Source organism: Sphingobacterium suaedae, from assembly GCF_042684625.1.
Taxonomy (GTDB): Bacteria; Bacteroidota; Bacteroidia; order Sphingobacteriales; family Sphingobacteriaceae; genus Sphingobacterium; species Sphingobacterium suaedae.
Window position 1 is genome coordinate 115,343 of record NZ_JBHULR010000001.1, and the last position, 57,671, is coordinate 173,013.

Sequence of the window (57,671 nt, forward strand, 5' to 3'; positions counted from 1 at the left end):
GAATCGTATACTTTTACACGATCGTTTGCGAACGGCCGCAAATCAATAGATGCGCTGCCGTCAGTCATAACCGGAATACCATCCGTGGGCGAGCCCTTTGTTTTATCCATTTATTCGGGCAACAAGACAACAAGTATTGCTAAATTGCTAGGGGACGAGGGGTATGAAACTGCTTTTTTTCATGGGGCTCCTAATGGTAGTATGGGCTTTTCTGCCTATGCACAACTGGCAGGAATAAAGCATTACTTCGGAAAGAATGAATACAGTAACGATGCTGACTTTGATGGAATCTGGGGTATTTGGGATGAACCGTTTTTACAGTTTATGGCGAATAAATTGCAGAGTATGCGCGAGCCATTTTTTGCCAGTTTTTTCTCCTTATCTTCGCATCATCCGTTTAAGGTTCCCCTACAGTATGTGGGTAAATTTCCAAAGGGCCCTCTTCCTGTACAGGAACCGGTAGGCTATACAGACTATGCATTGCGTAAATTTTTTGAAAAAGCTAAGCAAGCTTCATGGTTTGAGCATACGTTGTTTGTTATATGTGCCGATCATGCCACAGTGAGCTACCTGCCCGAATATAAAACTGCGGCAAATGGTTTTGCGATTCCAATTATTTTGTATCAACCGGGAGATAAAGATCTACGTGGTGTTTCGGACAAACTCGTTCAGCAGATCGATATTTTACCAACAGTACTTAACTATTTAGGTTATAATAAGTCGTATTTCTCATTTGGATTTGATGCATTATCATCAGATAGAACTAATTTTTTGGTCAACAATATAGGCGGAACATTTAACTTTTTTCAAGGAGACTACTATATGACGCATGACGGCGAAAGACCATTATCTTTATTTAACCTTCGAAAAGATCGTTTAGAACAGCATGATATTTTAACGGCTGATCGGGCTGTTGCGGATACATTAGACCAGAATCTTAAAGCATTTATACAGCAGTATAATTATCGGATGATCCATAACAAATTGGTCGCCGAATAATAATATGCGTTTTTTTTCACAGTACGAGCTTCCGATCGAATTAGTGCCAAACCGTCTTGCCGAAGCGGTAGCGCAACGTGAATGCCTGTTGATTGCTTGTCTGATCTGGCGCAAAGTGAAAGGAAGCCGTAAACCTACCTTCAAGGTTTCCTTTTTTTAATGGAGTCCATCCTACATCCAGCCGATTATATTTATCGCGGTGATAAAAAGAGTCTCCATTCGGCAAATTTTGCGGGTCGCCAATATAGAACGTGTTGGCCAAAAAAAAGCTTTGGTATCCTAAATAGATATTTGAAATAAATCCGCGGGATACGCGAAGTGTATATTCCGTACGCATACGATCAAAACCAATAGCCACTCCGGCGTCAATGGTCAATGAGTCTAAGAACGTTTGTTGGCTAAGATCGGTGCCAATGCGTAACAAGGCTATACCATTGTCTTGGATATGCTCATCAATACTGTCATTGCTGGTCAAGGCGTTGTGATAAAGCAAGGCGTCGTCGGCAATAAAAAAGTTACCAATCCTGAACTTGCCGCTTAAACCGATCACAAATCGTTCCCGTTGGCTATAGCTCTGTTTACTTAGCCAATCGATGTAAAGTGCCTGTTTGATGCTTTTTTTTTGGTAGGCAAAATACAACCCTTGAACATTTGGTCTGTCATAGAACAGCGTATCTGACAAAACTATTTTAGGAACATCTTTGAGACGGTCATACCGTGGCATATGCCCCAATGCGAAATCAAAATTTGCATTACGAAAACTATAATAGGCAATAGGAAGAACGCGGTCGTGGTTTTCCATATGTTTTCCGAAATCCTGATTGTACTGAATCCCACCAACGATACGGTGGTTGCTATCGATAGCGAAAAATAGTTGCGGAGACAAAAGTGTGCCTAAAATTGTTTTATCCTCGGTATACATCGATTTATACTCCCTATTGTCAATGTAACCGAAGAAGTCAATATCCAACCCCACTTGTTGTTGAGCAAAGGTTTTAGATACGCACAAGCTTAGAAATAAGTAGGCAAGGAGACGGAATCGGAAATCTATCATCGTGTTTGGTCGCATGTCGTTTACTAAAATTACATGTTTTGGCAGAAAAAAGGTCGTCTTAATGAGAGACGACCTTTTTATGTGATGTGCGAATTGTGTTATACTTCTAACAATAAACGTGCAGGGTCTTCCAACAATTGCTTAACCCGTACGAGGAAGCTGACAGATTCACGGCCGTCGATGATACGGTGGTCGTACGACAATGCGATGTACATCATCGGACGGATCACTACTTGACCATTTTCCGCAATAGGGCGTTGTACAATATTGTGCATACCTAAAATTGCCGATTGCGGCGCATTGATAATCGGAGTAGACATCATAGATCCGAAAACACCGCCGTTGGTAATCGTAAACGTTCCCCCGGTCATCTCGTCAATAGTCAATTTGTTATCGCGGGCTTTCGTAGCCAACGTGATAATTTCCTTTTCAATTTGATGCAGACTCATCGATTCTGCATTACGGATAACAGGCACAACAAGCCCTTTTGGGGCGGAAACAGCGATCGAAACATCACAGAAATCAGAATATACGATTTCATTTTCTTCAATACGTGCATTGACAGCCGGCCATTCTTTTAATGCTGTTGTGACCGCCTTGGTAAAGAAAGACATGAAGCCTAGGCCTACACCGTGCTTTTCTTTAAAAGTATCTTTATATTTTGCACGTAAATCCATGATGGGCTGCATATTCACTTCATTGAATGTCGTTAACATCGCCGTTTCATTCTTGACGCTTACTAAACGCTTTGCAATAGTCTTACGTAACGAGGTCATTTTTTCACGGCGTTCGTTGCGCGTGCCTGCAACTGGTGTAGCAGTAGTAGCAACCGGAGCTGCGGGTTTACTTTCAGATTTTGCCGTGGTGGGCGCAGCTTGAGCTTTCTCTGCATCCTCCTTGGTAATACGGCCATCTTTACCCGTGCCTTCGATTCCAGTGAGGGCAATTCCTTTTTCTCTTAAGATCTTCGCGGCAGCAGGAGAGGCCGTGCCAGAAGCATAAGAATGTGGACTTTCAGGTTCGTTCGTCGCTGCAGGTGCCGGTGAAGTTTCAGCGTTCGCCGCAGGAGCTTCTTCTTTTTTATCAGTACCGCCAGCAGGAGTATCGCCATCTTCAATGGTACACACCACCGCACCAATTTCTAACGTATCTCCCTCTTGGGCTATAATCTTTAGAATGCCGGCTTTTTCGGCAGGTAATTCAAAAGTCGCTTTGTCAGATTCCAATTCAGCGATGTTTTCGTCCATTTCAACGTAATCGCCATCTTGTTTTAGCCATTGCGCCAAGGTTACCTCTGTAATGGACTCACCTACGGCTGGTACTTTAATTTCTAAGCTCATATGTTTGTTTTCTGTTACATCAACAACATGTAAGAGGTTGATATGTTTTAAATTTCAAATGCGTTATTAATAATCTCTGTTTGTTGCGCTACATGTTGTTTCATATATCCTGTTGCAGGAGAACCACTTTCCGGACGCGCGATAAATTTAAGATCAAGCCCAGTACCGCGAAATTTGCGTGAATAGAATGGCCAAGCGCCCATGTTTTCATTCTCTTCCTGTACCCAAACGAAATCGGCTTTTGTATATTTTTTTTGAAGCGCCTCAATCTGATCGTATGCTATCGGAAACAACTGTTCTACACGAACAATGGCAACATCTTTGCGTTTGTCTGTTTCTTGTTTCTCTAATAAATCGTAATAGATTTTTCCAGAACACAAAAGGACACGTTTTACCGACTTCGCCACGACGTTGGTATCGTCAATAATTTCTTGAAATTCTTTTTCCGTAAAGTCGGCGACCGGAGACACTGCTTTAGGATGACGCAAAAGACTTTTCGGTGTAGCAACAACCAATGGTTTACGGAACTCACGATGTAACTGACGACGCAAGAGGTGGAAGTAGTTGGCCGGAGTGGTACAGTTTGCAACAATTAAATTATTGTTTGCACAGAGTTCTAGGTAACGTTCTATGCGGCAAGAAGAGTGCTCAGGTCCTTGCCCTTCCATGCCATGCGGTAATAACATGACCAATCCATTCGAACGTTTCCATTTGGTTTCTCCCGAGGAGATATATTGATCGAAAACAATCTGTGCTCCATTTGCAAAGTCACCAAACTGTGCTTCCCATATGGTCAAGGAATTCGGATTTACAGAAGCATAGCCGTATTCAAATGCAAGTACGCCGTACTCGGAAAGGAGGGAGTTATAAATATGGAATTTGTCTCCACCTTTCATCTTCGCCAACGGCGTATAGGTTTCGTCAGAATCTTCCAATGTGACTACAGCGTGGCGATGAGAGAATGTGCCCCGTTGTACGTCCTGACCGGAAATACGCACGCGATAGTCTTCGTTCAACAAGGTCGCATAGGCCATTAGTTCACCCATTGCCCAATCGTATTTATCCGACTCAATCATCTTGAGACGATCTTCAAAAACTTTCGTTATTTTACGAAAGAATTTTTTGTCCTTTGGTAAGGTATTTAGCTCCTTTGCTAGGGTTAAAAATAATTCTTTAGGAACCTTCGTTTCTGCGGTTTTGAAAATATCGACGGATTTCGCAGGGCGTAAACCTTTCCACGCTCCGGAAAACATAGGCCGTTCTTCGCTGATTTGCTCGACCGTCTTCGCTTCATCTAAACGTTCTTGAAGAATATTGCGGAAATCTTTTTCTAATAACTTCGCGAAATTGATGTCGATATTCCCTTGATCCACCAGTTTGTTAACGTAAATAGCTAATGTATTGGGATGTTTTTCAATCAGCTTATACAATGACGGTTGGGTAAACTTTGGTTCATCCGCTTCATTGTGGCCGTAGCGACGGTAACCTAGTAAATCGATAAACACGTCTGTTTTGTATTTTTGCCGGTATTCTACCGCTAAATTAATGGCATATACCAGCGCCTCTACGTCGTCTCCGTTTACATGGAAAACAGGAGACAAGGTCACTTTGGCGATGTCTGTACAATATGTAGAAGACCTAGCATCCTTATAATTCGTGGTGAATCCAACTTGGTTGTTAATGACGATGTGAATGGTACCTCCGGTTTTATAACCATCAAGCTTCGACATTTGGATCGTTTCATACACGATACCTTGTGCTGCTACGGCCGCATCCCCATGGATCAATATGGGTGCAATCTTCGATGAATCACCATCGTATTTCATGTCTATCTTAGAACGAACCATTCCTTCAGCCACGCCGTCAACGGTCTCTAAATGAGAAGGGTTTGGGGCAAGGCTTAAGTGAATGTTTTTTCCATCTTGACTGGTAATGTCTGAAGAGAATCCTAAATGATATTTTACATCTCCACCGAATTGTATTTCGGGATCGGCTTCATACATTTTTCCTTCGAATTCGGAAAATATCGTTTTATACGATTTGCCCATGATGTTTGTTAAAACGTTCAAACGGCCACGGTGGGCCATACCGATAACAAACTCTTCAATGCCTAACGAAGAACCTTTTTGAATAACAGAGTCTAACGCGGGAATTAAGGATTCGGCACCTTCTAGTGAGAAGCGTTTTTGTCCTAGAAACTTCGTTCCTAAGAAGCTCTCGAAGATAACTGCTTCGTTTAATTTTTTTAGAATACGTTTTTTCTCGTCAAGGGTGAAGGCTGGAGTGTTTCTTTCCGCTTCCATTTTATCTTGGAGAAATTTGATTTTCTCTGGATGACGGATGTAACGGAATTCAGCGCCAATAGAGCGGCAGTAGGTGTCCTCAATAAACTGGCGGATGTCTCTTAATTTAGCAGGGCCGAGGCCGATTTCTACCCCAGCGTTGAATACAGTGTCCAGATCGGTTTCGGAAAGGCCGAAGGTTTCCAGCTCTTTTCCCGGAAAATATTTCCGTCGTTCGCGGACAGGATTCGTCTCCGTAAACAAATGCCCGCGATCACGGTAGCCGTTGATCATGTTCAACACATTAATTTCCTTAATTGCCTGTTCGGGAGTCTCTACAGTAGCGTTACTTCCGCTACCTTGTCCAAAATCAAAACCTTCAAAAAACTTTTGCCAGCTTGCATCCACTGCGTTTGGGTCTTCCTGGTATGCTTGATATAACGAGTCGATATAGCTAGAATCTGCGTTACTCAAATATGTTAATTTATCCATGAGGAAATCTTACGTATAAAAATTTTGCCCAAAGTTAGCAAATAATAAATATTATGTCACTCTTAAATTGAACAAAATACATGTATAGAAGACATAAATTTCAATAAATCGAAATTTTGTGACAAAACTCAAAAGTGACTCGTATTCAGGAATGCAGAGAAAAGTCTGGCGGCTATTTAATGACGGCTTTAGGACGATAATATTTTTTCACTAGATCTTGCCAGGAAGTCTTTAAATTATCTTTTGGACTGGTTCCTTTTTCCGCAAAGTGTAACCAATATCCGTAGGTCGTCGCGGGCACATAATCCAATAGATATTCTTCAAAAAAGCCGGCTCCTGCCAAATAGTGAATTGACAGCTCCTGTTTAAAGTAGGCGGCAAGGATTTCCCGATGTTCGTAAGGTAAATTGCCGGATGACTGCAAGATATTCAATAGATCGTTAATCACCGGATGATGGCTATCTTCGCAAAGGTGCTGACGCAATCGTTGCGCATCCGCTTGCACATCTTTGGTAAGGTCTTGGTTCCTGAAAAAAACATTTGGATATTTTTTCAGCATGAAGCGAAAGTAGTCGCGCCAAAATAACCGAAGAATAAGCCTTTCGTATTTTTTTTTGTTGGCTGACGTGTAACGCTCCTTAATCTGGTGATAGTAATCAGCAGGAGAAATAGCTCCGACAGCAATATACGGCGAAACCAGATTATAGTCGTTCATATCGTCAAATTCAGGCGATAATGTTTTTGCTGCCGTTTGTCGTGCTGCCGTTTCTCCGCCCCTCAAATGTTCGACGGGCCGTGAATAGGCGAATTTAATCTCTTCCTCACTATAGCCTAACTCTAACAACGAGGGGATTGTGGTGGATTCTAAATGTGGATGGGTGACAAATGATGTGACGGGAGCGACAACCGGACGTACAAAGCTCTCTTTTTCAATCTTTTTCTTAAAAGCGGCGAACATGTCGGGGATATCTCGGATAGGAAAGGGGAGATCTTCTTTATGATAAAGTGTATGGCCGATAAAATGCTTGAGATTGATTTTCTCCTGCCAAAGGGTTTCTTCAACATATTCGGAAATTTTCGTTTCCCGATTGGCTACCTCTCTATGGTGGTATACTTCGGTTACGTCGTATTTTGCGCAAAGGGTGCCGATAATATCCTCGGGTTTACCTTGGAAAACGAGCAGATCTGTGTCCATGTTCTGCAACGTTTCCTTGAATTGTGCAACCGATTCCAAAAGAAATCGAGCACGAAGTACCCCTGTGTTTCTAAAACCCAACTTGTTTTTTTTAAAATAACGAGGATCGAAAAAATAAACCGGGATAACAATATCAGCTTTTTTGACAGCCTCCGACAAGATTTCATTGTCATGAATACGTAAATCATTTCGGAACCATACTAAAATCACCTTTTTCATCATCGAGAAAACACTGAGCTGAGACGTTAATAAATATGGCAAATATAAAGCAAACTATTTACTTTATTTAGATTCGGTTTAAACATTAGCCGCTTTTGACAAAGTAGAGACAATAAGCGTAGTCGCAACGAGACGGAAAATGAGTTTGTAACAAATGCTATTCGTAGCGAACATTCAGGGGGAACTTATGTTATTTGATGTGAAATAGGATTGAATATGTGACTGTGTGCTTATGGATATATTGATTAGTGGGCTCAATAATTATGTTGGGCGACGGAGCGCTAGTTTAATGGCGGATGAACGTTTTCGGGTATTTGCAATTACCCGCAATTTTAAGCTATTTGAATCACGTTTGTTTGAGCCATTGCATGCTCAAGTTTTTGAGGTGGATCTCATTCGGGGCGGGATCGATCCGGAGTTTTTTATTCCGAATCTTCAGGCTGCGTTTTATTTTACACAGGTTCCTACGTTGTTGGATATGGTTAATTTAAAATTGGAACTTTTGTCGTTGCGTAATTTCATTCATTTACTTAAGCGGATGAACTGTCAGCGAATCGTCTATGTAGCACGGCTCGTTGATCGTTCAGGTATCCAATTGATACTCGACCTGTTGAAGGAAATGCGCATGGACTACACGGTGGTCCTGAAGAATAGTGTTCTGGGTAAAGATTCGCTGTTGGATCGGGTTTTTAAAAGCATTGCTGAACGACGGTTTATATTGTATGCTAAGAAATATGCAGATCGTTCTTTTCAGCCGTTGGGTATACACGATTTTATCCGATGGTTAAAGGCGATACTACAGGTGCCTGCCTTTCACCATCGGATCCTGGAAGTAGGTGGTTCGGAAACCATCTCGTTTATGGAACTTTTTGATTTCTATCGGTCTTTTCATTTGATTCGCTCTGGACAGCAGATCGTGCACGTGCCGCGTTGGTTAGTCAAATTTATGTACAGCCGCAAATTGGACATCAGTGCCACCGATTACGCAGAATTAACCCGCGTTATTCAGTCGGATTACCATGTGAATAATACATGGCAGGTGGAGATGCCTTTTGCCTTTTCTTCGATTCAAGACACGCTACTCGACGGTAGAGAAAATCATTTATTGCGCGCGTAACAATTGGTTTAATATATTTTTTAAGGTAAATCGGCATTTTTATGGCGTGTTTGAAAAAATATTACCGGAATATGCCAATTTATATTTCCAAATGATAATGTAGTTGATTATTTGCCTAACTAACCGAATTAAATCTTTTATTTTTGTGGTTTACGAGATAACAAGTATGGGGTATAAAAGTTTAGCCGATTGTGTAGCCGATTTAGAAAAACATGGTCATTTGGTACGTATTAAAGAAGAAGTAGATCCTTATTTAGAAATGGCGGCCATTCATATGCGGGTGTTCGATGTGGAAGGGCCAGCGTTATATTTTGAGAATGTAAAGGGTTCTCAATTTCCAGCGGCATCTAATCTGTTCGGTACCTTAGAGAGATCGAAATTTATGTTTCGGGATACGTTAGACCATGTGAAAAAGTTGGTCGATGTCAAAATGAATCCAATGTCGGTATTAAAGAAGCCATTCGAGTATATTGGGTCCTCGATGGTGGCTTTAGGTGCGCTGCCCCGTAAGAAAAAATCTGGCGCCCCCGTTTTGTTTGGTGAAACTAAGATCTCAAAGCTGCCGCAGATCGTGAATTGGCCTATGGACGGCGGAGCGTTTGTCACGATGCCCCAGGTATATACAGAAGATGTAGGTCGGCCGGGGATCATGCACGCAAATCTGGGTATGTACCGCATACAATTGTCAGGAAATGATTATGCGACAGATCAGGAGATTGGCTTACACTATCAGTTGCACCGCGGAATAGGTATTCATCAGACAAAGGCCAATGCATTGGGACGTCCATTAAAAGTAAGCATCTTTGTTGGAGGGCCGCCTTCGCACCCTTTGTCGGCGGTCATGCCGTTGCCTGAAGGGCTATCGGAAGCAATTTTCGCCGGTGCTTTGGGTAATCGCCGTTTTCGATACTTTTATGACACTGAAGGTTTCTGTATATCCGCGGACGCAGATTTTGTGATAACAGGGACCGTGTACCCCCATGAAAATAAACCCGAGGGGCCTTTCGGAGATCATATCGGCTATTACAGTTTAGTGCATCCTTTTCCATTAATGAAAGTTCATAAAGTTTACCATCGAAAAAATCCGATTTGGTCCTTTACTGTAGTCGGCCGCCCTCCCCAAGAGGATACGAGCTTTGGTGCGCTTATCCACGAAATTACTGGGAACGCCATTCCTCAGCAAATTAACGGTTTACATGCAGTTCACGCTGTGGATGTAGCGGGAGTGCATCCCTTGCTGTTTGCTATTGGCAGCGAACGGTACACGCCGTATCAAAAGGTTGAACGGCCTCAAGAGGTATTGACAATTGCCAATCAAATATTGGGAACGAACCAGCTAAGTTTAGCTAAATACTTGTTTATTAGTGCTTTTGAGGATAACCCTTCGTTGGATATTCATGATATTGAACAATTCTTTACACATATTTTTGAACGTATTGATCCTTCCCGTGATTTGCATTTTATGACGAACACGACAATCGATACATTGGACTACTCGGGAGACGGTTTGAATACCGGTTCGAAAGTGACGTTTGCCGCAGTCGGGGATAAGAAAAGAGAGCTGTTGCGTGAATTGCCCGGGGGGTGGTCGCAGCCAAAACCTTTTAATCATGGAAAATTGGTATTGCCTGGTGTGGTTGTTCTGGACGGGCGTAAATTTACGACCTATCCCGAGGAGGAGAGCGCAGTAACAACATGGGCTAATTCGTTGAATAAAGACGACTTAAAAGGAATTCAATTAATTGTTCTCGTCGATGATGTTAGGTTTGCTGTGGCGAGCATTTCCAACTTTGTTTGGATTACATTTACGCGGAGCAATCCCGCTTCGGATATCTACGGCGTGGATAGTTTTATAGCTCATAAGCATTGGGGATGTCATGGACCGGTGATTATTGATGCTCGGACAAAGCCTCATCACGCACCTGCGTTGGTTAAAGATGAGGCTGTCGAACGTAAAGTAGATCAGCTTGGCGTGAAAGGAGGCTCGTTATATGGGATTATTTAAATGGCGTTGTTTTTAACTAACAAATGCTTTTGATGTTGAATTGTTAATTTTATCAGTGTTTATTTGTGTTTTTTTTAATAAAAATTTGAAAAAATTATGAATTTAATTTTTTAATACTTTCCTTTGTGTTGTAATAGTAATTAAACGTAGAGTATAGTATTAAAAATTAAATTTATGTGTGGAATTGTTGGTGCTTTTGAATTAAAGCCGTCCTCCTCGGAGAAGCTTAGACCGCAGGTCTTGGAGATGTCTAAACGAATTAGACACCGCGGACCGGATTGGTCTGGAATTTTTACTAGCGAAAAAGCGATTTTAGCGCACGAGCGTCTAGCAATCGTTGACCCGAAATCGGGCAGTCAGCCGCTTTTTAGCCCTGATGGTCAGGTGGTGTTAGCAGTAAATGGCGAAATATATAATCACCAACAATTGAGAAATACATTGCCGAATTATGAATTTGCGACACAGTCGGATTCGGAAGTTATTCTGGCACTTTACCTGGAGAAAGGTCCTGTGTTTATAGAGGATCTAAATGGTATTTTTGGTTTTGCGTTATATGATGGTCGCGATAATTCCTATTTAGTCGCTCGTGATCATATGGGGATTATTCCTCTTTACTACGGCAAAGATGAGGGGGGGCAGTTGTTTGTTGCCTCCGAACTGAAATCATTAGAAGGGTTTTGTGTCGAAATTGATCAATTTCCTCCGGGTCATTGTTTATACAGTAAAGAAGGGAAGGAGCCTCAAAAATGGTATATGCGCGAGTGGGAATCGTATAACGAAGTGAAGGATGCGGAAACAGATATTGCGGAGTTGCGTCAAGCACTGGAAGATGCTGTTCAACGCCAGTTGATGTCTGACGTACCCTATGGGGTTTTACTGTCCGGCGGACTGGACTCTTCGGTGATTGCCGCGGTGACTAAAAAATTTGCATCCAAACGTATTGAAACTGGTGGTAAGGAAGAGGCTTGGTATCCACAGTTGCATTCATTTGCTGTCGGATTAAAGGGAGCGCCTGATTTGGTCGCTGCTCAAAAGGCTGCTGATCATATCGGCACCATTCATCACGAGATTAATTTTACTATTCAAGAAGGTCTCGATGCAGTTCGCGACGTGATTTATCATTTAGAAACATACGACGTAACCACGGTAAGAGCCTCTACGCCGATGTACTTGTTGGCTCGTGTCATCAAGTCTATGGGAATTAAGATGGTGCTCTCAGGAGAAGGGTCTGATGAGCTATTTGGGGGATATTTATATTTTCACAAAGCACCGAACGCGCAGGAATTTCATGAAGAGACAGTCCGTAAGCTAAAAAAGCTGTATCTCTATGATTGTTTACGTGCTAATAAATCGCTTGCAGCATGGGGGGTAGAAGGACGTGTCCCATTTTTAGATAAGGAGTTTATGGATGTAGCTATGCGCATAAATCCAGCGGACAAAATGATTAGGGATGGAAGAATGGAGAAATGGATCGTTCGTAAGGCGTTTGAGGATTATCTGCCGGAAAGCATTGCTTGGCGTCAGAAAGAGCAATTTTCGGATGGTGTGGGGTATAGCTGGATAGACACCTTGAAAGAGCAAGCAGAATTACGTGTGTCTGATGTGGAATTCGAGACAGCCTCCGCCCGGTTTCCTATCAATACCCCTAAAAATAAGGAAGAATTTTTATATCGGACGATTTTTGAATCGTATTTTCCATCGGAGGCTGCCGCGAAAACGGTACCTTCGGTCAAATCGGTCGCATGTAGCACACCGGAAGCGCTAGCATGGGATGCTTCTTTTCAAAATTTGAATGATCCATCTGGGCGCGCCGTGGCGAGTGTGCATAATGAGAGTTATGTGAAAGCGACAGAGGCAGTTTAGATCATTTGGAGGTATGTCAAATAGAACCGTAGCTTATCGGTTCTTTTTTATCTCGCGATCTTGGATACATTACTTAAGTACGATGCATAGATATCTTTGAGAAGGTGAAGAGATATAGATAAGTGCCAAAAGAAAAGCTCCTGTACACCACAGGAGCTTTTCTTGCCTTAAAACTTAACTGCTTGCTTATGATTATTTTACTTCTATTAGGCGCTTGGCGACAATCGCATCCTCTTTTTTGCCCACAGATACGGATAGTACACCATCGGTATAAGCAGCGTCAATGCTGTTGTAATCTACCGTCTCGGGCAAAGTAAAGGAGCGGGTAAAAGAGCTGTAACTAAATTCGCGCTTGCTGTATAATTTTTCCTCGGTTGTCACTTCCTCTTTTTTCTCTACAGAAATCGTGATAAGATTTTTGTCTACGTTGATCTTAAAATCCGACTTCTGCAAACCAGGCGCTGCTAATTCGATCCGGAATGCATTTTGGGTTTCGGAAATGTTTACTGCGGGAACACGTGTTACTAAACGGTCTGTAATGAATGAATCATTAAAGAAGCTGTCGAAAATGCTGTTCACATAAGGGTTAACTGCATCTGAGTTAACTGTTTTTGTTGGAAATTTGATTAAAGCCATGTTAATATCCTCCTAAGTTATATTCTTTATTTTTTAATTACGATTGATGGTGATCAAATGATATACCAATGATCCAACAAGTTATTTTAAAGACATTTTGTCTTATTAACCCGTGTTGTTGCTGTCATTTTGTCGATATTTACTAGTCTTGTCTCAAGTGTCTGTCGAACGGTTTTACATAACTCGTGTTGGTTAGGTAGATAAGCATCTAGTACTGAGATAGAAGATGATGTTATAATTTTAAATCGTCGTGTTGAGGATTTGCTCGTGGTTGAATATTACTCATCACCAATTATCGACTCGGAGTCAAAGAAATGGGTTAGAACTTTATACAACGGGTACCTTGACGTGCGTTTGGATGTAATACAAAGTGCGCGGATGTATAAATGGAGAGTCTATCTATATAAGATGTTTAAACTAAAAAGTTTACGCACTTGCGGGCGTGAATTTGCGTAATGACCATTCAACGAGCAACAAGGAGTTTTGGTGTTCGGAAGGTGGGCGGGCGGTATCGCAGGCTGCTGCAAAAGTGTAGAGTTAATTAATTTTTGGTTCTTAATCAGTTTGTTGAATGAGTTTTTAGACCTCTAGAAAAAACAATTACAGTTGTTTCCTGTAGTGTAGTTTAACAGAGGAATGTGCATGATCTTTACCGAAAGGTGGGGTCGTTTTTCTGATCATGACATCGATCTCTACGGCAAAACTATAACAATCACGTGCTACAGAAAGTATTTCTTCGGCAGCTGACTCCAATAGTAAACGTTCTCTTTTCATGACACGGCTCAAGATAGCAAACAGCCCCTCGTAGTTGATTGTATTTGATAATTGTTCTGCATCGGGATTTTGAAAAGGAAAACGAACGGCCACGTCGACAAAAAACTCGTTTCCGAGCAGACGCTCCTCTGCATAATAACCAATGGGGGCGTAGAAACGAACATTGGTTAGGGCTACTTCCTGCGTGATTTGACTCATAACGCAAACTTAAAAAAATAAAATTAATCCGTATTATTGTTTTCCTAAAGATCATCAATAATGAAGCTAAATCTATTACAGACCTTATTGCTCCTATCAGTCTCTACGTTGGGATTGGCACAAACGAAATTTAAACCAGAGGATACGGAATTTTACACCCCAAAGCCGCCTATTGTCAAGCTTAAGGAGGGAGTGCCTAGTGATGCTATTGTTCTATTTAATGGTCAAAATCTAGGTCAATGGACTAGCAGCAGCAATCCTCAGCAAGCTGCTGCCTGGACTATCGACGGTCAGGAACTGATTGTGAAACCTTCTTCGGGAAATATCCAAACGAAGCAGACCTTCGAGGATTTTCAGCTACATATCGAATGGAAAAGCCCTGAAGTGATCAAAGGGAGTGGTCAAGGCAGGGGAAATAGTGGGATATTTCTGCAGGGGCTTTATGAAATTCAAGTACTTGACAATGCCGATAATCCAACTTATGTCAACGGTCAGGCTGGAAGTCTCTATAAACAGCGACCACCATTGGTAGAAGTACATGCTGATGCAGACGGATGGCATCGTTACGATATCATTTATCGTGCGCCACGGTTTAATAAGGACGGTATGCTTGTCAGCAAAGGAATTGTAACCGTTCTGCATAACGGTGTACTCGTGCAGAATAATGTCCAAATCGAAGGGACGACAGAATATATTGGTCTTCCGAAGCTCAATGCACATGGTGCTGGGCCGATTATTTTGCAGGATCATGGGAATCTAGTGCGTTTCCGTAATATTTGGATTAGGCCATTGTAACTCTATCTTAGTGAAACAGACTGGACATTTCAGTTTAGCTTTCGTTTTTCTAATTTAGCGGCTGGTTAAAGTGGGAAGATGAAGCGATTGTTGTTGCCGTAGGTCGCACCTTCGTCTGTGTTAGAAAAAAGTAAAACATGTTGATCACTCATTGTAATCCTACTGTTTGGCTCATCTTTGGCTTACGGACAGCGGAATTTCAGCATAGATGAAACCGTATACGGGCCGACGCTATTTGTACCAAAAAGTTGGTCGTTCCGCAATGGATTCCGGGGATAGGCGCGTTTAGTTATGTGGATGGCAATCCCAGACCTTAATCCGACGTACAGCCAAATCAGGGTGTAGTACTGAAGAATTAGTTGCCGTGCAGCGCTTTACGGATCTTGTTATCATTAAAAATGGGGGTGTTGATGACGGCCGTTGCAATATGCCGGTTTTTGGGGAATTTCCCTATATATGAAACGTCTGTCGGCTTCTATCGTTTTGATGCTTTCTTTACATTTTGGCATTGCCCGAGACGGCACTTTTAACGTAAAGATCTTCCAAGACGGAAAATACATTGCTAGAGTTAGAGACCGGGTAGCGCTCGAGAGAAAGCCTTTTCAGATTGAAGTGGAACAAGTCATTGAAGGCGGTGTGTTTGTGGGGCTCCGTTTACCGAGGGACGGTATCATTCCGCTTTAGGTGAGGGTACTTTGGATGTTCCTTGGTATGTCGAACGGGAATGGCCGATGAGCTTTATAATAAAGATAAGGCAATTATGATATCCAACGAAGCGCCTAATTATTGGTATTACTCTGATATGGATGATCATCGATTTGACCGTGATCCTCGCGAATCATATGGTCGGTTCATAGGACGTCGAACGATTTCCAGATTTGCTTTTCTAGAACCTTACCATTTGGTTTCAGTGGAAACGGTGAAAAATGATTTGTATTTGGTGTTTTATCAATCAGATTATGATGTTGACCAGGACATGTTTGAACCATCGGAACCGATGGCTATTCACATTGTCTGGAAACAATAAAAAAAGATGAGGGTAAATGAAAAACTGAATAAATAGTTTATCTTTGTCTATTATGAACAGTATTTCACTATATAGGGTTCTCACTGCGCGTGTTAGAATGGCGTAATTTCTAGGTTCCTGGCCTAGGTATCCCCTAAGAGTAGATGAACTCTCATCTATTCTGTTGCTAGTTATTTTATTGAATGGAAGCCTTTGGCTTGTATGTTTTAAATATACTTTTATGAAAAATTCTTGGAAAAGGAAGTTTCTGTTTATCTGGATTGGGCAATTTGTATCCTTGATTAGTAGTTCTGCTGTCAATTTTGCGATCATTATCTGGTTGAGTTTGGAATATGGTTCAGCAGAAGTTTTGGCATATGGCGCGATCGCGGGAATGTTGCCGGCGGCTGTCATTGGTCCCTTCGCAGGCGTGTTTATTGATCGCTGGGACCGTAAAAAGACAATGATGCTGGCAGATTCATTTGTGGCAGCCTGCACGTTGGTCATGTCTGTGAGTTTTTATTTAGGGAATGAAAGTTTGGTGTTGATATATGTGATGCTTGGTTTACGCTCTGTTGGCTCAGCATTCCACATGCCGGCGATGCAGGCAGCAATCCCAATGATTGCTCCGGAAGATCAGTTGTTACGTATTGCTGGCATAAACCAGATGATCCAGTCGATTTCATCCATAGCGGGACCTGCCTTAGGAGCATTAGCTATATCGTTGATGTCTATTGGAAATGTGTTGCTGTTGGATATCGCTGGGGCTATTATTGCAGTGGGTTCTCTGTTGTTTGTCTCTATTCCGAACCCGGACATTAAGGAGAAAGCAAAAAGTAGCGTACGACAAGTATGGGCCGATTTGAAGATTGGACTTCAGGAAATCTTACATAACAGGGGACTGTCCTGGTTGTTCCTGTTTTCCACGATTGTAACCTTTTGTATCATGCCCGTTGCGGTATTATTTCCCTTGCTGACATTGAATCATTTTCAAGGCGGAAAATGGGAGATGAGTATCATTGAGATGGTTTGGGGTATAGGCATGCTCATTGGTGGAAGTTTAATTGGTATTTTCAAACCATCGTGGTCGAAAATAGTCATCATTAATATCATGCACATCGTATTGGGAGGCTCTTTAGCACTTTCTGGATATCTGCCAGCCGACGCTTTCTATGTTTTTGTCAGCGTAACAACATTGGGAGGGATTGCAGCAGCCATTTACAATGCTTGCTTTATGACGGTTTTGCAAGAGGAAGTGAGACCCGAAGTGATGGGGCGGGTGTTTTCGATGTTCTTCAGTATTGTTGTTATTCCAACGGTTGTCGGTTTACTAGGAACGGGATGGGCGGCTGATTTCTTCGGCGTAAATAATATGTTTATCGCATTAGGATTACTAATCGTCATTGTCGGTGTAGTGTCTTTTTTTAACCGGTCGCTGATGCTATTGGGTAAGCGTTTTTCTTAACTAAAAATAAGAGAAAGAGCCAGGTGGGATAGTACATCTGGCTCCTCTTTCTAATATAGATATTATACTATTGTTTTTATTTGTTTTTCAAAGTCTGTCGATGTATTCGTCCCGCCATTACAGAACAGATTGTTAAGTGGGCGTTCTGACAGGCTGAAAACAGCTCGATCTAAGCTACGTCTCGTAAATCCACTGGCACTACGCGCGATACGCCTTGTTCGACCATGGTGACCCCATAGATAATATCGGTACTGGCAATCGTACGTTTATTATGTGAAACAATAATAAACTGTGAGTTTTTTGAAAAATCACGAATAATATTATTGAACTTATCAATATTTGTATCGTCCAATGGAGCGTCAACTTCATCAAAAACACAGAATGGAGCTGGTTTTAATAGGTAGAGTGAGAACAGCAATGCCGTTGCCGTTAGAGTTTTCTCTCCACCGGATAGCTGATTGATAGACAACGGCCGCTTGCCTTTGGGGCGGGCAATAATGTCAATATCAGACTCCAATGGATTGTTAGGGTCAGTTAATATCATGTCACAGGAATCTTCCTGATTGAATAAAGATCGGAAGACTTGAATAAAATTGTCGCGTACGGTATTGAACGCGTACATAAACTTATCATTAGCTGTTTGATCAATCTCATTAATTGTCGCCATCAATGATGCTTTTGCCTCTAATAGGTCATCTTTCTCTTTCGAAATAAACGTATGGCGCTCGTTCATCTCATCGTACGCTTCTTTAGCCATAGGATTGATGGTCCCATAGCTATCTAACTGTTTTTTTAGTTTTTCGCACGTTGTGGTTAGTTCTGCTTGGCTTGCCGTAATTTCGGGCATCTCTGCATCTAGCAAGGTGTTTAAGTTGATGTTAAATTCGACGGCAAGTCGTTCTTTCAATGTGTTTAACTCGATTTGTAGAGCCGTTTTCTTATCCTTAAGTTCTGTGAGCAAAAAGTCATTCTGGTCCTTCTTACGTCGTCTTTGGGTTATTTCTTCCTCGAGATCATTGATTTTTTTTCTAGATGTGAAAAACTCCTCCTCGATCTCTTGTAATCCCTTTTCTAGCATTTCTTTTTGGGTATACATCTCTACGAGATCATCGTCGTTATGGTCAGCGTTTTGTTGTACGGCGCTTATATCTAATTTAATCTGTTCAAACTCCCTCGCGTTTTTTGCAATACGAATTTCGAGTGTCTCCTGTTGGCTCTCACGGTATTCTACATCTTTTTGAAGGCTGGATACCTTATTTTGCTGTTGGTGAAAACGTATATTATCCTGGTTGAAAGATGTAGATTTCTCATTTAGCGTTTCCGAAAGCTCCGTATATGCTTCTTGCAAGGCTATGAGTTCCCTCCCCAGATCCTCTTGTTCAATTTTTAGCTTAGTTAAGTCCGGTTCCGCGTTGTCAAGTTCTTGATTGATTGTTGTAACTCTGTGTTCTATATCCTGTTTTCTGTCCTGACTATTGTTTATAAAGCTTTGATATTGTTCCTGCTTTGTTTTTACCGATATTAATTCATTATTAAGGCGATTCAAGATATTGCGGAGTTCGTCGATCAAATCCCGTTGAGAAGAGATGCGTAAAGTCGCTAATTGATCTACGTAATCCATTTCTAGGGCTTGAAGATCCTCTATTTGTTTATTCAAATCCTTGATCTCTTTCGCTAGGTTTTCCAAGTTTTTAGCGCGCCCGATTCGTTTGCCTTCAAATAGTCCAACGGATCCACCGCTCAGAGCGAATAAACTTTTTGAGAATTTGCCTTTCGGATGGAGAATGATTCGATCGTCGTTCGGTAACTCTTCTTCCAGAGAATCCGTCTCCTCTGGTTTTAAGAGGAATACATGGCGCAACAGATGCTCACATAAAGCCATATATTTTTTTTCAACTTGGATTACATCGAGTGCGGGTATTGTGCGAATAGACGGTAAGATAAGCGACGACGGTGTCAGCTGTTGTACGGCCTCTAGCACAAAGAAATTGGCTCTACCTCGGGAGGCGTCGCTCAAAAGCTGAATGGCTTGGATAGCTTCTTTCTGATTTTCTACCACATAGTGATTCATTACAGGCTCCAAATAGTTTTCAATGGCTACCCGGTATTCTTCCTGACAAAATAGGATATCAGAAAACAAAGGATATGGTTTTTTCCAACCCGCATTTTTTCTCAGGAATTTTATAGATTCAGGAAAACCTTCTAGATTATCTACCAGCGATTTGGTTAGATTGTATTCATTTTGCTTGGCATCCACCAAGCGAGCTTCTCGGTTGATTTGATTTCGGGTTTCGCCTAGCAGTTCTTCCAGTTTTTGCATGCGCTGTTGCAACTCTTGTTCTGCCTGTATGGCTATGTCGTACTGTTGCTGCTGTTGATCTACGCGGGTTTCTAATTGAGCAACCGAATGGTTGAATTCGGACAATTCCTCCTCTTTCGAGCTGGTATCATGGACGGTACGTAACGATTCCTGTTGTAACGCTTCTTTCTGAATATGTAATACCGCAATGTCTTTTTCGAATTTGTAAATGCTGTTCTGCAAGTCGGTGCTTTGGCGCATGTACTCGTCTAATTTGGCTCTAGATGATTGTTGTTGACCTCTCAGCTCATCCATTTCAGCTTTGTTTTTTTCAATATCGCCTTGAAAAATAGTTAAGGAGTTTTGTTCTTCAAAAAGCTCCTCTTGTAATCGCTTCATCGTGTGGAGGACATGCTCTAACTGTGCTTTATCTGTCGCGAGTTCAGCTGTAAGTCGAGTTTCTTTGTCTTGAAAGTGTTTGATCTGCTCATTTTTTATCTTCCTGTCGGATTCGTACGTACGGATTTTGTTGATGTACTCATTGGTGCTTTTCTGTTGTGTAGCCAAACTCTTCTCCTTGAAAAGTAGGTCTTCTCGTAAGATACGTAACTGATTTTCTTGATCGGTAATAATCGTATTTGTCTCCGAGATAGACTGTTGTTGCGTCTTTTCTTGCTCCGCAATACGCTCCAGATCGCGGCTGAAGCCCTCTAGACGATAATAGGCTAACCCGACGCTTGCCTCGCGATATTCTTCCTTGAGCTGGAAATATCGGTCTGCTTTTTTTGCCTGCGACTCCAGTTGTTTTAGGTTTTTGTTGATTTCATATAATAAATCGTCTACACGAGAGAGGTCAGCCTCCGTATCTTTGAGTTTGACGAGCGTTTGTTTTTTTCGAACTTTATATTTAGAGATACCGGAGGCTTCTTCGAATAGATTGCGTCTAGAGTTATCCTTATTATTGATGATTTCATCAATCATTTTGAGTTCAATTATAGAATAAGAGTCTGCTCCCAATCCCGTGTCGAGAAACAAGTCGGTTATATCTTTCAGACGGCATTTAACATCATTCAGACGATATTCACTTTCGCCGTTACGATAAAGTTTACGCGTGATTGTTACCGTGGAGAATTCGGTAGGTAACAGTTGGTTGTTGTTCTCAAAGGTCAGAGAAACTTCCGCTAGATTTGCTGGTTTTCGGTTTACTGTACCATTGAAGATAATGTTCTCCATTTTCTCGGACCTCAGCATACGGGTGCTTTGTTCGCCTAATACCCATCGTATGGCATCTACAACATTCGACTTCCCACAACCATTAGGGCCTACGATGGCTGTAACACCCTCGTTAAAATTAATGGTAATTTTATCGCCAAAACTCTTGAAACCTTTAATTTCTAATTTTGTCAACTGCATAAATGACGCCTCTTTCTTCTAAAAATTGAAAGACGAAAATACAGAATTTTAAACAGAACTGAAATTTATCCGATGGACAGAAAATTAAAAAATCGTGGAAATTTTTGCAGATCAGTTGTTGGCTTTGGCACGTGTTTTTTTCAACATGGTGGACATGCCTGTATCGGTAGGATAGAAGCGGGTGCCTTGTTCAAATATTAGCAATGCAGCCTTGTAGTCGTGATCGTAAAACTTTTGTAACCCCAAGTTATAAATGAGCGTTTTCAAATTTGGAAACGTGATGATTTCATTCAAGTTAGGTGTTTTTTTTATTTCCGAAAGTAAAATTTGGTAATAGTTATTTGCTAAGGTGTACTGATTTGCATCGAAGGCTATCCTGCTCAACTTGATACATTCAATAATTTTCACCGTACGCACCCGGTCGTTGTTCTTGAGAAAGGGGTAATTTTTTGTCCATGAATTTATGTTGTTAAAGTTGACCTCCGGATCTTTTTGGTTGGCTAAAGTATAGATAAATACTTCTCGAAGGATATTATGGGTAACAGTATCTTTTTGATTGAATGTGTAGTACTCTTCCAGCAACAGACGAGCGGAATCCGCGTTGGAAAGGTGGAAATAGCGAATAGCGGAATCTCTTAGGTTGTCGTAGTACAGGCTATCTCTGACTACTGACGAAGGAGCTATTCCGAGGACGGTGGTATTCGTAACCTGTGCATGACAAGAAAAAGCACTAACAAATGCATAAAAAAGAAGTAGCAGTTTGAAAATAATCTTCATAATCTGTTGTAATTTCAATTGGTTGTTTCACTTATACTAAGACGAATGAACTTGGGCAAAGATAATAAAAGAGGACAACTTTGATTTTCTTTAAAAATAAGTGAACTGTCGAAACAATGCGTAGCATAGTCAAAAAAAAAGCACCCTTTACAGCGTGCTTTTACAAATCCTATGTTACGGGCTAAAATGATTTTAATGGGCAATGACACCAATATAAAGCGGCATATTGCTATCTCCTTTAGTACCAATTAGGATGATGGTGTAGTAATATCCTTTGGTGAAATTGTAGTTTTCGCGTTTAGCAATTTCATTGCCCGATGCGTCGGTAATGCGAAGGGATTGTGAGCCGCTTTCTTTGGCTATAAATGTTTGGTTTTGTACGGCAGATGCACCGGTTTCTACCGGCCGATTATCAAATGCAGGTGTATCGCTATCGCCCATAAATAGATTTACATTGGCTACATCGTTGGCCAGATTTAAGAAGCGAAAAGCCGTTTTGTCGCCCAACCCCTGTATGCTTTTGTCTTGCGTCATGGCAAACTTCGGATGAGCTGTCGTTCCATAAACGAAGGAAGAGTATGCGGTGCTATCGTTCACGGTAATGGTGGAGTCTATAACTGTTTTATTTTGACTTCCTGAGAGCGCTCGTAGGTTGCGGCTACCCGCATAAAGCGCCGCTTTTGAATATTCTTTGTGAGCTACAGGTGCATAACCGGCGTTTAATGTCCGGCCATCGATTTGATAATACAGTCCGCTGGCATCGGGATATGCATTGACAAAAGTCATAAAGCCTGCGGGTACCGGAACGTAGTCGTCGTCTTTTAAGCAGCTACTAAAAGATATAAGAACCATGAAGAGGCAGATGAATAGCTGTATAGATACTTTTTTCATGTGTCGTATGTTTTTGGAAATAATACGGCGCATATCTAGGTATTGCTACAACAGCAAAAAAAAAAGTTTTTATTAGAGTTTGTATGCTGTGGCGGATAGGCTACAAGTTTGAATTTTGCAACTGAAATGTTTTTTTTATTTATCGGCAAAGTAGAATTTTGTGCCGCTATAGTAATGTCAAATGAATAGATTTTTAGAACTTCCAATTTGGATCAAGGTTGTCCTGAGTGTTGTTTTTGGTGTGATTTTAGGCTGTGGATTAGGCGAAGTTTTGTTTCGGGTGTTTACTATTTAAAAAAAAAATAGCATTTTAGGTGTTAAATGCTATTTTCATTCCGGCTTTTTTTCTTTTCATGCTGACTGTTAAAGTTCGATATTTCGATAATCCGGGGAATACTACTCTTCGGTGCCATGTCACGAAGTTTTTTAAGGCGCTTTGCCCGTTTAAATACTTTAAACTTCTTGTTATCTCTATAAAGGTTCCAGTTCATCAACATGACGCTGAACAAAACAACTATAAGCCCGCCAATCTGTAAAGCCGTTACATGATGACTCGTAAAATAATGTGCGAGGATAAGGGCGACTATTGGATTAATATAAGCATACGTGCTGACTTCTGTAGCCGGACGATGCTGAAGAAGCCAAATGTAACTACCAAACGCAAGAATAGATCCCATGGTCGCTAAGTAAGCCATAGCCCCCCAATCCGCTAGCATAACATGGTCCAAATTGAAGCGGGCATATTCACCGCTAACAAGCGCTACAATTGTAAAAGAAATCCCGGCCGATACCATTTGCCAACCTGTTTTAACCATGACATGCAGATCAGCTTCGCTGGAAGCGCCTTCCTTATCCTTTCTTTCTTTGCTGTATTTGGAAATTAGAGAACCGATTGTCCATCCGATAGTGCCCAATATGAGCACTATCATAGCAATTAATTTCATATCCTGTTGCCCATTTTCGGAGTCCCCAGCAAATAACTGCTCGGCAAATAACATGAACACACCAATAAATCCAAACAGTAATCCTAACACAATAGGAAGACTAGAAAAATTTTGCTTCCACTTTGGTTTATCAAAAACGACAAACCAAATGGCCGCAGCAGACGAAAGTATAGTGACAATAGCACTAGAGATATATTGTTCCGACCAAATGATGGCGGCCATATCCACGAACAACAATAGGAAACCAATAAAAAGTGCATCCCTTACGACAGACTTTATATATAATTTATAACCTCGAAGCCAGCAATAGCTCATAAGCATACTTCCCGCAATAATAAAGCGGATAGATCCTAGCACAAATGGGCTGAAGCCTCTTAATGCTTTTTCTATAAAAAAGAAGGTTGAACCCCAAACAATATACACGACGAGATAAGCAAAAATAATGCTTGCCATTACTGGAGATTCTTGAGGGCGCTTTGTCATTTTATTTTTTTGATGGAATAACTAATTTTTGTTCCTCCTTTACAGTTTCTAATACGATCGTCGTGCGGGTAGAAATGATTCCCTCAATTTTCCCTAAGGAGTTGCGCATTAAATCCACTAAACCCGAGGCATCATTTGTTCGCACTTTTATTAGATACCCATCATCTCCTGCAATGTCATGTACCTCTTGTACCTCTGGTATTTCTGCTAATAACAGCCCTACTTTTTGAACACCGATAATGTCTTGTGCTTTAATGAAGATAAACGATAAGAGTTTTTGATCTAAAGCGTTCGGATTAATCTTGGCGTTATATTGTAGGATTACCTCTTTTTGTTCCAATTTTTTTACACGTTCTAATATCGCTGACGGTGCCATACCGAGCTCCCGAGCGATGTCCGCGTTGTTTGTACGCGCGTTATCCTGCATAATGCGTAAAATCTGATAATCGATTTGATCGAGATTGTATTCCAATTTTGCCATAATCCTGCAAAGATAATCAACTTCGAATAATATTCAAAATTTTCCATTTTACTTTGAATATTATTCATGATAGGTTGCCGTGATCGAAATATTGTTTTTTTTATTCCCGTTTTTAAATGTAAATGATAAGTCTGCTTGTTTGTGCGTTTTGTTGGCATTAGTTTGAATAAAAGCTCAAAACACTGGGGAATGATCTCGTAAATAATTAGTTTTGCTATTCTAAATTACTAAAACGTGCAAATATTAGCAAAATTAAGTCAACTTTCGTCGGAGCTGTTAGGTGATTTATTTTACCTGCCAGAAGATGCGAAGCACCAAGCTATGCGTATAGCATATTCTACCGACGCCTCCGTTTATCAAGAATTACCGCTCGCCGTGGCCATCCCCCGTGCAAAGGAAGATTTAGGTAAATTAATTGCATTTGCTCGGGAAGAACGGGTAACACTTATTCCTAGGACGGCCGGAACGTCGTTGGCAGGACAGGTGGTGGGAGCGGGGATCGTTGTGGATGTGTCGCGTTTCTTTAATAAAATTTTGGAATTAAATTTAGCCCAACGTTGGGTTCGTGTAGAGCCTGGCGTAATACGGGATGACTTAAACAGCTATTTGGCACCGTTTGGTTTAATGTTTGGTCCAGAGACTTCAACCGCGAACCGAGCTATGATAGGGGGAATGATTGGAAACAATTCATCGGGGCTTCATTCGATCGTCTGGGGTGATACTCGACAGAACCTTTTGGAAGCAAGTGTTCTTTTAGATGACGGATCTGAAGTGTTATTTCAACCGTTGGATGAAAAATGCTTGTTCGAAAAATTGGCTTCTGCTGGTCGGGAAGGTGATATTTACAGACAACTCAACAAACTCTTGACGACAAAGGCTAATCGGGAAGCTATTGTTTCTGGGTATCCTAAGAAAACACTGGCGCGTAGAAACACTGGATATGCACTGGACTTTTTAGTGGATAACTCAAATCTTTTTAATCTTTGTCATCTATTGGCCGGATCTGAAGGAACGATAGGCCTGGTCACCGAGGCTAAACTGAGACTAATGCCGCTACCTCCGCCGGAGATTGGTCTGCTATGTGTTCATTTTCAGGATCTGGTAGAGTGTATGCGAGGGAATGTGGTGGCTTTGGCCCATCAACCGGAAGCTTCTGAGTTGGTGGATAAGTATATTTTGGACTTTACCGTTGGACATCCTACCTATCAGTACAATCGATTTTTCATCGAGGGTGATCCGAAAGCGTTACTCATCGTCGAATTTCGCGCACACGATTTGACAACATTGCTGGCCAAAGCGGAAGCCTTAAAAGCAGACTTAATACGGAGCGGGCTCGGCTACGCATATCCGTTTGTAACAGGTCTGACGCAAGCAAATTTGGTTTGGGATTTGCGTAAAGCTGGATTAGGGCTGATTCGTAACTTGCCGGGAGACGAACAACCCGTGAACTTAATCGAAGATTGTGCAGTAGCACCTGAGGATTTGCCGGCTTATGTGCAGGATATACAGAATTTGCTTATCGAACAGCAGGTGCACGCGTCTTATTATGCGCATGCTGGAGCTGGTGAGCTCCATATTGAACCTTTTATCAACTTAAAAACACCTGAGGGGCGAGCTAAGTTCCGACTCATTTTGGACCGTACGACAGACTTGGTACTTAAATACAATGGTTCACTTAGCGGAGAGCATGGTGATGGTCGATTGCGCGGAGAGTTTATCGGAAAGGTTTTGGGAGAGCACGTTTACGAACTCCTAAAAGAAACGAAGGCTATTTTTGATCCGTTGGGTATTTTTAATGCACATAAAATTGTGCATGCACCACCTATGGACATTTCGCTCCGTTATGATAAAACAACAGATGGGGAGGCAATTAAAACTTATTTCGACTTCTCTAAGCAGGAAAATATTCTTCGATTGGCTGAGAAATGTTCTGGATCTGGAGATTGTCGGAAAACAGAAATTACCGGAGGTACAATGTGCCCCTCGTTTATGGCCACCCGCGACGAAAAAGATACGACGCGTGCTCGGGCCAATATGTTGCGACAGTTCCTAACGAATTCAACGAAGAAGAATCGATTTGACCACGAAGAGATTAAAGAGGTTATGGATCTTTGTTTGAGTTGTAAGGCTTGCAAGAGTGAATGTCCTTCAAGTGTGGATGTTGCGAAAATGAAAGCAGAATTTTTACAACATTACTACGATGCGCATGGGGCTTCGTTCCGTTCATCTCTCATCGCTCATTTTACTAAAAGTCAGCGTTTGGGCTCTTATGTTGCACCATTTTATAATTTTGTAGTGAACACCCCGTTGTTGGCTAACGTGGTTAAATCTATTTCGGGGTTCGCCCGGGAGCGCTCTCTACCTCGTGTTCATTTTACCACACTATCGACGTGGGCAAACAGGCAGTCACGGCGCGAAAATAATCGGCGCGTTTATTTATTTAGTGATGAATTTACAGAATATAATGATACCTCTATTGGCATCACTGCTTATAAATTGCTCACTGCATTGGGATACGATGTGGTGATTCCAAAGCATGTAGAAAGCGGACGTACTTTTTTATCCAAGGGTTTTGTAAAAAAAGCGCAAAAAATTGCTCAGCAAAATATCGATCTGTTGAAAGATCTGATTACTGAAGATACTCCATTGCTTGGGATTGAACCTTCCGCTATTCTTACGTTGCGGGATGAATATATCGATCTGGTAGCATCTGATCAGAAAGCAAAAGCACGGAAATTAGCTGAAAATACACTGACAATCGATGAATTTTTGGTGCACGAGATAGAATCCGGACGCATCCAGGAAGAACAATTTACAAAAGAACCTAAATTCATCAAACTTCACGGGCATTGTTATCAAAAAGCATATCATTTAGTTGGATTTACACAGAAAATTTTGTCTTTTCCTCGACATTATTCGGTTGAAGTAATTCCTTCAGGCTGCTGTGGCATGGCAGGATCTTTTGGGTATGAGAAAGAACATTATGACATCTCGATGAAAATTGCTGAGTTGGTGTTGTTGCCTGCAGTTCGAAAAACATCACAAGACACACTTATCGCGGCAGCCGGTACGTCCTGCCGTCATCAGATTAAAGATGGCGCAAAAAGGGTCTCCTTCCATCCAGTCGAAATTTTATATAATGCGTTGGCTGTTTAAAACAATTTTTTGTTATCTTTTGTTATTATTCAATAAAAGGCTAAAATATGAAAACTACACTTTTTCCTGCAGTAATATTTATCGGGTTAGGCGGCATCCTTTGCGGATGTGGAAATAATTCTAAAACAGAAGATAAGTCGCAGCAAGCAAAACAATTAACGCAAAATATCGGACAATACATTGTGAATTCGGACACTGAAAATCCATCTGTTTATTTGTCGCTGGTGGATTCGAAGGAAACAGATTCTTCGATGGTCTACGTTGCGAAATCGCTTCGAAATAGGGACACAATTGGGCTACAAATAGAGGTTGTCAAGAATATTCCCGCGGGTTTATACCCCGACGGCAATCCGAATAACGAAAAGGGGTTTACATCTGGTGCAATCAAATTTAGCTCTATCGGATCTGAATCTGATAATTTTATTCAGGCACTTGGCGGGCTTTACAAGCATTCTGTAAAAGGGGGGATGACTGAAGTCACTTTGTTACCACTTGTCTTTTCGTCTAATAAAAAGAATATTGATTTGAAAAAAAATGGGACATATACGTTTAAACTGTTTTTCAATAATAGCGCCGGTGCTGAAGCGGAAGTCTTCGCCGTGCTAGATTTGTATAAGCGATTATTTGAATTCCGTGCCAAGGATTCTACGCAGTATGAGCGAATTTTGGCGGCTTTCCAAGGCTTATGATGGCAGGACAAAATTTTATATAGGCTGGATGACATTCATTCAGCCTTTTTTATTTCGACTGTTCAACAACAGATGTATTTTCTGAAAAAGAAGATGATAAATGTAATTTTCGGTCGACTTGATCCAGGGTGCGATAGTCGCTTGATAAGGCGTTTGAAAGTAAAAGCGCTATTCCTGCTAAAAATGAGATGATGAGTTTTTGCATAGATATGGTATGATTTGTTGTCCTGAAAGTAGGCAGAGACTTGGAAGCAACCAAGACTAATTAGGTGAATTATTTTGTCTGTTCGGTAAACAGTCTGATTCTTTCGGTTAATGCTCGCTACTGTTCTAAGATTTTCCTATCTTGATCCCATGATCGTTCGGTTGTGGAGTGCTATATGTTTATGCACATTAATAGGTGTGGTCTTTGCACAAAATACTGGCCGAGATAGGGAGCCGCTCGGTAAAATTACAGATAGCAGATTAGGCGAGTTGTCCGGCTTAATTGTTAGCAGGCAATCATCGTCTTTGTTTTGGACGCATAATGACAGCGGAGACAGCGCGCGTATTTTCTTAATTGACGATAAAGCGCAGACGAAGATTACTTATTTGTTGGAAGGCGTACGGGGAATCGATACGGAGGACATTGCTTGTTTTCAAAGAGGAGGGAAAAACTTTGTCGTTTTGGCCGACATTGGGGATAATCGGGCTGTGCGAAAAGAGGTTAAGTTGTACATTTTTGAAGAACCACTTTGGGACGGTAAAATGCATCATGATATTATTTCCGCTGAAGCAATTACACAGGTTACTTTGCGTTACGAAGATGGTGCACGGGATGCAGAAGCGCTTTTTATCGATCCATTAGATCTCACTGGATACATTATTTCTAAACGTGATTTCCAGGTCGGTGTATATCCATTTTCTTTAGACAACGCGTTGGTGGGACAGTCCTTAGTGTTGAAACGGAAGTTCGATTTACCTATGACCTTCGTCACGGCGGCTGATATGACACGTGACGGAGCTGGGCTGCTTATTAAAAACCTAACTCAGGTGTTTTATTGGGAACGCAAACGTAACGAAACAATATTACAGATGCTTGGACGGAAACCGAGGACGCTTACTTACCAACCTGAGCCGCAAGGGGAGGCGATCTGCTTTGGAGATCTGCGCGGAGTTTTTTATACGATAAGTGAACGTCCATTAGGATTAGATGCTTATCTTTATCGTTATTATATAACACCCTTACATTAAGATATTTGATTTTTTATTTTACCTTATGAAGAAATTGATTGCACTGTTTGCTATGTTTATGGGATTGTACACATCCCATGCGGCAAAAGTGGATACCGTTGCGGTCCAAAGTCAACGTATGAAAAAACAAGTCAAGACCGTTGTTATTTCGCCTGAAAATGAGCAAGCGAAGGCTGTATTGTATTTATTACATGGCTATTCAGGCAATTACAGCAATTGGGTGCAAAGAGCACCCCGGTTGAAAGAATTGGTGGATACCTACGGATTCTTAGTTGTATGTCCAGATGGCGGATTTGACAGTTGGTATTGGGACACGGATCGTACGGAATATCAATACGAGTCTTTTATTACGAAAGAATTATTGCCCTATGTAGAGAAGAATTATCACGTGACAGCTAGTCGAAGCCATCGGGCAATCACTGGGCTTAGTATGGGAGGTCATGGCGCACTATATCTTGCATTTCGTCATCAAGATTTATTTGCGTTCGCTGGAAGCACGTCAGGAGGTGTAGATATTCGCCCTTTTCCGAATAACTGGAATATGAAACAGCGACTAGGCGCATATCACGAACACCCAGCTGTATGGGATGAACACACAGTTATTGAACTAACACATCTGATACAGCCAGGAAACTTACAGCTGTTTATCGATTGCGGTACGGAAGATTTCTTTTTCGGTGTAAATAACAAATTGCACGAAAAACTGACCTACTTGAATATACCTCATCACTACCTTACCATGCCAGGCAAACACGATTGGAACTATTGGTCTCGCTCGATCGATTTTCAGATGGCTTTTTTCAACCAATGTTTTCAACAAACTAATGCTGTGAAATAAACGGGATGCATAGATTATATTTTATTTTCATCGCTATCCTGCTGTCAGGCAATTTGCGAGCACAGCAGGTAATCCTCAGTGGTGTAGTACGTGATGCTTCGTCGGGCGAAACGCTAATTGGAGCAGTCGTATCTGTTCAGAATGGAGAGCTTGCTACCAGCACGAATACATATGGTTTTTATTCGTTAACAGTACCTGGAGGTAGACATAGTGTCGTTTTGAGCTACGTAGGTTATCAGACGCTGGTGCAGGATATGGATGTGACAAGCAATCAACGCGTCAATTTTGAATTAAAGCCGCTAGATAATCGGATTGATGAGGTTGTGGTGTCTGCCAAACGTAAAGATGGGAACGTTCGTGATGCACAGATGGGAGCGCTTAACTTTAGTATGGAGGAAATTAAAAATATTCCTGTACTTTTTGGCGAAAAAGATCTATTAAAAACCATACAATTATTGCCGGGCGTGCAAAGCGGGGGAGAAGGCACTTCGAATTTTTATGTCCGTGGTGGCGGCTCTGATCAAAATTTAATTTTGTTGGACGAAGCAACGGTGTATAATGCATCGCACTTATTGGGATTTTTCTCTACGTTTAATTCGGATGCAATTAAAGATGTACAATTATATAAAGGAGGTGTGCCGGCACAGTACGGAGGACGCATCTCATCTGTTCTCGATATAGCAATGGTGGACGGTAATCAGAAACGCTTTGCTGCAGAAGGAGGTATAGGTCTAATTGCATCGCGATTGAAAATCGAAGCGCCTCTTGTGAAGGACAAAAGCTCCTTTATGCTCAGTGGACGACGTACGTACGCGGATATGTTTTTGAAGCTATCGAAGGATAAGGACGTAAATAGTAGTAAGCTCTATTTTTATGATTTAAACGCTAAACTGAATTATAAGCTTAATGATAAAAATACCCTGTATGTTTCCGGGTATTTCGGAAAAGACGACTTGGGGTATTCTGATTTGTTCAGTTTCGATTGGGGTAATGCAACAGGAACAGTAAGGTGGAACCATTTATTTAGTGAACGCCTATTTAGTAACACTTCGTTAATATATAGCGACTTCACATATAATGTGCAAGTATCAAGTGATGATAGCGATTTTAAGATTGCGTCGAAGATTCGTAATTGGAATGTCAAACAAGATTTTTCCTTGTATGCAGATGCCAATAGTACAATCCGTTTCGGTGTACATGCGCTCCACCAATCCATTCATCCGGCGAGTCTATCAGCAGGAGAAAACACCGCTGTCAACTCAATAGATGTGGACAGCCGCCAAGGAATAGATGTGGCAGCATATGCGTCGCATGAATGGAAACCTTCGGAACGACTTTCATTTATTTATGGTGTTCGGCTGAATGATTTTATGGTAATGGGGCCTGGAACTTTTTATGAGTTTGATAGCGATGGCGAACCGACTTCCGAGAAGTATTATGGAACCGAGATCGTGAAACACTACTTAAATTTGGAACCTCGTTTTTCTGCGAGTTTTTTGCTTAACGAACAAAGCAGCATAAAGGCTTCATACAATCGAATTGCCCAGAATCTGCATCAATTAACCAATACGACATCGAGCTTGCCAACAGATCAGTATGTGGTGAGTAGCTTAAATATTAAACCGCAGATTGCAAACCAAGTGGCGATGGGGTATTTCCGGAACTTTCAAGGAAACAGATATGAGTTTTCTGTTGAAGCATATTTTAAAAAAATGGATAATCAAATCGACTTTAGAAATGGTGCTGATCTTCAAGCCAACCGCTATCTGGAAGGAGAATTACTTTTTGGTATTGGACGAGCCTATGGTTTAGAGTGGTACCTACGTAAAAACAGCGGCAAATTAAACGGTTGGGTAAGCTATACTTTAGCAAAAAGCGAGCGTAAATTTGATGGAATAGACAGTGGTAACTGGTTTCGCGCGCGGCAGGATCGTACGCATGATCTATCCGTAGTAGCGATGTATGAGTTGTCAAAAAAATGGACAATTGGTACAACCTTTGTTTTTAATACAGGTAATGCCGTGACTTTTCCAAGCGGTAAATACGAAGTGGATGGAAAATCAATGTTCTATTATACGGAACGTAACGGCTACCGTATGCCAAATTATCATCGCTTGGATCTTTCAGCGACTTATGAACCGACGAAAACAAACAAGCGGTTTCAATCTAGTTGGACATTTGGCATATACAACGTGTACAATAGGAAGAATGCCTACATCATTGATTTCAGAGAAAAGGAGTCTAATCCAAACATAACGGAGGCTTACAAGGTGGCTCTTTTTGGAGCAATTCCTTCGGTTACCTGGAACTTTAAATTTTAATAACATGTCCCTGAAATATTATTTTATCCTGTGCTGTTCCTTGTTGGTACTTGCAGCTTGCGAGGAAGTCATTGATATCGATCTAAATGCTGCAGATCCACGTGTGGTGATTGAAGCGCAGTTGTCTGATCTAAATTCAGTACAACGGATTCGTGTATCCAAATCAGTGGCTTTCAGTGAGTCAATAAACTCTTTACCTGTTGAAAACGCTCTAGTTACGGTTCGTGACGATCAAGGTAGAAACTTTAGTTTTCAGTATGAACAAAATGGAAATTATATCCATCCGAATTTTAAACCGGTAGCTGGCCGTACATATGTCTTGCACGTGTACGTCGGAGACGAGCTTTATGAATCGTCCTGTATAATGCCTGCCTATGTGGACGTGGACTCGATTGGCGTTTTGGAGGAAAATATATTTGGTGATCCATATTATTTTGCGACATTTAAATTCAACGATCCTGCTGATGTGAACAATTATTATAAATATGATCTTTCGATCAATGGTGCTCCATATCGCTTTGCTTCGGCGTTGAATGATAAATTTAATGACGGTCTTTATGTTACACATCAGATATCTGATTTGGATACAGATCTGGTGGTTGGGGACAGTATCAATGTAAGAAGATATTGTGTAGATCGGAAGGTTTATGAATATTGGAACGAGTTTCAAAGCACTAATCCGGGGACTGCGGCTCCTGGAAATCCTACTTCAAACATTTCTAATAATGCTCTTGGTTATTTCTCGGTTGCGTCGGCCAAGGAGTTTGGTCTTCGAATCGAAGAGGGTGGTTTCATAGAAGAATGAGCGTTCCGTGAATTAGAGAGTATCAAACGTATACCCTTTTGTTTGCAGATAGGCAATTGCTTTGGGTAATGCATACGACATACGGGGCATGGCCTTTGGGTTATCGTGAAAAACAATGATGGAACCATTTTTCGTATGATTAATAATATGTTGAAGGCATTTTTCAGGAGTTAAGCTTTCATCGAAATCGCCAGATAGAACATCCCAAAAAATAATCTGAAAATGCTTATCCAATTGGCGTAATTGAGACTTCTTTGCGCGAGCATAGGGAGGCCGGAAAAGGTTGGTTTTTGTGAGATCCTGACAGCTCTGTACATTTTGCAAATACACGTGATCCTCCGTGTCCCAACCTTTTAAATGATTATACGTATGGTTACCAACTTGGTGCCCCTCTTTTAGGATACGATCGAATAGTACGGGATGTTTTTGTACGTTATCGCCCACACAGAAAAATGTTGCCTTGATTTGAAATCTTGCTAATGTATCCAGGACGAAAGTTGTAGCTTCTGGGACAGGTCCATCGTCAAAGGTAAGATAGATTTTTTTTTCCGATCTCGATTTGTTGAAAGTGACGTTAGGATAATACCAACGCAAAAAAAAAGGCGCGTTTACAAAATACATGTTGATAATATCAGATTTTTGTCTCAAATTTAGGAATCATTTATCCTTAATTACGAAATGATAAGAAAATTATCTTCCTGTATATTTTTACTGTTGTTTTTTCTTGCTGTAGGAGGTTCTAAATCTTATGCCCAGATCTCGCTGGAACGGGCGATCGAGACTATGCTAGAGCGAAATTTGCAAATTCGGCAGGCGCAATTTGGCGTGCGGCTGACAGAACAGACGCTCTATCAATCGAAATCAGAGCTATATCCTAATCTTTCCTTTGGAGCGAGTAACTCTTACAATTACGGATTAACGTTTGACCAAACTTCCGGCCAACTTATTCGTGGCAATGATTGGACAAGTAATGCAGGAGCACAATTATCTTCTAGTGTCGCGGTTTTTCAGGGTTTTCAGAAAATCAACCAAATCAAAGCGAATAAAATACAATTGTCGATCGATATCACCGAAGTAGATAAAGTTAAAAATGATCTAGTCCTTTCCGTGGTTACGAACTATTTAGAAGCCATCACAAATGGGGAATTATTTGAAGCAGCCCAACAGCAGGCCGAATTGTCCAAAGAACAACTCCGACAAGACAGTATTCAATTCGCCGTTGGAAATAAAACCGTTGCCGATTTAGCTCAAGCAGAGAATCAAGTGGCGACCGATGAGTTGAATATTATGACCTCAGAAAATGCCTACCAATTATCCATGCTTAATTTAAAGCAATTAATGGAGATGTCGCCGGATACTGTTTTTACTTTAATAAAGCCAAATATTGCAGATGTGATGGCGGAATATGCTGTCACTTCTTTCGACGACGTTTTCTCACAGGCTTTGATAACGCAACCAGGGATTGAACAAGCCGGCTATAACAAACAGTTAGCACTGAGAAATATAGATATTGCCAAAGGCGCTTATTTCCCTACTATAAATGTTTCCGCAGGATACGGTACAAACTACTCATCGCAAGCATTAAATCCTCTTACGCAGGCTAAATGGGCTTTTTTTGACCAGTTTAACGAGAACAAATCTTTTCGAGGAACGATTAGCTTAGAGGTGCCGATTTTTAATAATAATCGAACCAAGGTTGCTGTTAGTAAGGCTAAAATCAATTATTTGCAAGCCGAAAATGATGCCGCGATTACCCGTCGAAATCTAGAAAAGACGATAGCACAGGCTATCTTGGATCTTCGGTCTGCCAATAAGCAATATTTCGCGTCGCAGATTGCTTTTAATACGTCTAAAGTCGCTTACGAAACAATCAAAGAAAGATACGACGTTGGTATGGCGAATTCTATTGAGATGTTTACCGCACAGACGAATATGAACAAAGCGGAGTTTGATATGATCCGTAGAAAATATGAAATGGTGTTTCGTGGGAAAGTGATCGATTATTATATCGGTAAACCTATTACATTTTAATACAATAATTCATGGCAAAAAAGAAGAGCAATCTACCGAAAATACTAGTCATTGTTGCGGTGGTAATTTTGGTAGCTGTTATTGCGGGCAGTAAACTAGGATGGTTTGGTGATGGAGCCGAACAGAAGGTAGCCGTTGACGTGGTCCAGGAAAAAACGATTTCTGAGTTGGTATCTGCGAGTGGTAAAGTGCAGCCCGAGTTCGAGGTCAAGTTAAGTTCGGAAGTGTCGGGAGAAATTATAGAATTGAATGTGCGGGAAGGACAGGTGGTAAAAAAAGGAGATGTACTTTGTCGCGTGAAACCTGACTTACTGCAGTCGAGCTATGATCAGGTCGCTGCAATGGTAAGCCAACAACAAGCAAATCTTGCAGGAGCGCAACAGATGTTAAAACAACAAGAAGCTAACTTTGCCAACACAGAGGCTATCTACAAGCGCAGTTCTGAACTTTTTGATAAGCGGGTAATCTCTGCGTCAGAGATGGATAAGGCTCGTGCGGATTATGAAAGTGCACGGGCTAGTATCGAATCGCAACGACAACAGGTGGTCGCTGCGCGTTTTGCCGTAAACCAGTCGCAAGCGCAATTGCAAGAGGCCGGGAATAGTTTATCTCGGACAACCATCTATGCGCCCGCTGATGGAGTGGTTTCGTTATTATCGATCGAACTAGGCGAACGTGTCGTAGGTACGGCACAAATGGCCGGTACAGAAATTATGCGTATAGCAAATATGTCGACAATGGAAGTCAATGTAGAAGTCAACGAAAATGATATCAATCGGGTTAAGGTTGGGAATGAGGCTGCCATTGAAGTCGATGCTTTCCAAGGTAGGAAATTTAAAGGTAAAGTGACTGAAATATCGAGTTCGTCGACATCGACGGGAACAACAGCCACGGCCGCTACCACGGCAGAACAGGTAACAAACTTTAATGTGAAGGTTCGAATTGAAACATCTTCTTATAAAGATCTAATCGATGACGATAATGTAAATTCTTCACCTTTTAAACCAGGCTTATCTGCCACCGTACAGATCCATACGAAATCCGATAAAGGGCTTATAGTTCCTATTCAAGCTGTCACCGTCCGAACTGGTGAGGGCGAGGCCGATTCAGTAAGCAACGGAGAAGTCAAAGAATACGTATTTGTACTAAGTGGCGATGTGGTCAAGATGACGGAAGTAGAAACTGGTATACAAGACGACAGCAATATTATTGTTAAATCTGGTCTAAAAAAAGGCGATCAGGTCGTTTCAAGACCATTTAACGCTATTTCGAAATTGTTGAAAGACGGTACGCGTGTTAAAAAAGTAGAGGCAAGCGAGCTGAAGTAAGTCTAAAAATTCAAAGAACGTATGTTATATAATGAAAAACATTGTACTTTTTTTCGGACTGAGTGAACGAGAGCGTAAAGGGTCTCTCTTTTTTTTGCTGCTCATCGTGATCGTGCTGCTTATGCCAAGGATTTATCAATTTTACATCGGTGAGTCGCGATCGGAAGCCGCAATTGTTTCAGTAACATTTCGTGAAAGTTTAGTTGTCGACGAGAAGGCTTATAAGGATAATGAAAGTCAATCTGTGTATCGCCAACATCTTTTCGATGATGACAAGCCAAAGCACCGGTCAAAGATTTTTCCATTTAATCCAAACAATTTACCGAAAGAGATATGGAGAGAGCTAGGATTTAGCGATCGTCAGATCCAGGTAATCAAAAATTATGAAGCAAAAGGAGGACGTTTTCGTTCAGCAAATGATCTAGCGAAAATATATTCGATATCAACGCAAGACATGGAACGGTTGAAACCCTACTTGCGGTTTGAGGCAGGATCTTCAAAAGCGAATTTTAAGACGAAAGAAACTGAGGCTCCATTGGTCAAAACGATAAATAGATTGGAAATAAACAAAGCCGATTCCGCGGAATTGGAGAATCTAAAGGGGATAGGGCCGATATTGGCGTCGCGAATCGTTAAATTTCGGAGCCGTCTCGGTGGATTTCATCATGTAAACCAAATCCAAGAAGTCTATGGCGTCTCGGACGAGCTTTTCGCAGCATTGAAAGGAAATTTCGTTGACACCGAAAATGAAGTGAAAAAGATGAACATCAACACGCTAACCGAGGAAGAATTGGCCTCTCATCCTTATATATCGAAAAAAATAGCTAGAATATTGGTTCGGTATCGAGAGCAGCATGGTGGCTTTAGATCCATTGCCGACCTTCGACTGATTTACGCTCTAGATGTTGAATTTTTGCACAAAATTGAACCTTATTTGCAATTTGATTAGAAGATGAGTTTAGAACAACGATTAAAGGCTGTCATCCGAGATATTCCTGACTTCCCGCAACCGGGGGTTGTGTTCAAAGATATTACTCCCATTTTAAAAGATCAGGAATTGTGCGATGCTATTGTGGAGGCGTTCGCGGCGCAGATTAATGAACTGGGAATAGACGTAGTTGCTGGGGTTGAAAGCAGAGGCTTTCTGTTCGGACTTATGCTGGCCAATAAATTAAGTGTTCCATTTGTTCCTATTCGAAAGCAAGGAAAGCTTCCTTTTAAAACTATTTCCGAGTCCTATAAACTGGAATATGGACAAGCTACTATTGAAATTCATGAAGATGCTTTTGAGGCAGGATGTCGCGTCCTTATCCACGATGACCTGCTGGCCACTGGAGGAACAGTCGTCGCAGCTTCCAAATTAATAGAGAAGTTGGGTGGTACGGTCGCGGGTTACGCCTTTGTCATTAGTCTAGATTTTTTGCAGAGCCGAGGTAGACTTACGCGATTCAGTGAAGAAGTGGTTTCGTTGGTGAGCTATAACGATTGAATTGGTTGACCGGTATTTACAAAAAATCGTTATTATTTTATGACTATGGAAATAAAATAATAACGATTTTTGGTGCACTATTTCGTGGCAATTAGTGTTCCCTCTATCTGGTAATATTTATCGTTCATTAATAATACAGATTGATTTTTTTCCAAGCTGTACGTCGAGTCCTTAATGTATCGTAGAACTTCTTTCGTCTCATAGAGCGAATTTTTGATAGTTCGATGGACGACTATCGTTTGCAATTCGCCGCCTGATCCATAGGTCAGTTCAACGGATGATAGGTCAATCTTCGGATTTGTCGATCGGAAAGTAACCTTACGTGTGGTACTATCTTTTTCTAAATACCCGAGATAGGCAGATTTGTTTAAATCCACCGAAGCAAAACTGGACAATTCATTTTTCCAATTGTCCACACGCAATGTTTTTGTTTCGGATATAGAATCTTTGGTAACCGTTTTCTGAATCTCGGGGTTTTCGGTTGTCAGTCGTTGCACCTCCTCTTCAAAAAAGTGTGGGAGGTCAACAAACATCTCTTTTTGCGTTGCAGGGGTATTTGATGAATGACAGGATAGTAATGAAGCAGTAAAAGCAACTGCGACTACTGCTCTTAAAATAGTTTTTTCCATTCTATACCAACACATTGCCAGTCATCTCTACGGGTATTTCAGCGCCCAATAGGGTTAATATAGTGGGGGCAATGTCGCCCAGCTTTCCATCTTTAATATGTTGAAAGTCTTTATCAATCAAAATGCACGGTACGAGGTTGGTTGTATGCGCGGTGTTCGGAGAACCATCGTCATTTACCATAAATTCAGAATTTCCATGATCTGCTAAAATAATAAACGAGTATCCTTTCGCGAGTCCGGTTTCAACGACTTGTTTCGTACATCCATCTACTGTTTCTACCGCCTTCACAACAGCGTCGAATACACCGGTGTGACCCACCATATCTGGGTTTGCGAAATTCAAGCAAATAAAGTCTGGTGTGTTTTCGATCATATCTCTACATATGGCCTCCGTGATTCCGGCGGCACTCATCTCTGGCTGTAGATCGTAAGTAGCGACTTTGGGCGAGGGAACCAGTAATCGCCTTTCTCCAGCAAATTCATCTTCCCGCCCGCCAGAGAAAAAGAACGTCACATGTGGATATTTTTCGGTTTCGGCGATTCTTACCTGTGTTTTATCTTGGTCACTTAACGCTTCACCAAGTGTGTTGGAAAGATTATCCTTCTGGAACACAACGTGTACGTTTTTAAACGTTTCATCATAGGATGTCATGGTCACGTAATGCAGGGAGAGTGGCTTCATATCGTATTGTGGAAAAGCGTCCTGTGTCAATGCAATTGTAATCTCACGCCCCCGATCCGTACGGAAGTTATAACAAAATACGACGTCACCCTCTTCAATTTTTGCTATTGGGTTACCAGTCGAGTCGGTAACAACGACTGGTTTAATAAACTCATCTGTAATACCATTTTTGTAAGATTCCTCGATGGTTTGTGCAATATTAGTCGTTGGCGTACCGACGCCTTTTGTTAAGAGGTCATATGCTTCTTTTACTCGTTCCCACCGGTTATCACGGTCCATCGCATAATAGCGGCCAATCGCGCTGGCAATAGTTCCTACCGATGTAGATAGATGTTCCTGTAAATCTTTGATATACTTTAGCCCTCCATTCGGATCTGTATCACGGCCGTCCATGAAAGCATGTATGAATACTTGCTGATCGGTTAGATCCGCCCGCTTCGCGGCGTCCGCTAATGCTTTTAGATGCTCAATATGTGCATGCACTCCGCCATCGGATAATAATCCAATGAAATGAATCTTTTTATTTGTTCTTTTTGCGTATGCAAATGATTCCTGGATGACCGTATTGGTATTGAATTCACCGTCTTGCGCTGCTTTATTGATACGGCCTAACTCTTGATAGACAATACGTCCGGCGCCTAAATTCATGTGTCCGACTTCCGAGTTACCCATCTGCCCATTTGGTAGTCCAACGGCCTCTCCCGACGCTTCCAATCTGGCGTTCGGATACGATGTTAATAGATAATCTAAAAATGGGGTTTTTGCCGTCTTTACAGCGTTTGAACTATCTTCTTTGCCATATCCTAAACCATCTAGGATTACTAGCGCTACTCTTTTGTTTTCTAAATTACTCACACACAAATATATTTATTTATGAAAAGATAAACGACAATCGCCTGTCTAAATTTTATAGAAAGGTGCAATTTATTGGCACTATTTTGGTATTAACTCTTACGTAAAATTTGATAACGTTCGGATTATGTATTCATATTGGTTATCTAGGCAATTTTTTTCGATCTATACGCTGATTTCCGCGGTGACTATTTTTGTGAATACCTCCGCAACGTATAAATTTGCTCCACTGGACGAAGTTATTAAGGAAACGGCCGCCGCGTTGAAACTGGGAGATGCTAAGCGAGTCAGTACCTATTTTTCAACGAATGTAAGCCTCTCCGTTAAACGCGATGAAGGGAATTATACGAAATTTCAAGCAGAGCTGCTCCTTGATGAATTTTTTAGGGCTAACAAAGTGACGCATATAAAAGAAGTCCAAAAAATAAGCAATGCGTCCAATTCGTTTGTAGTTTTTTCCTTGAAATCGAATACAAACACCTTTCGCGTTTTTATCAAATTCACACAAACCAATAAAGATTTTCAGATAAGTGAACTGCGAATAGAGTAGGCAAACGATCGATAAAAATTGCCTGAAGATTTTATAATAAAATTTATTTTCGTCATCTTCGCTAAATAATTTTAATTCGAAATAAATGGCGGTGGAGTTAAGTAAATTGGAGAAATTTGTAGAATTGGCTCTTGAAGAGGACGTGAGAGAAGGTGATCATACTTCCTTATCAACAATTGATCCTGCCGTACTAGGTGAGGCGAAATTGCTTGTTAAAGACACGGGGGTTTTGGCAGGAGTCTCTGTCGCAGAAAATATTTTTCGTTTAATTGATTCGAGTCTTGTTTTGAACATATTCTTAAATGACGGAGAGTCCGTTGAACCAGGACAGACGGCATTTTATGTGAAAGGAAGTGTCCATAGTATCCTCAAAGCTGAACGGCTGGTGCTGAACGTAATGCAGCGCATGTCAGGGATTGCCACCCGAACGAAGTTATACACAGAACAACTAAAAGGAACCGAGACAAAAATTTTGGATACTCGGAAAACAACGCCGTTATTGCGCTTTTTAGAAAAAGAGGCGGTGCGTATAGGAGGTGGAGTGAACCATCGAATTGGATTGTATGATATGATTTTGATTAAGGATAATCATGTTGATTATGCCGGTGGAATTAGTAATGCTCTCCAAAAGGCACAAGCCTATCGGACCGTTCATAAGTTGAATATTCCTATCGAAATCGAAGTGCGAAATTTTACAGAATTGGAGGAGGTGCTAGCAAACGAGCGTGTCGATCGGATTATGCTGGATAATTTTACGCCTGAGGATGTTAAAAAGGCCGTAGAGCTTGTTAACGGTCGGTTGGTTACCGAAGCTTCTGGAGGAATCACGTTAGATAGCATACGGGCCTATGCATTAGCCGGTGTGGATTTTGTTTCAGTCGGAGCGTTAACGCACTCGGTAAAAAGTTTGGATTTAAGCTTAAAGGCTAAGATTATATAGTTATATTTAAGAGGCTTAAATTAATATATGATTTCAATTTATTTAGTAGGCATCGTCATATTAGCTTATTTATTTGGTTCTATCCCGTCCGCTGTCTGGTTTGGGGAAGCATTTTACGGGGTCGATGTTCGGGAGTATGGGAGTGGGAATGCTGGAGCAACAAATACTTTTCGCGTTTTAGGGAAGAAAGCAGGATCGGTCGTGATGTTTGTAGATATCTTGAAAGGTTGGACGGCAACGAATCTACCTCATTTATTGGACCCTACGGTTGTCGGTGTCCCTAATTCTGTACAATTTGTAAATTTTCAGTTAGCTTTAGGTGTTATTGCCGTATTGGGACATTTGTTTCCGATTTTTGCAGGCTTTCGTGGTGGAAAAGGTGTTGCCACGCTCTTTGGGATGGTTATTGCCATACATCCTGAAGCGGCGCTTTGCTGTGTAACGGTGTTTTTGTTGACGCTTGTCATTACACATTATGTTTCCCTTAGTTCAATTTTAGCTGGATTCACTTTTCCTTTTAGTATTGCGTTTATTTTTCACACGTCTGTACCGGCTGTTCTCCTCTATGGAATCGCCATTTGCGCTTTGATATTGGTAACTCATCAAAAGAATATTGAGCGGTTGCTAAAGGGACATGAGTCGAAGATCTATTTGTTCAAGAAAAAGCAAGACTAATTATTTAGGCATAAGTTTTGCATCAGTTTCAGAAAAGCTTAATCTAATATGAAAAGGATATTTAAATATACGTTTATAGTGGCGCTTGTTGCGATAGTTGCTTCGTGTTCCACTGTTCCGCTGTCTGGAAGAAAACAATTGTCATTGGTAAGCGATGAACAGATTCAAGAGCAAGCGGCGGTTGCGTACAAGGAGTTCTTGAATTCTTCAAAGACAAAGGTGGTGACAGGTACCTCGAACGCGGCACTTGTTAAAAAGGTTGGAAATAGAATTGCGACAGCAGTTAATCAATATTTGGCGGCAGAAGGCTTAGCGAACCAATACAATTTTAACTGGGAGTTTAACTTGGTGGAAAGTAATGACGTGAATGCATGGTGTATGCCAGGAGGAAAGGTTGCTGTATATACGGGTATTTTGCCATTTACAGCTAATGAAGCTGGTTTAGCTACCGTAATGGGACATGAGATTGCTCATGCCATAGCTCGTCATTCGATGGAACAGATGTCTAATCAATATGCCATGCAAGTTGGAGCTCAGGTATTGGGGGTGGCTACCTCTGGTAAAAGTTCTATCGTTCAGGGGCTTGTGAATAACGCCTATGGTATAGGTGGACAGCTAGCTTTGCTGAAATATTCAAGAAGTAACGAATCTGAAGCGGATCAATTGGGACTTATTTTTATGGCTATGGCAGGCTATAATCCGGAGACTGCTGTAAAGTTTTGGGAACGAATGGCATCTGCAAAAGCCGCTAGTTCAACGCCTGAATTTCTCAGTACCCATCCGAGCGATGTACGAAGGATTAACGATATTCAAAAGCTGATCCCTACAGCGATGAAGTATTATAAAAAATAAAAATGCTTAAACACTAAAAATAAAAGGACCTATATAGGTCCTTTTGCTTTAAAAGCGATTTTCTTTCCTTTTTTTGAAGTATGCGTCGATTCGCTGAACGGAGAAAGCATTAAGGCATTTTTCAGCCGTCAAACCACCCTTGCGAGCCATATAGATTCCATATTTCATGTCTTCTAACCCATCCATTCGGTGTGCATCCGGATTAATGGATAGCATGACACCCTGTTCGAGCGCATATTGTTGCCATCGCCAATCTAAGTCTAAACGCAATGGATTGGCATTGATCTCAATGGCCACTCCATTTGCAGCGCAGGCGTCAATAACTTTTTTATGATTAATTGGATATCCAGCCCTGCTCAACAGTAATCGTCCTGTAGGATGGCCCAAAATGGTAGTGTATGGATTCTCTATCGCCCGAATTAATCGGTGTGTAGCCTTATCCTCATCCATACGCAAGTTACTATGGACAGAAGCCACTACAAAATCAAATTTCTCCAAGATATCGTTTGCATAATCGAGCGCCCCGTCTGATAAAATGTCAGATTCAATTCCTTTAAATATTCGGAATGGGGCGAACTTGAGGTTTAATCGATCTATCTCTTGCCATTGCTGCTCTAGCCGGTCAACCGACAGTCCGTTCGCATATACAGCTGTTTTCGAATGATCACATATCCCGAAATATTCCAGGGCCAAATTGTCTTTACAATACGTAGCCATTTGTTCCAGAGAATGCACGCCATCACTATATGTCGAATGGTTGTGTAACGCTCCTCGTAAGTCGTGGTAGTTTATTAGCGAAGGAGACGTTCCTCTTTTTGCCCAAGATACCTCGTCCCCACCTTCGCGTAGCTCGGGTTCAATATATTGCAGTCCTAAAGCCTGATAGATCCCCTCCTCGTCTGGAAGCATGGGGATGTTGGGTTGAATCAATTTTAGCTGTTGAAGGTGTAATTCGCTACCTGTGGTTACTAGCAAGTTGTTGGTAAACTCTTCTACATTTGAATAAATAATCTGGAATCGAACCCCGAGTTCATTGCTTATCAAGAGAGAAGCGTCAAAGATCTCCAGGACGGTAAATATTTTTTGCAGATTTATCCAGTCATGAAGCATGAAAATAGGACTAGTCGTTAAAATATCTACAGAAGAAATGACTTCACACTTCCGGCGGAATTCTCCAGTAATTTCGTGCCTATCCACCGGAAAGGCAGAGATCATTGCAGCCAAAAGCTCATGAGCCATCTGTTCGGTCTTAGCATACAAAAAGAGCCCCTGATTCGAATTGGTAAATTCGATAGCTTTACGGATCTCTTCTTGCGTTTTCAGACCGAAACCTTTTGCTGCTACCAATCGGTTCTCGTTGCAAGCGTACAACAATTCTCCTACGGACTCAATGCCGAGCTCCTGCCAAATGATTTGTATCTTTTTTGGACCTAGTCCTTTAATAGAAAGCATTTCCAGAATACCCTGGGGCGTTTTACGTATAAGTATGTCCAATTCGGTAAATGATCCTGTTTCGATAATTGTCTGGATCCGATCTGCAGTACTTTTTCCAATGCCGGGCTGTTCGCTTAGCTGTTGCAGCGATGCATCGACGGCGGGGAAAGGCAATTTGTCGATCTTAAAGGATGCGGAAGCCATAGCTTTCGTTCGAAAAGGGTTCTCGTTGAATAGTTCCATCAACTGACTGCATAATTTGAACGCTTTTGCTATTGCCTTATTTTCCATGTGCTAAGAATGATAATTTTCTACGTTAGCTTCTCCTATTATAGGTCTTTTGTATTTATTGATAATTAAGCGTATACCGCTGTTCTTCGTGAAAAATTTAATTGACCAGTTAACAAAAGTTACCAATTTGTTCCGAAATCCAAAGATAGAAACTAAATGCACAAACATCCACGTCGCCCATGCTAAAAAACCTTTCATATGAAAATTGCCCATATCTACGACTGCTCGATTACGACCAACAGTAGCCATTGAACCTTTATCAAAATACTTAAAATCTTCTATAAACTGTCCGTTCATTCTATGTAGAATATGCCGTGCCACATATTTTCCCTGCTGCTGTGCAACGGGCGCGACGCCTGGAAGACCACGCGGGGTTTCTTCGGTAATCATCGCTGCAACATCGCCCACCGCATAAACGTCTTCCATTCCATCGGCGCGGCATTGTCCGTCTGTTTTAATCCGATTACCGCGTTGAATGTTTTCGTCGGCTATACCTTGCGGAAATTGCCCCATGACGCCAGCTCCCCAAATGACAGTTTTTGTTGGAATTGACTCACCGTTTGAAAACGTAATGGTATTTCCGTCGTAACCGGTTACTTGTGTGTTTAGCATGACTTTGACACCTAACTCGGTCAGGTAGCGTGCTGCATCTTGTGATGATTTTTCCGAAAGTGCTCCTAAAATCTTACCCGTGCCTTCCACTAGATAGACTTTCATTTCATGTGTAGATAGCTCGGGATAGTCCTTTTTTAGCATATGTAATTGAATCTCGGCTATAGCTCCCGACAACTCTACACCAGTCGGCCCACCGCCAACGACGACGAAATTAAGGTAACGTTCCCTATCGTCGTAATTTTTACGTAGCACGGCTTCCTCGAGGTTTTGTAATACATAACTTCGGATGTTCAGCGCCTCGTGAATACTTTTCATGGGAAGTGCGTACTTTTCTACCTGTTTATTGCCGAAGAAATTGGAAGTAGCGCCTGTTGCTAAGATAAGATAGTCATAGTCATAGTCACCGACAGAGGTTTGAACGATCTTTTGCTGATGGTCAATTTTTAATACATCGGCCATCCGGAATCTAAAATTCTGTTGCGATTTAAACATTTTACGAATGGGAAACGAAATGGCATCTGCCGCCAACGTTCCTGTCGCAACCTGATACAATAGCGGTTGAAAGGTATGAAAGTTGTTCCTGTCGATTAAAAGAACTTCGACCTCTTTGTCTTTCAAATGCTTGGCGACCTCAACGCCTCCAAAGCCGCCACCAATGATAATTACTCTTGGGAAGCTTCTTTCAGAACGATCTAATAACATAAAAACTAATTTTGTTCAACAGTTAAAGTAGGTTGCAAATATCTTAATAGTTTCATGATATTCACGTTAACTTACGCTCATCTTTTTAAGAATTTTTTAGTTTTTTCAACCTACCCCATTTCTTTTTACAAAAGTACGAAAACTAAGTGTTATTTATACACTTAGTGTCGTTATGACAAGATGCCTTTGATTTTAATAGCTAACTTTTCATTCCAATTGGAGAGTCTCAGTTGACACGCTAACCTACTATTGTCATTCGCGTCCGGGAGTGTATCTAACATATCTAATTCTTGTTCAGAGGGTTCGGGCAACTGATCTTTTCCCTGTAAAATTTCTATATGGCAGGTAGCGCATAAAGCCATACCCCCACATGTTGCAAGAATATCGTATCCAGAAGCTTTTAATAGTTCCATTAAATTCAGATTAATATCCGTTGGGAGGTTGACTACACTTATACTTCCATCACGATTTTCGATGTTAATTTCTATAAGATTTTCCATAATTAGAAAGTGTTAATTCCATTCACTGTCGTGTATTTAAAGCTCAGTTTTTGTTCAGGATATACATACTTAAATGCGCTTTGGCACATCAGAGCAGCTTCATGATAACCGCATAGGATTAACTTTAGCTTACCCGGGTACGTGTTGATGTCACCAATAGCATAAATCCTTTCCGTGTTCGTACCGTAATCAAACGTGTTTACTTCGATAGCATTCTTATCAATTTGTAGTCCCCAACCGGCAATTGGACCAAGTTTTGGGCTTAGCCCATAAAGTGGGATAAAATGTTCGGTAGGGACAACGACTGGCTCTTTTTTCTTGTTTGTAAGATGAAGCTGTTCCAACCGACCATTTCCTGTCAGTCCTACTAAGTTGTGCGATAACAAAAGGTTTATTTTATGCTGCCGGGCTAAGTCGTACACTTTTTCTGCTGAATCCGGCGCGCCTCGGAAAGAGTCGCTACGGTGAACTAGTGTTACCTGATGTGCAATGTCTGACAGAAACACGGTCCAATCAAGGGCAGAATCCCCCCCTCCAGCTATAACGATATTTTTATCGCGAAAATACTCAGGATCTTTCACTATATAGTGAACGAAATTTCCTTCGTAATCCTCGAGATTTGCCAGCTCGGGTTTACGAGGCTCGAAACAACCCAATCCACCGGCAATGACGACAACTTGGCAGTGTATTAGTGAACTATCCGAACCGAAAACGTAATAAGATCCGTCTGTTTGCCTTTCTATTTTATCGACACGTTCGCCTAAGCTAAAGGTCGGATTGAAAGGAGCGATCTGTTCCATCTGGTTATCAATCAGTTCTTGCGCTTTTATCGTAGGATATCCTGGGATGTCATAGATCGGTTTATGCGGATATATCTCAGATAGTTGTCCTCCAACCTGTGGTAAAGCATCAATGACGTGGCACCTCATCTTGAGTAAACCAGCTTCGAAAACGGCGAATAGGCCAACTGGACCCGCACCAATAATGCAAATGTCTGTGATAATCATGGTTGTTGATTTAAGTTGTCATAGATGGTATTCAAAATACGTGTGAAATGCGCGAAATCTTCGTCGGATAAATTTTTCCATGCCTGCATACGTATTTCCGCAATTTCAGGTGTCAACTGTTCTACTTTCAATTTTCCAATTTTTGTTAACCTGATCTGCAACGAGCGTCGATCTTGTGGATGTCCTACTCGCTGCGCAAGCTCTTTCCTTATAAGCAAATCGATAATACGCGTAAGGGTAGGTTGATCCTTTCCAGATTTTTCTGCGAGTTCTTTGTGCGTCATCGGATCTTCCTGGTACAAAATTTTTAAGATACCCCATTGATCAATCGTTAAATCAAAAGCTTTTTGTGCAAATGATGTTTGCGCAAACTGTTTAACACGTCTAGCGGTTCGGTCGAGCAAAAACGAATACTGTGTATATCTTTCTCTTAGCATAGCAATTATTAGTATAGCAACTAATTTAGTGTAAATAAAGAGCAATTAAAAATTAGGGCAAAAAAAAGCCTAGATAAACTAGGCTCTATTCGTGAATCCACTTAAATTTATATTGTATTTCTGGGATTTTAACCCGGTCAGCCAATCGGATGAGGCGGTCCGGAAGTTTCATCAAATAATCTCGTGCTTTTTCTCCTTTATCATTTAATCCAGTTACCTTATCAATTGCCCATTCCGTGTTGAGTGATTGCAGGATCTCTACATAATCCAATGCGGTGTATACTTCTAGACGTTGAGCCGCGTCCGAAAAATGAGCAAAGGCTTCTCCTTGTGGTTCACCTGCCTCACGAAGGAAATGTGCCGGCATCACTATCTTTTTTCGCATCATATCCTCGAACGCGATCATGACTTCACTAGGATCTACTTGGAGCGCATGCGAGATAAAAGACATGTAAGCCTTTGCATGTCTCGCTTCATCCGAAGCAATTACCCCACACATTTTGGCGAGAAGACGATCTCCAGATTTCTTTGAGATACCTGCGACTCGACGGTGAGACACATTGGTTGCTAATTCTTGGAAGGAAGTGTAAATGAAATTGCGATAGGGGTCGGCACCTGTACCGATATCAAACCCGTCCTGAATTAAGTATTGTGTGGATATCTCGAATTGGCGCATGTCAATACGACCAGATAGGTACAGGTACTTATTTAATAGGTCGCCGTGGCGGTTTTCTTCTGCTGTCCATGCGCGAACCCATTTCATCCATCCTCCTTGTTCGTTTTTCTCCACATCTTCAACCATCGTTAACCACGATTCGTATGTCGGCAATGCTTCTTCAGTGATCGTGTCACCGATTAAAACGGCGACTAGGTCATACGGAAGTTCTTTCGCACTTTCTTGTAAATCTCTCACCTCCTCAAAAAAGGTATCTCGAGAGGCGTCGGGCAAGAAATCAGCAGGCTGCCACATTTCCTCTACAGGCTTAAGGTACTCGCTCATTTCATTTAACATGAACGGTTCCAGATAGGCCATCACTTCTTTTCTCGACCCTTCAGGGATATTTAATGGTAGTTCTTGCATATGATACAAAGGTAACCAATTAGAAATAAATAATCCGGCTATATTTTACAAAATTGGCAGCAACGCAACACAGGGATCCGTGTGGATGAGCATAATAAGCAGCGGCACGGACGGATAGAGGAGTCCGATGAAAAAGAATACACTCGATTGACCTATTTTCGTGCTTATTATACTAACTTTGTAGATCATTTAATGAGAATAGTATTGGAAAATTTTGATATACAGAAAATTCGCGCGGACTTCCCAATTTTAGGAAGACAAGTAAACGGTAAACCCTTAATATACTTTGACAATGGTGCTACAACACAGAAGCCGAAACAGGTGATTGATGCTATTGTTAATTACTATGTCGATATGAATAGTAATGTGCATCGTGGTGTTCACTATCTTAGTCAGATTTCCACTGATGCGTTTGAAGTGACAAGGCGGAAAGCGCAAGCTTTTATCCATGCGAAACATGATCACGAAATTATTATCACCAAAGGAACCACCGAGGCTATCAATATTGTTGCTACCTGTTATGGCCGACCCTTTATTGGAAAGGATGACGAAATCATTATCTCAGCAATGGAGCACCACTCCAATATTGTGCCATGGCAAATGCTATGTGACGAGAAAGGTTGTAAACTACGCGTTATTCCCATGGATGAACGAGGTGAACTTGATCAAAACGTTTACCGTCAACTGTTTTCGGAACGGACTAGACTTGTTGCGTGTACATACGTGTCTAATGCTCTCGGAACAGTCAACCCTATAAAAGATATGATAGAAGTGGCGCATAGTCATGGTGTGCCTGTATTGGTCGATGGAGCACAAGCCGTTCAACACATTGCCGTGGACGTGCAGGCGTTGGACGTTGACTTTTTTGCATTTTCAGGACATAAAATGTATGGTCCCACAGGGGTTGGAGTATTGTATGGGAAAGAAGAATTACTGAACAAGATGCCGCCTTATCAGGGGGGAGGAGATATGATCAAAGAAGTGACTTTCGAAAAAACAACTTACAATGAATTGCCGTTCAAGTTTGAAGCGGGTACGCCAAACATTGAAGCTGGAATTTGTTTGGCACATGCAATAGATTATCTGAATAATATTGGCTTGGAATCGATCCGTTCTTATGAAGAATCTCTGCTCGCTTACGCAACAGAACAACTATCCGCGGTAGACGGTGTTCGTTTTATTGGGATGGCTACGCATAAATCATCGGTTATCTCCTTCGTTGTGGATGGGGTGCATCCATATGATATTGGTGTTATTCTTGATAAACTTGGAATTGCTGTGCGTACCGGTCACCATTGCGCGCAACCAGTGATGGATCAATTTCAAATTCCCGGAACGGTGCGCATATCGTTGGCCATGTACAACACTAAGGAAGAAATTGATACATTGGTTGCTGGGCTTAAACGGGCGCTCCAAATGCTTAAATAATAACAGAATGACGATAAACGAGACACAAGACGAACTGATTGGTGACTTTGCCTTTTATCAAGATTGGATGGAAAAGTATGAATACATCATCCAACTCGGAAAAGAGGTGCCATTGATTAAAGAAGAATACAAAACGGAAGATTATATCATTAAAGGATGTCAGTCAAAAGTTTGGCTCTTTCCGGAGCTGCGGGACGGCAAGATCTTTTTTACGGCTGACAGTGACGCGATTATTACCAAAGGGTTGGTCAGTTTGATGGTAAAGGTTTTATCCGGACATTCGCCAGAAGAAATCGCGAAAGCTGATCTCTACTTTATTGATCAGATCGGTCTTAAAGAACATCTTTCGCCGACGCGAGCCAATGGTTTACTATCCATGGTCAAGCAAATGAAACTATATGCCGTAGCGTTGAGTGCGAAGGGTTAATAAAAAACGCGAATAGGGCTTGAGAATAATCAACGGGTCTACGACCTTTTTCATATACAATTCTTTACACGCAGATGCGCCGCATTTATTGGTTCTCCAAAGAATATTTTAGCTTTTGTTTGAAAGTCTGCTGGATCATCCGTTGTAAAAAACGCAGTCTTTCGTTGTTTTGAACACGTTGACTCGACTTCGGGATGCCTCTGGAGATAGTTTTCCAAACTTTCTGCTATCAGATGTCCCTGTGCTACGATCTGTACTCCTTTCGGGACGAATTTTCTAATAATTGGAAGCAGTAGTGGATAGTGTGTACATGCCAGGACCAAGGTATCAATGTTTGGGTTTTGCGCTAAAATTTCATGAATGTCTTTTTCTACTAAATAATGGGCTGCGGGGGTGTCGATTTCATCGTTTTCCACAAGTGGTACCCACAGCGGACAAGCATGCTGATACACCCGAATATGGGGATAAAATTTGTTAATTTCGATTTTGTATGATTCTGAAAGAACAGTACCTTGTGTAGCTAGAATACCAACCTCATTTGTTGTTGTGAATCTGTTGATGGACTCCGTGGTTGGACGGATCACCCCCAACACTTTTTTGCCAATCGGTAGATCGTGTTGTTGTATGGTACGCAACGCCTTTGCAGATGCGGTATTACAAGCTAGAATAACAAGGTTACACCCCAGGTCAAAGAGCTTAAAAACGCATTCCTTTGTAAATTGATAAACTGTTTCAAACGAACGGGAGCCGTATGGGACCCGAGCGTTGTCGCCTAAATAAATGTAGTCGTACTGCGGTAGTTTGTCTTTGATTTCGCGAAAGACGGTTAACCCGCCAAAACCGGAATCAAAAATACCTATCGGCCCTATTCTTGAGATCTCGTTCATATAAAAAGCGTTAGGAGGGTATTCTCCTAACGCTTTCTACATTAGTTGGAATGCCCTTGTTACTTGAGCAAAGATGGTTTTTCTTTATATGTTTTCCAAAGCAATTCTCCGAATAATGTATTAGTCCAAGCAAACCAATGCCTCGTAAATTTTTTCGGATCATCTTTATGAAATGATTCATGCATAAAACCGGTACCTCCATGCGTCTTGCGGAGCGTTTCGATACATGTTTTTATTTCGTTATCGTCTGTCGATGTAAACGCACGCATAATGATGGCCATAGGCCAAATCATATCACGACCAATGTGGGGCCCTCCAATACCCTCTGCCGCGGAGCCCTTAAAAAAGAATGGATTTTTTTCGGATAGAATAAACTTACGCGTTCTTTGGTACACTTCATCGTGGACATCAACCGCCCCGAGATACGGTAGTGCTAAAAGCGAGGGAACATTCGCATCATCCATCATGAGATAACTACCATAACCATCCACCTCAAATGCGTAAACCTTACCATGCTCCGGATGATCAATGATCCCATACCGTTTTACTGCTGTATCGACTTCGTTGGCCAATGCTTCCATGCGGCTGGCTAAATCTGTGTTGTTTTTTACCTTTCTCAGAATTTCTGCTGATTGGCGCAAACTCTTGACGGCAAATAAATTGGAAGGAATCAGAAACATGAAGATCGAACAGTCATCCGACGGTCTAAAAGCTGAACAGATCATTCCAACAGGATTTACGGGGTAACCCAGTCCATCAACCTGCAAGGTATCTGACCCACGTGAGGTTGTACGAGAGAATACATAAGGACCCGTATTATTCTTTCGCTGTTGTTCCACAAAGGTTTTATAGGTATTCTCTTGTGCTTTAACCCACTCGTCGTCAAAGGGAGTATTATCGTTCGTTTCTTTCCAGTAATGGTAAGCTAATCGAATCGGATAACATAGGGAGTCTATTTCCCATTTACGCTCATGAATGCCAGGTTTCATATCGGTATGATCGGAAAACCATTCTCCCTTTTTAGCGGGATCGTTGTAAAAGGCGTTCGCGTACGGATCTATATTAATGCATCGGGCTTGTTTGTTGATCAGCCCTAAAATAAGGTCCTGAAGTCGGCGGTCTTTCTTCATAAACTGTAAATACGGCCACACCTGTGCGCTGCTGTCTCGCAACCACATGGCATCAATATCTCCGGTAATCACATAAGTCAGCTTCTTTGCGGCTGTTGATTCATCGTATATTGTCGTATCCAACGTATTAGGGAAACAATTGTTGAAGAGCCATCCAAGCTCTTTATTGTCAACATTTTTTTGGAATTCTGTAATAACGCTTTCGATGACTTTGCTCGAAAAATGCCGTTTGTTCACCGGCACACGTACGATAGGAAAAGTTTCGAGGGATTCAGCAAAAGAAAATTTGCTGGCCATGACTCCCGCACTCAGTGCAGCGGCATTTTGAAGAAATGTTCTACGTCTCATTTATAATAATGCTTATTGTATACAACATGGTTATTCCTGTCTAAGATAAGAATAAATACAATAAAAACATAAAACTAAACGATTTAGCAGAGATGAATGATTGTCATTAATTGTCGTTTTTTATCGGTAGTTTTGTATTCAAGAATTTTAGGAATAATAATTGTTATAGAGAACTGCAATATATTTTAAATATTTTATGAAGCGAAATTATTTCCTGTTGCTTGCATCATGTGCACTGTTATCCCCGTTGCACCTGTTGAAAGCTCAAGTGAAAAACCAACCTTACTCGTATCAGCATTATCAGAAATATGACCGACTGTTGTATTCGCCCGATACGCGTTTTCATACTGCCTCTAAACCGTATCTATTTAAAGGAAGCCTCCTGACCAAAATGGATTCTATACAGTCTTTGAACCAAGTGGATTCGGAGAATCTATTTATGCGAAAAATTTTTAATGAACACCTTGTGGAGGTGAACAAAGAGGATCATACGTTTTTTTTGGATTTCCTTCCTGACTTTATGATTGGAAAAGAATTGCTGGGATCTGATAAAAGAACGACATGGTTGAATACCAGAGGTTTTCAAGTAGGTTTGACGATTAAAGACAAGTTTACGTTTTATGCCAATGCGTTTGAAAATCAGGGGGTATTTGCAAATTACCTAACGGACTATGTGAATAGAAACGGGGTGGTTCCTGGACAGGGAATCGTTAAGCATCAATCGAATAACAAGAAGGATTGGATGTATGCTACTGCAAGTTTGACATATGATTTCAGTGACTACTTTCAGACGACCTTAGCTTATGATAAAAATCACATTGGCGACGGATACAGATCGCTTTTGCTGTCCGACTTTTCGTCAAATTATGCACACTTGAAATTAACTGGAAAAATTGGGAATGTGCACTACACATCGATATGGGCGTATATGACCGACCCGAAAAATCCACGAATTGATTCGTTGGACTCTGGCGGACGGTTCGGTGATGGTATTAAGTGGGGAGCTTTCCAATATTTAGATTATAATGCTACCAACCGGTTGTCCATCGGCTTTTTTCAGGCAGTAGTGTGGGCAAATAAAAACCAAGCCGGACATCGCGGGTTTGACTTTAACTACATCAATCCTGTTATGTTTATACGTCCTGTGGAATCAAATAATGCGAGCTCTCCAGATAAAATGTTTTTGGGGCTGAATGCTAAATATAAAGTGTTAAATAATGTGACGGCCTACGGACAATTTCTGTTGGGAGAGTTTACCGCAAAAGAGTTTTTCGGAGGGAACGGATATGCACATAACAAGTGGGGGACACAATTGGGCATCAAAGGGTTCGATGTTTTTCGTGTTCAAAATTTGAATTTTTTGGCCGAATATAATGTGGTAAGACCATACACATATCAGCATTTTGTATCCATCTCGAATTATAGCAATCACGGCGAACCGCTAGCTCATCCGCGAGGCGCAAATTTCAAAGAGCTGGTTGGATTAGCCAACTATTCTTGGGAACGATTTGATTTTTCTGTGCAAGGAGTGTATAGTCGATTTGGAACAGATCCAGATGACGGTAGTAACATGGGGGGCGATATCTTTCAATCGTATCGTACGATTCCAAATATGTATGGCAATTATATTGGTCAGGGCATAAAAAACGATTTGTTTTATGCAGATATCAAGGCAGCATATGTATTGAATCCAAAGTATAATTTGCGTTTTGAGGTCGGATACACGCAACGATATAATCGCATAGAAAATGCTGCTACGCAGAAGTCTGGTGTGATTAACGTTGGGCTTCGCTCTTCTTTCCGCAATTTTTACGGAGATCTTTAGGATATTATTATCTTTAGATGATGAAGAAGGTAATCGTAATTAATGGCCCCAATTTAAACCTGTTGGGCATTCGAGAAAAAAACATATACGGTAGTCAGGATTTTCTATCGTATTTCGAGGATTTAAAAAGCAGTTTCGTGGATACACAGTTGCACTATTTTCAAAGTAACCACGAAGGAGCGATTATTGATAAACTACATGAGATCGGGTTTTCATTTGATGGTATTGTATTAAATGCTGGGGCCTATACGCATACATCACTAGCTATAGGCGACGCTATTGCAGCCATTACCACGCCAGTTGTGGAGGTACATATTTCTAATGTGCACAAAAGAGAGGAATTTAGACATGGTTCTTATTTAGCGAAAAACTGCGTGGGTGTTATATGTGGGTTTGGACTAAATAGTTATAGACTTGGGATACAGAGCTTTCTGTAGATCGGGTGCTATCCGGACAACAACAGGCATTGGCCAATGGTGACGCTTATTGTTTTTCGAGCGTAGGTTTTGTCTAAAGGATTCTTTCTGTGGAGGGTTTTCCAGCAAAAATATGAATAATAAGTGAGATGATTGCTGCAGCCCCCATGACAATAACCATCGGATAGGGGGTGTCATTATGGAAAAAGCTGACGAGCCCGGATGTAAGTGCACCAATAGCCATTTGTACACATCCAAGTAAGGCTGACGCACTTCCTGCAAGTATCTTGAACGGGGATAAGGCCATTGCCGATGTGTTGGGGAAAATAAAACCGTGTCCTAGCAGATAGCAAAAAATAAGAGCAAGTAAGCCCGTGAAGTTTAATGCGTCAGTAAATAAACACACGATCATGATAAGTGCTATCACTGACTGCCATATGTTTGCAATCTTGCTGATTTGTGGGCTTGTCCATCGTTTAAGTATGACGCGGTTTATTTGGGTGGCCACAATCATAGCGGATGCCACAAATGCGAAAGCTAATCCATACTCGGTTTGAGAAAGACCGAAATATTGTTGCATGACAAAAGAGGAGCCGGCCAGATAGGCATATAAGCCCGAAGAAGCGATGGATCCTACTAAACAATAGCTAAGAAAGGTTTTGTTTGTGAAAACTTGCCAAAATTTAGCCACAATCGCCGTGGGACGTAAAGAAAAGTCGGCATTTCCATGGTATGATTCAGGTAGATAGAAAAATGTCGCCAAAAGTATGAGGACACCAATCAGTAAAAGCGAAACAAAAATATAGTGCCAATCCAGGTGGTTCAGTAAGAATGCACCAGCACTCGGAGCTAAGATGGGAGAAATTGCTATCACGAGCATAAGTAGGCTAAAAACCTTTGCCGCTTCACGCGGATCGTAATAATCTTGTATCATAGCTCGGGAGGCAACCATTCCTGCGCAGCTTCCCAAGGCCTGCATGAAACGTAAAAAGATGAGATGCTCTATATCGCGTGTCAAGACGCAAAAGAATGTTGCACCAATGTAAATTAGCAAGCCGACTAACAGGGGTTTTTTTCGACCGAACCGATCGAGAAGGGGACCATAAATCAATTGACCAAAAGCGATTCCGATAAAAAAGCTAGTCAAGGAGAACTGCACCTGATCTACAGAGGTATTAAAGTCGTTGGCTATCGTTTGAAAAGCCGGTAAATACATATCTATGGAAAATGGTCCAACGGCTGATAATAAACCGAGGATAAGCAGAATGATTGTTCTATTGCTGTATTTTTTTTGTTTCATGGGGGATGTGAATAAGACAGCCCATCAAATGGATGGGCTGTTATC

49 protein-coding genes (1 of these 49 cut by a window edge) are annotated in these 57,671 nt (G+C 41.4%); 26 read left to right on the forward strand and 23 right to left on the reverse strand.

Annotated elements, in window-relative coordinates:
- Positions 1–999 carry the 3' portion of an LTA synthase family protein gene (locus tag ACFSR5_RS00495; RefSeq protein ID WP_380899585.1) on the forward strand. It extends 936 nt beyond the left edge of the window, so the window shows 999 of its 1,935 coding nt (coding positions 937–1,935); its start codon lies off the left edge, out of view; its stop codon occupies positions 997–999.
- 40 nt (positions 1,000–1,039) lie between these two features.
- Here ACFSR5_RS00495 and ACFSR5_RS00500 read toward each other — a convergent pair whose 3' ends face one another.
- The 4 genes from ACFSR5_RS00500 to ACFSR5_RS00515 all read right to left on the reverse strand — a co-directional run bounded on the left by ACFSR5_RS00500 (position 1,040) and on the right by ACFSR5_RS00515 (position 7,584).
- On the reverse strand, positions 1,040–2,053 hold the full coding sequence (locus ACFSR5_RS00500; protein ID WP_380899587.1) for a hypothetical protein: 1,014 nt from the start codon (positions 2,051–2,053) through the stop codon (positions 1,040–1,042).
- A 98-nt stretch (positions 2,054–2,151) separates the two neighbouring features.
- Positions 2,152–3,393 carry a 2-oxoglutarate dehydrogenase complex dihydrolipoyllysine-residue succinyltransferase gene (gene odhB, locus ACFSR5_RS00505; protein ID WP_380899589.1) on the reverse strand — a complete coding sequence of 414 codons (1,242 nt, stop codon included), beginning with the start codon at positions 3,391–3,393 and terminating at the stop codon, positions 2,152–2,154.
- A 47-nt stretch (positions 3,394–3,440) separates the two neighbouring features.
- Positions 3,441–6,167, reverse strand: coding sequence for a 2-oxoglutarate dehydrogenase E1 component (locus tag ACFSR5_RS00510; protein WP_380899591.1), 2,727 nt, complete (start codon positions 6,165–6,167; stop codon positions 3,441–3,443).
- A 172-nt stretch (positions 6,168–6,339) separates the two neighbouring features.
- On the reverse strand, positions 6,340–7,584 hold the full coding sequence (locus ACFSR5_RS00515; protein WP_380899593.1) for a deoxyribodipyrimidine photo-lyase: 1,245 nt from the start codon (positions 7,582–7,584) through the stop codon (positions 6,340–6,342).
- Between the two features lie 229 nt (positions 7,585–7,813).
- Between ACFSR5_RS00515 and ACFSR5_RS00520 the strand changes: the two genes are divergently transcribed.
- From ACFSR5_RS00520 to asnB, 3 genes are all read left to right on the forward strand, one after another.
- Entirely contained in the window at positions 7,814–8,698 is an 885-nt protein-coding gene (locus ACFSR5_RS00520; protein ID WP_380899596.1) for a hypothetical protein, read from the forward strand.
- A gap of 166 nt (positions 8,699–8,864) precedes the next feature.
- Positions 8,865–10,703 carry a UbiD family decarboxylase gene (locus ACFSR5_RS00525; RefSeq protein ID WP_380899598.1) on the forward strand — a complete coding sequence of 613 codons (1,839 nt, stop codon included), beginning with the start codon at positions 8,865–8,867 and terminating at the stop codon, positions 10,701–10,703.
- Positions 10,704–10,877: 174 nt separating this feature from the next.
- A complete protein-coding gene (gene asnB / locus ACFSR5_RS00530; RefSeq protein ID WP_380899600.1) occupies positions 10,878–12,566 on the forward strand; it encodes an asparagine synthase B in 1,689 nt (562 codons plus the stop codon).
- A 192-nt stretch (positions 12,567–12,758) separates the two neighbouring features.
- Here the strand turns inward: asnB and ACFSR5_RS00535 are convergent, their stop codons facing one another.
- Positions 12,759–13,202, reverse strand: a complete 444-nt coding sequence (locus tag ACFSR5_RS00535) for an Hsp20/alpha crystallin family protein (protein ID WP_380899602.1) — start codon at positions 13,200–13,202, stop codon at positions 12,759–12,761.
- A gap of 600 nt (positions 13,203–13,802) precedes the next feature.
- Positions 13,803–14,174 (reverse strand): dihydroneopterin aldolase, encoded by a 372-nt coding sequence (locus tag ACFSR5_RS00540; protein ID WP_380899604.1) that lies wholly within the window; start codon positions 14,172–14,174, stop codon positions 13,803–13,805.
- Positions 14,175–14,234: 60 nt separating this feature from the next.
- Here ACFSR5_RS00540 and ACFSR5_RS00545 point away from each other — a divergent pair, with 60 nt between their 5' ends.
- The 4 genes from ACFSR5_RS00545 to ACFSR5_RS00560 all read left to right on the forward strand — a co-directional run bounded on the left by ACFSR5_RS00545 (position 14,235) and on the right by ACFSR5_RS00560 (position 17,440).
- Complete coding sequence (locus tag ACFSR5_RS00545; RefSeq protein ID WP_380899606.1) at positions 14,235–14,969, forward strand: 3-keto-disaccharide hydrolase; 735 nt, start codon at positions 14,235–14,237, stop codon at positions 14,967–14,969.
- 456 nt (positions 14,970–15,425) lie between these two features.
- Positions 15,426–15,653 (forward strand): hypothetical protein, encoded by a 228-nt coding sequence (locus tag ACFSR5_RS00550; protein WP_380899608.1) that lies wholly within the window; start codon positions 15,426–15,428, stop codon positions 15,651–15,653.
- 76 nt (positions 15,654–15,729) lie between these two features.
- Positions 15,730–15,996, forward strand: a complete 267-nt coding sequence (locus ACFSR5_RS00555; protein ID WP_380899610.1) for a hypothetical protein — start codon at positions 15,730–15,732, stop codon at positions 15,994–15,996.
- 220 nt (positions 15,997–16,216) lie between these two features.
- The gene (locus ACFSR5_RS00560; RefSeq protein WP_380899612.1) at positions 16,217–17,440 is read left to right on the forward strand and encodes an MFS transporter; all 1,224 of its coding nucleotides are present in this window, start codon (positions 16,217–16,219) and stop codon (positions 17,438–17,440) included.
- Between the two features lie 169 nt (positions 17,441–17,609).
- Here the strand turns inward: ACFSR5_RS00560 and smc are convergent, their stop codons facing one another.
- From smc to ACFSR5_RS00585, 5 genes are all read right to left on the reverse strand, one after another.
- On the reverse strand, positions 17,610–21,152 hold the full coding sequence (gene smc / locus ACFSR5_RS00565; protein WP_380899614.1) for a chromosome segregation protein SMC: 3,543 nt from the start codon (positions 21,150–21,152) through the stop codon (positions 17,610–17,612).
- 111 nt (positions 21,153–21,263) lie between these two features.
- Positions 21,264–21,929, reverse strand: a complete 666-nt coding sequence (locus tag ACFSR5_RS00570; RefSeq protein WP_380899616.1) for a hypothetical protein — start codon at positions 21,927–21,929, stop codon at positions 21,264–21,266.
- A 192-nt stretch (positions 21,930–22,121) separates the two neighbouring features.
- Positions 22,122–22,820, reverse strand: a complete 699-nt coding sequence (locus tag ACFSR5_RS00575) for a DUF4397 domain-containing protein (protein WP_380899618.1) — start codon at positions 22,818–22,820, stop codon at positions 22,122–22,124.
- 317 nt (positions 22,821–23,137) lie between these two features.
- Positions 23,138–24,247, reverse strand: coding sequence for an EamA family transporter (locus ACFSR5_RS00580; RefSeq protein ID WP_380899620.1), 1,110 nt, complete (start codon positions 24,245–24,247; stop codon positions 23,138–23,140).
- 1 nt (position 24,248) lies between these two features.
- Positions 24,249–24,728, reverse strand: a complete 480-nt coding sequence (locus ACFSR5_RS00585) for an Lrp/AsnC family transcriptional regulator (RefSeq protein ID WP_380899622.1) — start codon at positions 24,726–24,728, stop codon at positions 24,249–24,251.
- Positions 24,729–24,962: 234 nt separating this feature from the next.
- Here ACFSR5_RS00585 and ACFSR5_RS00590 point away from each other — a divergent pair, with 234 nt between their 5' ends.
- The 6 genes from ACFSR5_RS00590 (at position 24,963) to ACFSR5_RS00615 (ending at position 33,770) form a co-directional block, all read left to right on the forward strand.
- The gene (locus ACFSR5_RS00590; protein ID WP_380899624.1) at positions 24,963–27,884 is read left to right on the forward strand and encodes an FAD-binding and (Fe-S)-binding domain-containing protein; all 2,922 of its coding nucleotides are present in this window, start codon (positions 24,963–24,965) and stop codon (positions 27,882–27,884) included.
- Positions 27,885–27,931: 47 nt separating this feature from the next.
- Complete coding sequence (locus ACFSR5_RS00595) at positions 27,932–28,573, forward strand: hypothetical protein (RefSeq protein WP_380899626.1); 642 nt, start codon at positions 27,932–27,934, stop codon at positions 28,571–28,573.
- Positions 28,574–28,975: 402 nt separating this feature from the next.
- Entirely contained in the window at positions 28,976–29,806 is an 831-nt protein-coding gene (locus ACFSR5_RS00600; RefSeq protein WP_380899628.1) for a hypothetical protein, read from the forward strand.
- A 25-nt stretch (positions 29,807–29,831) separates the two neighbouring features.
- The gene (locus tag ACFSR5_RS00605; RefSeq protein WP_380899630.1) at positions 29,832–30,644 is read left to right on the forward strand and encodes an alpha/beta hydrolase; all 813 of its coding nucleotides are present in this window, start codon (positions 29,832–29,834) and stop codon (positions 30,642–30,644) included.
- Between the two features lie 5 nt (positions 30,645–30,649).
- Complete coding sequence (locus tag ACFSR5_RS00610) at positions 30,650–32,965, forward strand: TonB-dependent receptor (protein WP_380899632.1); 2,316 nt, start codon at positions 30,650–30,652, stop codon at positions 32,963–32,965.
- Positions 32,966–32,969: 4 nt separating this feature from the next.
- A complete protein-coding gene (locus ACFSR5_RS00615; protein WP_380899634.1) occupies positions 32,970–33,770 on the forward strand; it encodes a DUF4249 domain-containing protein in 801 nt (266 codons plus the stop codon).
- A 12-nt stretch (positions 33,771–33,782) separates the two neighbouring features.
- Here ACFSR5_RS00615 and ACFSR5_RS00620 read toward each other — a convergent pair whose 3' ends face one another.
- On the reverse strand, positions 33,783–34,391 hold the full coding sequence (locus tag ACFSR5_RS00620; RefSeq protein ID WP_380899636.1) for a polysaccharide deacetylase family protein: 609 nt from the start codon (positions 34,389–34,391) through the stop codon (positions 33,783–33,785).
- Positions 34,392–34,448: 57 nt separating this feature from the next.
- Here ACFSR5_RS00620 and ACFSR5_RS00625 point away from each other — a divergent pair, with 57 nt between their 5' ends.
- The 4 genes from ACFSR5_RS00625 to ACFSR5_RS00640 are packed head-to-tail and all read left to right on the forward strand — an operon-like array spanning position 34,449 to position 38,618.
- Complete coding sequence (locus ACFSR5_RS00625) at positions 34,449–35,801, forward strand: TolC family protein (protein ID WP_380899638.1); 1,353 nt, start codon at positions 34,449–34,451, stop codon at positions 35,799–35,801.
- Between the two features lie 11 nt (positions 35,802–35,812).
- Positions 35,813–37,129, forward strand: coding sequence for an efflux RND transporter periplasmic adaptor subunit (locus ACFSR5_RS00630; protein WP_380899640.1), 1,317 nt, complete (start codon positions 35,813–35,815; stop codon positions 37,127–37,129).
- Between the two features lie 31 nt (positions 37,130–37,160).
- Positions 37,161–38,078 carry a helix-hairpin-helix domain-containing protein gene (locus ACFSR5_RS00635; RefSeq protein ID WP_380899642.1) on the forward strand — a complete coding sequence of 306 codons (918 nt, stop codon included), beginning with the start codon at positions 37,161–37,163 and terminating at the stop codon, positions 38,076–38,078.
- A gap of 3 nt (positions 38,079–38,081) precedes the next feature.
- Positions 38,082–38,618 carry an adenine phosphoribosyltransferase gene (locus ACFSR5_RS00640; RefSeq protein ID WP_380899644.1) on the forward strand — a complete coding sequence of 179 codons (537 nt, stop codon included), beginning with the start codon at positions 38,082–38,084 and terminating at the stop codon, positions 38,616–38,618.
- Between the two features lie 77 nt (positions 38,619–38,695).
- Here the strand turns inward: ACFSR5_RS00640 and ACFSR5_RS00645 are convergent, their stop codons facing one another.
- Both ACFSR5_RS00645 and gpmI read right to left on the reverse strand, forming a co-directional pair.
- On the reverse strand, positions 38,696–39,247 hold the full coding sequence (locus ACFSR5_RS00645) for a hypothetical protein (RefSeq protein WP_380899646.1): 552 nt from the start codon (positions 39,245–39,247) through the stop codon (positions 38,696–38,698).
- Between the two features lies 1 nt (position 39,248).
- Positions 39,249–40,784 carry a 2,3-bisphosphoglycerate-independent phosphoglycerate mutase gene (gpmI, locus tag ACFSR5_RS00650; protein WP_380899648.1) on the reverse strand — a complete coding sequence of 512 codons (1,536 nt, stop codon included), beginning with the start codon at positions 40,782–40,784 and terminating at the stop codon, positions 39,249–39,251.
- 124 nt (positions 40,785–40,908) lie between these two features.
- Here gpmI and ACFSR5_RS00655 point away from each other — a divergent pair, with 124 nt between their 5' ends.
- The 4 genes from ACFSR5_RS00655 (at position 40,909) to ACFSR5_RS00670 (ending at position 43,798) form a co-directional block, all read left to right on the forward strand.
- Positions 40,909–41,331, forward strand: a complete 423-nt coding sequence (locus ACFSR5_RS00655; RefSeq protein WP_380899650.1) for a DUF4783 domain-containing protein — start codon at positions 40,909–40,911, stop codon at positions 41,329–41,331.
- An 85-nt stretch (positions 41,332–41,416) separates the two neighbouring features.
- Complete coding sequence (gene nadC / locus ACFSR5_RS00660) at positions 41,417–42,271, forward strand: carboxylating nicotinate-nucleotide diphosphorylase (protein WP_380899652.1); 855 nt, start codon at positions 41,417–41,419, stop codon at positions 42,269–42,271.
- Positions 42,272–42,298: 27 nt separating this feature from the next.
- The gene (gene plsY / locus ACFSR5_RS00665; protein WP_380899654.1) at positions 42,299–42,946 is read left to right on the forward strand and encodes a glycerol-3-phosphate 1-O-acyltransferase PlsY; all 648 of its coding nucleotides are present in this window, start codon (positions 42,299–42,301) and stop codon (positions 42,944–42,946) included.
- Positions 42,947–42,994: 48 nt separating this feature from the next.
- A complete protein-coding gene (locus ACFSR5_RS00670) occupies positions 42,995–43,798 on the forward strand; it encodes a M48 family metallopeptidase (protein ID WP_380899656.1) in 804 nt (267 codons plus the stop codon).
- Positions 43,799–43,846: 48 nt separating this feature from the next.
- Here ACFSR5_RS00670 and ACFSR5_RS00675 read toward each other — a convergent pair whose 3' ends face one another.
- The 6 genes from ACFSR5_RS00675 to ACFSR5_RS00700 form a co-directional block, all read right to left on the reverse strand.
- Entirely contained in the window at positions 43,847–45,523 is a 1,677-nt protein-coding gene (locus ACFSR5_RS00675) for a helix-hairpin-helix domain-containing protein (protein WP_380899658.1), read from the reverse strand.
- 3 nt (positions 45,524–45,526) lie between these two features.
- On the reverse strand, positions 45,527–46,840 hold the full coding sequence (locus ACFSR5_RS00680; RefSeq protein WP_380899660.1) for an NAD(P)/FAD-dependent oxidoreductase: 1,314 nt from the start codon (positions 46,838–46,840) through the stop codon (positions 45,527–45,529).
- Positions 46,841–47,010: 170 nt separating this feature from the next.
- On the reverse strand, positions 47,011–47,340 hold the full coding sequence (locus ACFSR5_RS00685) for a 2Fe-2S iron-sulfur cluster-binding protein (protein ID WP_380899662.1): 330 nt from the start codon (positions 47,338–47,340) through the stop codon (positions 47,011–47,013).
- A 2-nt stretch (positions 47,341–47,342) separates the two neighbouring features.
- Positions 47,343–48,347 (reverse strand): NAD(P)/FAD-dependent oxidoreductase, encoded by a 1,005-nt coding sequence (locus tag ACFSR5_RS00690; RefSeq protein ID WP_380899664.1) that lies wholly within the window; start codon positions 48,345–48,347, stop codon positions 47,343–47,345.
- Positions 48,344–48,784 (reverse strand): MarR family winged helix-turn-helix transcriptional regulator, encoded by a 441-nt coding sequence (locus tag ACFSR5_RS00695; protein ID WP_380899666.1) that lies wholly within the window; start codon positions 48,782–48,784, stop codon positions 48,344–48,346. The genes ACFSR5_RS00690 and ACFSR5_RS00695 overlap by 4 nt, the downstream gene beginning before the upstream one ends.
- Positions 48,785–48,869: 85 nt before the next feature.
- Positions 48,870–49,865: an acyl-ACP desaturase gene (locus ACFSR5_RS00700; RefSeq protein ID WP_380899668.1), complete on the reverse strand. Its 996-nt coding sequence runs from the start codon at positions 49,863–49,865 to the stop codon at positions 48,870–48,872.
- 192 nt (positions 49,866–50,057) lie between these two features.
- On the opposite strand from ACFSR5_RS00700, the gene ACFSR5_RS00705 reads away from it, so the two are divergent.
- Entirely contained in the window at positions 50,058–51,293 is a 1,236-nt protein-coding gene (locus ACFSR5_RS00705) for a SufS family cysteine desulfurase (protein ID WP_380899670.1), read from the forward strand.
- Between the two features lie 7 nt (positions 51,294–51,300).
- Positions 51,301–51,720, forward strand: a complete 420-nt coding sequence (locus tag ACFSR5_RS00710) for a SufE family protein (protein WP_380899672.1) — start codon at positions 51,301–51,303, stop codon at positions 51,718–51,720.
- 50 nt (positions 51,721–51,770) lie between these two features.
- Here ACFSR5_RS00710 and murI read toward each other — a convergent pair whose 3' ends face one another.
- On the reverse strand, positions 51,771–52,607 hold the full coding sequence (murI, locus tag ACFSR5_RS00715; RefSeq protein WP_380899674.1) for a glutamate racemase: 837 nt from the start codon (positions 52,605–52,607) through the stop codon (positions 51,771–51,773).
- 59 nt (positions 52,608–52,666) lie between these two features.
- Complete coding sequence (locus ACFSR5_RS00720; RefSeq protein WP_380899676.1) at positions 52,667–54,085, reverse strand: glycoside hydrolase family 125 protein; 1,419 nt, start codon at positions 54,083–54,085, stop codon at positions 52,667–52,669.
- 196 nt (positions 54,086–54,281) lie between these two features.
- Here ACFSR5_RS00720 and ACFSR5_RS00725 point away from each other — a divergent pair, with 196 nt between their 5' ends.
- Entirely contained in the window at positions 54,282–55,910 is a 1,629-nt protein-coding gene (locus ACFSR5_RS00725) for a gliding motility protein RemB (RefSeq protein ID WP_380899678.1), read from the forward strand.
- Positions 55,911–55,930: 20 nt separating this feature from the next.
- Positions 55,931–56,347, forward strand: a complete 417-nt coding sequence (gene aroQ, locus ACFSR5_RS00730; RefSeq protein WP_380900302.1) for a type II 3-dehydroquinate dehydratase — start codon at positions 55,931–55,933, stop codon at positions 56,345–56,347.
- A 73-nt stretch (positions 56,348–56,420) separates the two neighbouring features.
- Here the strand turns inward: aroQ and ACFSR5_RS00735 are convergent, their stop codons facing one another.
- Positions 56,421–57,626: a multidrug effflux MFS transporter gene (locus ACFSR5_RS00735; protein WP_380899680.1), complete on the reverse strand. Its 1,206-nt coding sequence runs from the start codon at positions 57,624–57,626 to the stop codon at positions 56,421–56,423.
- Positions 57,627–57,671: the final 45 nt, after the last annotated feature.

What these genes read in the sequence shown, in the direction of transcription:
- ACFSR5_RS00555 (WP_380899610.1), top strand. Translation starts at nt 15,730, where the DNA reads ATGATATCCAACGAAGCGCCTAATTATTGGTATTACTCTGATATGGAT.
- ACFSR5_RS00695 (WP_380899666.1), bottom strand. Translation starts at nt 48,784, where the DNA reads ATGCTAAGAGAAAGATATACACAGTATTCGTTTTTGCTCGACCGAACC.
- plsY (WP_380899654.1), top strand. Translation starts at nt 42,299, where the DNA reads ATGATTTCAATTTATTTAGTAGGCATCGTCATATTAGCTTATTTATTT.
- ACFSR5_RS00700 (WP_380899668.1), bottom strand. Translation starts at nt 49,865, where the DNA reads ATGCAAGAACTACCATTAAATATCCCTGAAGGGTCGAGAAAAGAAGTG.
- ACFSR5_RS00585 (WP_380899622.1), bottom strand. Translation starts at nt 24,728, where the DNA reads ATGGCAAAATTGGAATACAATCTCGATCAAATCGATTATCAGATTTTA.
- odhB (WP_380899589.1), bottom strand. Translation starts at nt 3,393, where the DNA reads ATGAGCTTAGAAATTAAAGTACCAGCCGTAGGTGAGTCCATTACAGAG.
- ACFSR5_RS00720 (WP_380899676.1), bottom strand. Translation starts at nt 54,085, where the DNA reads ATGAGACGTAGAACATTTCTTCAAAATGCCGCTGCACTGAGTGCGGGA.
- ACFSR5_RS00545 (WP_380899606.1), top strand. Translation starts at nt 14,235, where the DNA reads ATGAAGCTAAATCTATTACAGACCTTATTGCTCCTATCAGTCTCTACG.
- ACFSR5_RS00725 (WP_380899678.1), top strand. Translation starts at nt 54,282, where the DNA reads ATGAAGCGAAATTATTTCCTGTTGCTTGCATCATGTGCACTGTTATCC.
- asnB (WP_380899600.1), top strand. Translation starts at nt 10,878, where the DNA reads ATGTGTGGAATTGTTGGTGCTTTTGAATTAAAGCCGTCCTCCTCGGAG.
- ACFSR5_RS00610 (WP_380899632.1), top strand. Translation starts at nt 30,650, where the DNA reads ATGCATAGATTATATTTTATTTTCATCGCTATCCTGCTGTCAGGCAAT.
- ACFSR5_RS00575 (WP_380899618.1), bottom strand. Translation starts at nt 22,820, where the DNA reads ATGAAAAAAGTATCTATACAGCTATTCATCTGCCTCTTCATGGTTCTT.
- ACFSR5_RS00615 (WP_380899634.1), top strand. Translation starts at nt 32,970, where the DNA reads ATGTCCCTGAAATATTATTTTATCCTGTGCTGTTCCTTGTTGGTACTT.
- ACFSR5_RS00580 (WP_380899620.1), bottom strand. Translation starts at nt 24,247, where the DNA reads ATGACAAAGCGCCCTCAAGAATCTCCAGTAATGGCAAGCATTATTTTT.
- ACFSR5_RS00655 (WP_380899650.1), top strand. Translation starts at nt 40,909, where the DNA reads ATGTATTCATATTGGTTATCTAGGCAATTTTTTTCGATCTATACGCTG.
- ACFSR5_RS00500 (WP_380899587.1), bottom strand. Translation starts at nt 2,053, where the DNA reads ATGATAGATTTCCGATTCCGTCTCCTTGCCTACTTATTTCTAAGCTTG.
- ACFSR5_RS00670 (WP_380899656.1), top strand. Translation starts at nt 42,995, where the DNA reads ATGAAAAGGATATTTAAATATACGTTTATAGTGGCGCTTGTTGCGATA.
- nadC (WP_380899652.1), top strand. Translation starts at nt 41,417, where the DNA reads ATGGCGGTGGAGTTAAGTAAATTGGAGAAATTTGTAGAATTGGCTCTT.
- ACFSR5_RS00510 (WP_380899591.1), bottom strand. Translation starts at nt 6,167, where the DNA reads ATGGATAAATTAACATATTTGAGTAACGCAGATTCTAGCTATATCGAC.
- ACFSR5_RS00635 (WP_380899642.1), top strand. Translation starts at nt 37,161, where the DNA reads ATGAAAAACATTGTACTTTTTTTCGGACTGAGTGAACGAGAGCGTAAA.
- ACFSR5_RS00515 (WP_380899593.1), bottom strand. Translation starts at nt 7,584, where the DNA reads ATGATGAAAAAGGTGATTTTAGTATGGTTCCGAAATGATTTACGTATT.
- ACFSR5_RS00620 (WP_380899636.1), bottom strand. Translation starts at nt 34,391, where the DNA reads ATGTATTTTGTAAACGCGCCTTTTTTTTTGCGTTGGTATTATCCTAAC.
- ACFSR5_RS00685 (WP_380899662.1), bottom strand. Translation starts at nt 47,340, where the DNA reads ATGGAAAATCTTATAGAAATTAACATCGAAAATCGTGATGGAAGTATA.
- ACFSR5_RS00535 (WP_380899602.1), bottom strand. Translation starts at nt 13,202, where the DNA reads ATGGCTTTAATCAAATTTCCAACAAAAACAGTTAACTCAGATGCAGTT.
- ACFSR5_RS00640 (WP_380899644.1), top strand. Translation starts at nt 38,082, where the DNA reads ATGAGTTTAGAACAACGATTAAAGGCTGTCATCCGAGATATTCCTGAC.
- aroQ (WP_380900302.1), top strand. Translation starts at nt 55,931, where the DNA reads ATGAAGAAGGTAATCGTAATTAATGGCCCCAATTTAAACCTGTTGGGC.
- ACFSR5_RS00630 (WP_380899640.1), top strand. Translation starts at nt 35,813, where the DNA reads ATGGCAAAAAAGAAGAGCAATCTACCGAAAATACTAGTCATTGTTGCG.
- ACFSR5_RS00560 (WP_380899612.1), top strand. Translation starts at nt 16,217, where the DNA reads ATGAAAAATTCTTGGAAAAGGAAGTTTCTGTTTATCTGGATTGGGCAA.
- ACFSR5_RS00680 (WP_380899660.1), bottom strand. Translation starts at nt 46,840, where the DNA reads ATGTTATTAGATCGTTCTGAAAGAAGCTTCCCAAGAGTAATTATCATT.
- ACFSR5_RS00675 (WP_380899658.1), bottom strand. Translation starts at nt 45,523, where the DNA reads ATGGAAAATAAGGCAATAGCAAAAGCGTTCAAATTATGCAGTCAGTTG.
- ACFSR5_RS00595 (WP_380899626.1), top strand. Translation starts at nt 27,932, where the DNA reads ATGAAAACTACACTTTTTCCTGCAGTAATATTTATCGGGTTAGGCGGC.
- ACFSR5_RS00605 (WP_380899630.1), top strand. Translation starts at nt 29,832, where the DNA reads ATGAAGAAATTGATTGCACTGTTTGCTATGTTTATGGGATTGTACACA.
- ACFSR5_RS00550 (WP_380899608.1), top strand. Translation starts at nt 15,426, where the DNA reads ATGAAACGTCTGTCGGCTTCTATCGTTTTGATGCTTTCTTTACATTTT.
- ACFSR5_RS00645 (WP_380899646.1), bottom strand. Translation starts at nt 39,247, where the DNA reads ATGGAAAAAACTATTTTAAGAGCAGTAGTCGCAGTTGCTTTTACTGCT.
- ACFSR5_RS00525 (WP_380899598.1), top strand. Translation starts at nt 8,865, where the DNA reads ATGGGGTATAAAAGTTTAGCCGATTGTGTAGCCGATTTAGAAAAACAT.
- murI (WP_380899674.1), bottom strand. Translation starts at nt 52,607, where the DNA reads ATGAACGAGATCTCAAGAATAGGGCCGATAGGTATTTTTGATTCCGGT.
- ACFSR5_RS00735 (WP_380899680.1), bottom strand. Translation starts at nt 57,626, where the DNA reads ATGAAACAAAAAAAATACAGCAATAGAACAATCATTCTGCTTATCCTC.
- ACFSR5_RS00710 (WP_380899672.1), top strand. Translation starts at nt 51,301, where the DNA reads ATGACGATAAACGAGACACAAGACGAACTGATTGGTGACTTTGCCTTT.
- ACFSR5_RS00570 (WP_380899616.1), bottom strand. Translation starts at nt 21,929, where the DNA reads ATGAAGATTATTTTCAAACTGCTACTTCTTTTTTATGCATTTGTTAGT.
- ACFSR5_RS00540 (WP_380899604.1), bottom strand. Translation starts at nt 14,174, where the DNA reads ATGAGTCAAATCACGCAGGAAGTAGCCCTAACCAATGTTCGTTTCTAC.
- smc (WP_380899614.1), bottom strand. Translation starts at nt 21,152, where the DNA reads ATGCAGTTGACAAAATTAGAAATTAAAGGTTTCAAGAGTTTTGGCGAT.
- ACFSR5_RS00705 (WP_380899670.1), top strand. Translation starts at nt 50,058, where the DNA reads ATGAGAATAGTATTGGAAAATTTTGATATACAGAAAATTCGCGCGGAC.
- ACFSR5_RS00625 (WP_380899638.1), top strand. Translation starts at nt 34,449, where the DNA reads ATGATAAGAAAATTATCTTCCTGTATATTTTTACTGTTGTTTTTTCTT.
- ACFSR5_RS00520 (WP_380899596.1), top strand. Translation starts at nt 7,814, where the DNA reads ATGGATATATTGATTAGTGGGCTCAATAATTATGTTGGGCGACGGAGC.
- ACFSR5_RS00690 (WP_380899664.1), bottom strand. Translation starts at nt 48,347, where the DNA reads ATGATTATCACAGACATTTGCATTATTGGTGCGGGTCCAGTTGGCCTA.